This is a genomic window from Pantoea sp. (assembly GCF_039594315.1).
Taxonomy (GTDB): domain Bacteria; phylum Pseudomonadota; class Gammaproteobacteria; order Enterobacterales; family Enterobacteriaceae; genus Pantoea.
The window spans coordinates 1-48,496 of record NZ_JBCNNP010000028.1; the positions used below are offsets into that span (position 1 = coordinate 1).

The 48,496-nt window shown below is 51.6% G+C and carries 33 protein-coding genes and 1 pseudogene; 25 read left to right on the forward strand and 9 right to left on the reverse strand.

What is annotated here, in order from left to right:
* Both ABDW13_RS15545 and ABDW13_RS15550 read left to right on the forward strand, forming a co-directional pair.
* Positions 1–3,338, forward strand: a 3,338-nt coding sequence (locus ABDW13_RS15545; protein ID WP_343553463.1) for an Ig-like domain-containing protein, incomplete at its 5' end; no start/stop codon positions are given.
* A gap of 65 nt (positions 3,339–3,403) precedes the next feature.
* Positions 3,404–4,300 carry an OmpA family protein gene (locus tag ABDW13_RS15550; RefSeq protein ID WP_343553464.1) on the forward strand — a complete coding sequence of 299 codons (897 nt, stop codon included), beginning with the start codon at positions 3,404–3,406 and terminating at the stop codon, positions 4,298–4,300.
* Positions 4,301–4,751: 451 nt separating this feature from the next.
* Here ABDW13_RS15550 and ABDW13_RS15555 read toward each other — a convergent pair whose 3' ends face one another.
* Together ABDW13_RS15555 and ABDW13_RS15560 are read right to left on the reverse strand one after the other, a co-directional pair.
* Positions 4,752–5,369 carry a response regulator transcription factor gene (locus ABDW13_RS15555; RefSeq protein WP_343553465.1) on the reverse strand — a complete coding sequence of 206 codons (618 nt, stop codon included), beginning with the start codon at positions 5,367–5,369 and terminating at the stop codon, positions 4,752–4,754.
* Positions 5,370–5,468: 99 nt separating this feature from the next.
* Positions 5,469–9,047, reverse strand: a complete 3,579-nt coding sequence (locus ABDW13_RS15560) for a transporter substrate-binding domain-containing protein (RefSeq protein WP_343553466.1) — start codon at positions 9,045–9,047, stop codon at positions 5,469–5,471.
* A gap of 296 nt (positions 9,048–9,343) precedes the next feature.
* Between ABDW13_RS15560 and ABDW13_RS15565 the strand changes: the two genes are divergently transcribed.
* From ABDW13_RS15565 to ABDW13_RS15640, 16 genes and pseudogenes are all read left to right on the forward strand, one after another.
* Positions 9,344–9,745: a hypothetical protein gene (locus tag ABDW13_RS15565; protein ID WP_343553467.1), complete on the forward strand. Its 402-nt coding sequence runs from the start codon at positions 9,344–9,346 to the stop codon at positions 9,743–9,745.
* Between the two features lie 289 nt (positions 9,746–10,034).
* Positions 10,035–10,835 (forward strand): DUF2846 domain-containing protein, encoded by an 801-nt coding sequence (locus ABDW13_RS15570; protein WP_343553468.1) that lies wholly within the window; start codon positions 10,035–10,037, stop codon positions 10,833–10,835.
* Between the two features lie 162 nt (positions 10,836–10,997).
* The gene (locus tag ABDW13_RS15575) at positions 10,998–12,209 is read left to right on the forward strand and encodes an Ig-like domain-containing protein (protein WP_343553469.1); all 1,212 of its coding nucleotides are present in this window, start codon (positions 10,998–11,000) and stop codon (positions 12,207–12,209) included.
* A gap of 40 nt (positions 12,210–12,249) precedes the next feature.
* Positions 12,250–12,759: a hypothetical protein gene (locus ABDW13_RS15580; RefSeq protein WP_343553470.1), complete on the forward strand. Its 510-nt coding sequence runs from the start codon at positions 12,250–12,252 to the stop codon at positions 12,757–12,759.
* Between the two features lie 251 nt (positions 12,760–13,010).
* On the forward strand, positions 13,011–15,305 hold the full coding sequence (locus ABDW13_RS15585) for a type I secretion system permease/ATPase (RefSeq protein ID WP_343553471.1): 2,295 nt from the start codon (positions 13,011–13,013) through the stop codon (positions 15,303–15,305).
* The gene (locus tag ABDW13_RS15590; RefSeq protein WP_343553472.1) at positions 15,302–16,546 is read left to right on the forward strand and encodes an HlyD family type I secretion periplasmic adaptor subunit; all 1,245 of its coding nucleotides are present in this window, start codon (positions 15,302–15,304) and stop codon (positions 16,544–16,546) included. Before ABDW13_RS15585 ends, ABDW13_RS15590 begins: the two co-directional genes overlap by 4 nt.
* A 2-nt stretch (positions 16,547–16,548) precedes the next feature.
* Complete coding sequence (locus tag ABDW13_RS15595; RefSeq protein WP_343553473.1) at positions 16,549–18,324, forward strand: TolC family protein; 1,776 nt, start codon at positions 16,549–16,551, stop codon at positions 18,322–18,324.
* Positions 18,325–18,374: 50 nt separating this feature from the next.
* Positions 18,375–19,082, forward strand: coding sequence for a response regulator transcription factor (locus tag ABDW13_RS15600; protein WP_343553474.1), 708 nt, complete (start codon positions 18,375–18,377; stop codon positions 19,080–19,082).
* 8 nt (positions 19,083–19,090) lie between these two features.
* Positions 19,091–19,726, forward strand: coding sequence for a response regulator (locus ABDW13_RS15605; protein ID WP_343553475.1), 636 nt, complete (start codon positions 19,091–19,093; stop codon positions 19,724–19,726).
* A 61-nt stretch (positions 19,727–19,787) separates the two neighbouring features.
* Entirely contained in the window at positions 19,788–23,372 is a 3,585-nt protein-coding gene (locus ABDW13_RS15610; protein ID WP_343553476.1) for a transporter substrate-binding domain-containing protein, read from the forward strand.
* A 298-nt stretch (positions 23,373–23,670) separates the two neighbouring features.
* Positions 23,671–25,359 (forward strand): ShlB/FhaC/HecB family hemolysin secretion/activation protein, encoded by a 1,689-nt coding sequence (locus ABDW13_RS15615; protein ID WP_343553477.1) that lies wholly within the window; start codon positions 23,671–23,673, stop codon positions 25,357–25,359.
* A 55-nt stretch (positions 25,360–25,414) separates the two neighbouring features.
* Entirely contained in the window at positions 25,415–33,850 is an 8,436-nt protein-coding gene (locus ABDW13_RS15620; protein ID WP_343553478.1) for a hemagglutinin repeat-containing protein, read from the forward strand.
* Positions 33,840–34,109 carry a hypothetical protein gene (locus ABDW13_RS15625; RefSeq protein ID WP_343553479.1) on the forward strand — a complete coding sequence of 90 codons (270 nt, stop codon included), beginning with the start codon at positions 33,840–33,842 and terminating at the stop codon, positions 34,107–34,109. The genes ABDW13_RS15620 and ABDW13_RS15625 overlap by 11 nt, the downstream gene beginning before the upstream one ends.
* Before the next feature lie 96 nt (positions 34,110–34,205).
* A pseudogene (locus ABDW13_RS15630) lies at positions 34,206–36,152 on the forward strand (VENN motif pre-toxin domain-containing protein); the annotation flags it as partial.
* A 361-nt stretch (positions 36,153–36,513) separates the two neighbouring features.
* Positions 36,514–36,912 (forward strand): hypothetical protein, encoded by a 399-nt coding sequence (locus ABDW13_RS15635; RefSeq protein WP_343553480.1) that lies wholly within the window; start codon positions 36,514–36,516, stop codon positions 36,910–36,912.
* Positions 36,913–37,332: 420 nt separating this feature from the next.
* Positions 37,333–37,863 carry a hypothetical protein gene (locus ABDW13_RS15640; protein ID WP_343553481.1) on the forward strand — a complete coding sequence of 177 codons (531 nt, stop codon included), beginning with the start codon at positions 37,333–37,335 and terminating at the stop codon, positions 37,861–37,863.
* Between the two features lie 111 nt (positions 37,864–37,974).
* Here the strand turns inward: ABDW13_RS15640 and ABDW13_RS15645 are convergent, their stop codons facing one another.
* A complete protein-coding gene (locus ABDW13_RS15645) occupies positions 37,975–38,487 on the reverse strand; it encodes a GNAT family N-acetyltransferase (protein ID WP_343553482.1) in 513 nt (170 codons plus the stop codon).
* Positions 38,488–38,782: 295 nt separating this feature from the next.
* Here ABDW13_RS15645 and ycgZ point away from each other — a divergent pair, with 295 nt between their 5' ends.
* The 3 genes from ycgZ to ABDW13_RS15660 are packed head-to-tail and all read left to right on the forward strand — an operon-like array spanning position 38,783 to position 39,697.
* Positions 38,783–39,028: a regulatory protein YcgZ gene (gene ycgZ, locus ABDW13_RS15650; protein ID WP_343553483.1), complete on the forward strand. Its 246-nt coding sequence runs from the start codon at positions 38,783–38,785 to the stop codon at positions 39,026–39,028.
* A gap of 53 nt (positions 39,029–39,081) precedes the next feature.
* On the forward strand, positions 39,082–39,372 hold the full coding sequence (locus ABDW13_RS15655) for a hypothetical protein (protein WP_343553484.1): 291 nt from the start codon (positions 39,082–39,084) through the stop codon (positions 39,370–39,372).
* A gap of 58 nt (positions 39,373–39,430) precedes the next feature.
* Positions 39,431–39,697, forward strand: a complete 267-nt coding sequence (locus ABDW13_RS15660; protein WP_343553485.1) for a biofilm development regulator YmgB/AriR family protein — start codon at positions 39,431–39,433, stop codon at positions 39,695–39,697.
* Between the two features lie 23 nt (positions 39,698–39,720).
* Here the strand turns inward: ABDW13_RS15660 and ABDW13_RS15665 are convergent, their stop codons facing one another.
* The 6 genes from ABDW13_RS15665 to ABDW13_RS15690 all read right to left on the reverse strand — a co-directional run bounded on the left by ABDW13_RS15665 (position 39,721) and on the right by ABDW13_RS15690 (position 43,766).
* The gene (locus ABDW13_RS15665; RefSeq protein WP_343553486.1) at positions 39,721–39,921 is read right to left on the reverse strand and encodes a hypothetical protein; all 201 of its coding nucleotides are present in this window, start codon (positions 39,919–39,921) and stop codon (positions 39,721–39,723) included.
* A gap of 114 nt (positions 39,922–40,035) precedes the next feature.
* Entirely contained in the window at positions 40,036–40,836 is an 801-nt protein-coding gene (locus tag ABDW13_RS15670; protein WP_343553487.1) for a hypothetical protein, read from the reverse strand.
* Positions 40,836–41,033: a hypothetical protein gene (locus ABDW13_RS15675; RefSeq protein ID WP_343553488.1), complete on the reverse strand. Its 198-nt coding sequence runs from the start codon at positions 41,031–41,033 to the stop codon at positions 40,836–40,838. Before ABDW13_RS15675 ends, ABDW13_RS15670 begins: the two co-directional genes overlap by 1 nt.
* A 161-nt stretch (positions 41,034–41,194) precedes the next feature.
* Positions 41,195–42,346: a lactaldehyde reductase gene (gene fucO / locus ABDW13_RS15680; RefSeq protein ID WP_343553489.1), complete on the reverse strand. Its 1,152-nt coding sequence runs from the start codon at positions 42,344–42,346 to the stop codon at positions 41,195–41,197.
* A 302-nt stretch (positions 42,347–42,648) separates the two neighbouring features.
* A complete protein-coding gene (locus ABDW13_RS15685; RefSeq protein WP_343553490.1) occupies positions 42,649–43,323 on the reverse strand; it encodes an outer membrane beta-barrel protein in 675 nt (224 codons plus the stop codon).
* Positions 43,324–43,475: 152 nt separating this feature from the next.
* Complete coding sequence (locus ABDW13_RS15690; protein WP_343553493.1) at positions 43,476–43,766, reverse strand: hypothetical protein; 291 nt, start codon at positions 43,764–43,766, stop codon at positions 43,476–43,478.
* Positions 43,767–44,277: 511 nt separating this feature from the next.
* Between ABDW13_RS15690 and otsB the strand changes: the two genes are divergently transcribed.
* From otsB to flhC, 4 genes are all read left to right on the forward strand, one after another.
* Positions 44,278–45,066: a trehalose-phosphatase gene (gene otsB / locus ABDW13_RS15695; RefSeq protein ID WP_343553491.1), complete on the forward strand. Its 789-nt coding sequence runs from the start codon at positions 44,278–44,280 to the stop codon at positions 45,064–45,066.
* Entirely contained in the window at positions 45,063–46,502 is a 1,440-nt protein-coding gene (gene otsA, locus ABDW13_RS15700) for an alpha,alpha-trehalose-phosphate synthase (RefSeq protein WP_343553492.1), read from the forward strand. Before otsB ends, otsA begins: the two co-directional genes overlap by 4 nt.
* Before the next feature lie 1,061 nt (positions 46,503–47,563).
* A complete protein-coding gene (flhD, locus tag ABDW13_RS15705) occupies positions 47,564–47,914 on the forward strand; it encodes a flagellar transcriptional regulator FlhD (RefSeq protein WP_008102850.1) in 351 nt (116 codons plus the stop codon).
* The gene (flhC, locus tag ABDW13_RS15710) at positions 47,914–48,492 is read left to right on the forward strand and encodes a flagellar transcriptional regulator FlhC (RefSeq protein ID WP_034821849.1); all 579 of its coding nucleotides are present in this window, start codon (positions 47,914–47,916) and stop codon (positions 48,490–48,492) included. The genes flhD and flhC overlap by 1 nt, the downstream gene beginning before the upstream one ends.
* Positions 48,493–48,496 lie beyond the last annotated feature (4 nt).

Consider the following 48,496-nt stretch of genomic DNA (forward strand, 5'->3'; position numbering starts at 1 on the left):
GCACCGCCACGGTGGCGGCAGACCGCAGCTGGAGTATTACGGTATCCCCGGCGCTGGCGCAGGGCGAACAGACCCTGACCGCGACCTTTGACGACGGCGTGCATCAGACGCAGAGCAACCCGTGGGTGGTGAACATTGACACGGTTGCTCCAGCGGTCGGCACCATTACCGAAATCTGGGACAACGTCGGCACCACCGGCGCGGTGGGCCGCGGCGAGGTAACGGACGATAACACGCCGACGGTGCGCGGCAGCGGTGAAGCGCTGAGCTGGGTGTACATCTATGACGGGCTGACCGGCACCACGGTGCTGGGCTCGACGCAGGTTCGTGCCGATGGCACATGGGAAGTAGAACTGAACCCGCTAGCGGATGGTACTTATAACTTTACCGCGCACTTCGTTGACCGGGCAGGTAACCCGTCAGCTGGTCGCGCCGAGTCATGGCCGGTAACCATCGATACCATTCCGCCAACCGGAACCATTACCGGCGCGGACAACGATATCGATCCGATTAACCTGATTCCGATCAGTAACGGCGGCCTAACCAACGATGCTACGCCGGTTATCCGCGGCACCGGTGAGATTGGCGCTCAAGTTATTTTGACCAATTTGTTCGGAGTTGAATTAGGCAGAGGGATTGTCGGCGGTGACGGTAGCTGGAGCATTATCGTTAACCCGGCATTAAGCGAAGGCAACACCACCATCACGGCTCACTTCTTTGACGGTGCGAACGAAGCGGTGAGTAACCCATGGACGATTGTAGTGGATACCGTGGCACCGCCAGTGGGCACCATTACTGAAATCTGGGACAACGTCGGCACCACCGGTGCGGTTGGCAGCGGTGAAAAGACCGATGACAACACACCAACTCTGCGCGGCAGCGGCGAGGCGTTGAGCTGGGTATACATTTACGACGGGCTGACCGGCACGACCTTGCTGGGATCGGTGCAGGTTCCGGCTTCGGGCAACTGGGAACTGGAACTGCCGGCTTTGGCGGACGGAACCTATAACTTCACCGCCGAGTTTGTTGATCTCGCGGGCAACGTGTCTGCGGGACGTGCACAATCCTGGCCGATCACCATTGATACCGTGCCGCCAGTCGGTGCTATCACCGGTGCAAGCAACGACATCGATCCGGCCAACTTGTTGCCAATCAGCAACGGCGGGCTGACTAATGATGCAACGCCAGTGATTCGTGGTACCGGTGAAGAGGGTGACATTGTGACCTTGCATGATCAGTCGGGCACGCCACGTGGATCCGCAGTTGTCGCAACTGACGGCACATGGAGCATTATCGTTACGCCAGCGCTGGGCGAAGGTGCGCACACGTTGACGGCGACCTTTGATGACGGCGTTAACCAGTCGGTCAGTGCGCCATGGGTGATTAACGTGGATACCATCGTGCCGGACGGCGAGATTACCTCGGCGACCAACGATAACGATCCGCTCAACCCGATTAGTGTGGCCAACGGCGGCGCAACCAACGACACCACGCCGGTGATCCGTGGTACCGGTGAAGTGGGCGCACAGGTAGTGCTGCGCGATCAAAATGACGTGGTACGTGGCACGGCAACGGTCGCGGGCGACGGCAGCTGGAGCATTACCATCACGCCTGCGCTGGCGGAAGGCGATTACACCCTGATCGCGCACTTTGATGATGGCGCCAACAAAGCGGTGAGTGATCCGTGGGTGGTGATTGTGGATACCACACCGCCGACCGGCAGCATTACGGAAATTGTGGACGATTTTGCCGGTACGCCAGGCTACGGCAGCACCGGATTGATTGGTGTGGATGGGCGCACCGATGATAATACGCCAACGATGCGCGGTACCACAGAAGCCAACGCATGGGTGTACATCTATGCTACCGATGGCGGCGCAGTGATTGGTTCGACACAGGCGAATGATCTTGGTGCTTGGGCGTTGACGCTGCCAACGCAGCGTGACGGTACTTACAGCTATAAGGCAGTATTTGTGGATGCTGCGGGTAACCGCAGTCCAGTGGTTGATTCATGGAATATCACCATTGATACCACGCCACCGGCAGTGGGCAGAATAACCGGGCTGTATGATAACGCAGGAAGTAGCACCGGCTTCCACTCGACGGGTAGCGGGCGCATCACTACCGATGACACCACACCGGAAATTCGCGGTACCGGTGCACAAGTCGGTGACTTGGTCATCCTTTGGAACGGCAGCACAGCAGTGGGTTCGGTACGAGTTACCGCATCGGATGGCTCCTGGAGCATTACGCCATCGCTTTCCATGAACAACAGTTATGATTTGACCGCGACCTTCCAGGACGATTTAGGCAACCGTAGCGGCCACACGTCTCCTGTTCAGATAAGGATCCAGGCGGATGCACCACTGTTCACCAGCGGATATGAAAACTTTGAATCTGTAAGCTGGGGCCAAGTATCAGGAACGGTAACTTATGCTAGTGGCTTAACGATAACTGGAAATTCAGTCAATCATGGCGGCTTCGTAACAGGTGTTAGGTCCAGTCGTGAAGGGACTGCTCACCCTGCAAATTCAGGGAATGCTGGATTCTATATCGCTGAACATTCCTTCATAAGTATGAGATTTGGTACTGGTACTAATAAGGTCTCATTTGACTACTCATACACTTCCGCGAGTCACAGAGTAGATTTTTATGACACGCGAGGGACGCTGCTGGGGTCACAATGGATGAATATAACTCAAGGATCGAGTTTTGCCTCGACAGGTGTTGGTACGATTAGCTTTACCGCTCCGGCGGGAAGTTTAATTGGGTATGTGAGGATGAATATAGGAGAAGAGCCTTTATCCACAGGTCCTGGTGAACCGATATGGGGGGGAGATGGTGGTATTATGATTGACAACATCCGTTGGGGAACTCTAGCCCGTTCAGCATTCTTATTAGAACCAGCAACCTCAATTGTTGAGGAAGAGAGCGAACTGGCAACTTTAGCGGCGATTGGCAGTACTGATGGGATGATTATTCTGGATGGCGTAAATCAGGAAATCAATCTCGGCAGTATCATTGCAGACGATCAGATACTTGAAGTGATCGATATTACCGGCAGCGGTGATAACACATTGACTCTGAGTCTGGGGGATATACTGACGCATGGTGAAAAGGATCTGTTTGTTGCCGATGGCACGGTGCAGATGATGATCAAAGGCGACGAAGGTGATGTGGTTAACCTCGACGATTTGATTAACGGATCTGATCCAGGCGACTGGGCGAAAGCGAGTGACATGGTTGAAGTGGCCGGCGTGCGTTATCAGGTGTTTACCCACAGCACCCATGACGCCGAGCTGTTGGTGCAGGAGGGCGTGCAAACCAACCTGATTTAACACAACACTACTGCAATCCCTTTAACTTAATTTCCGGCCCCCACATCGGGGGCCGTGGAGGAGTCATGAACTTTATTAAAACCAGCGCGCTGTCGCTGATGCTCAGCAGTGCCTTACTTAGCCTGACCAGTGCGCATGCGGCGCCGAAAGATCAGGCCTTTGCGCAGGCGTATCAGCCGGTCGCTAGCGTCGGTAAAAACCAGGCGCAGATTGTGTTCTACCGCGATGCCGATGGCCATAACGGCGGTGCCAACGTCTACGTGGATGGCGAGTTTCATTCGGCATTACTGCCGGACGGTTACACCAGCTTCTGTGTGGCGCCCGGTGTTCACACCCTCGGTGCATTCGTAAAAGATTCGCCGATCTATCAGGGAAAAAACGCGCAGCCGTGGCGCAGCAATCTGGAAGGCGGTAAAACCTACTTCCTGAAAGTCGGCGATGGCCTAAGCGGCTTGCCAAAAGCGCTGACGCGCGCCGATGCTGAAGCGGTGCTGAAAACCATGCGTATGCAGAACCACACGTTAACGCGTGCCTCGGCGGTTGAGGCCTGCCAGTACACCGAGAAGCAGTACAAGGATTACACCTTGTCGAGCGACGTATTGTTCGCCTTTGGCAAATCCGGTCGTGCGGATATCACCCGCAACGGCCATGCGGCAATCCGTGATTTGGTACAGCAGATCCGCCGTGAAAACACCACGCTGCGCAACGTGCAGGTGATTGGCCACACCGACCAGATCGGTTCCGCTGCGGCCAACGAAGCGCTGGGTCAGCGTCGCGCCGAAACCATCCGTTTATTAATGGTGCAGGCAGGTATTCCGGCGCGTGATATTACCGCGGCCAGTGCCGGTATGAATGAACCGCTGGTGCATGATTGCTATGGCAACAAAGCGCAGCAGATTGCCTGCTATGCGCCGAACCGTCGCGTGGCGATTCGCGTGGATGGCAGTAGCGAAGTGAATTGATCAATCCTTTATTTTTGGATTGAGGTGTAGCGATAATCAGGGCCGGGATTTCCGGCCCTTTTTTATTTTTGATGTGGTGAAAATGGGGCACCATAAATGGCTTGATCCTCGTCAGAAAAGGATTTGTAACCGGAATTCTAAAGCGCACGTATCGTAGCGGCGCGATTTATCGCGTTGTGTTGACCTTTGAAAATCAACAGAACGCGATAAATCGCGCCGCTACGAAATTGTGCGGTGATTGATGATCTCCATTTAAAGTGGCTAAGGCGTACAGGATTGCCTGGCATAGCGCAATAAATTTCGCCGCTACGATAGGTACGGTTAATGATAACAAGGCGAGGTATAACAGAATGCGCCAGAATAAGTTTTAACTATCCTGGCGATCAGCGGTGGGAACGTGAAATGACTTGGCTGTGTAAAATCAATATGTGATCCCTGGCGGGTCGAAAAATTAAAATATGAAATTCCTGCGGGCTAAATCAACGATATCAATAAAGTTATTCGCCGATGTCTTTTGCATCATCTTAATTTTATAGGTGCTGATGGTTTTATTACTAAGATCTAATGCTTCAGAAATTTCTTTAATCGACTTTCCTGCGCCAAACAGACGTAATACCTGAAATTCACGTTTGCTGAGCGAAGCGAGCAGGCGGGCATCATTAGGATATTTCATTCGATGGGTAAACTGGCTGCTGCAATAAGCATGTTTCCCCTGGTTAATTTCATCTATCGAGTCAAAGAGGGTCTTCAGCGGCCACGATTTACATACATAACCTTCAAAGCCCATTTGCAACGAGAGTTGAATATGATAGTGGCTCTCGGAGATGGATAAAATTAAGATTTTGAGGCGTGGATTGTAATGGCGTAATAATTCCAGTTTTTCGTTGACAAAATGATCCTGAAATAGCGGTTCAATGATCAACAGTTGTGGTTTGTGATTGATGCCGCTAAGAAACATGGCATCGACATTATCAGCCTCAAAAGCGACTTGATAACCCTTTTCCGTCAGGATGTTTTTCAATCCGCGACGGATAAGTGGGTTGCTGTCTATAACAGAAATACTGTTCATCCGTAATTAAACCTCCCATAAATAAGCGTAAAATACTCTAACATGGCTATTTCATAGGAGGACCAAGACGGGTCTTTGAATAAATGTACCTAAAATGCTTTATTCAGATTTAAGTTTTACTTCCAACCGTTCTACGCAATCAATCACAGTAATTAATGCCTGATCCAGTTGCTGATCGCTGTAGTTTTCATCCTGACTGATATTTTCCAGCCATTCACTGGCCTGCTCCAGTTCTGTCGCCTGCATAATGCGCGCGCCACCCAACAACCGATGCGCCATTTTGGCGATTTGTGATCGATCGCGTTGTGCCACCTGATCAATAAGTTTATTGAGATCGCTGCGATTGGTTCGAATGACTTCATCATGGAGGAAGCGTCTGGCTTGTTTACGCTTCTCTTCATCTGGCAGTGGAAGGTTGAGCGGTTGTTGCTGCAAGCCAAGCAAGCGATTAACGGTTTCATGCAGTTGCTTGCTGCGAATCGGCTTAAACAGACAATCGCTCATGCCGGCTTGCAAACATTGCTCCACCACACTGGATTGTGCGTGGGCGGTTAGCCCCAGTACCGGGCGCGGTGCGATGCCCAATTGCTGTTCGCGCTGACGGATTCGCTGCGTCAGCTCAAAACCATCCATGCCTGGCATGGTGATATCGGTGATGATCAAATGGATGCTGCTATCGGCTTCAAACATGGCCAATGCTTGCTGGCCACTTTCAGCGGCGCTGACGTGATGACCCATCATCTCCAATTGCTGCGTCAATAACAGCCGATTGGGGCTGTGATCATCCACTATCAGCACATGTAGCGATTGAAGGCTGCTGGCGGTAGCGATGATTTGGGCTTCAGGTTCACAGGTAGGTGCGCTGAAATAGAAAATGAAGCTGGCACCTTCGCCCAGTTCGCTCTCCACCTGCAATTCTCCCGACATCAAATCGGCCAGGCGGCGGCAGATGCTTAACCCAAGCCCGGTGCCTTGACGGGCTTTGCGTCCTTCAACCTGTACAAAAGGCGCGAAAATACGCTCTTGCTGCTCCGGCGATAAGCCCTGACCGCTATCGGTGACATCAATCACTAAATCGACCTTACCTGCGTCACTATCTGGCGCTTGATAAACACTGACCGTGACGCTGCCGCTGTCGGTAAATTTGATCGCGTTGCTGACCAGGTTTGAGACGATTTGAGTGACCATTAGCGGATCAAGCAGATAGTGGCTGTGTTCCAGCTCAACATCTAATGTCAGTGCCAGACCTTTTTCATGTGCGCGGTTAGTGAACAGCTGCACCACGCTCACCACCAATTGTGGCAGCTCAATGCAAGTCGGTTGTAGTTGATAGGTGCCGGATTCGATCTTGGACAGATCAAGAATGTCGCCAATCAACAGCAACAGCGCTTTGGCCGATTCCCATGCCACGCGCACGTTCTCATTGCTGATGCCGTGCTGCTGATGATCTTTTACCTCCAGTTCCAGCAAGCCAATAATCGCGTTCATCGGCGTACGAATTTCGTGGCTCATGCTGGAGAGGAACACGCTTTTCGATTCATTCGCCAGCACCGCTTCATCCTTGGCATGACGCAGATCGCTCACCAGCTTTTCTTTTTCGGTGATATCCAACCAGCCACCAATCACGCCGACCACCTCGCCGTTGGCATCGCGCCACGGCACTATCCAGTGATGGACAAAGCTGATCGCGTTATTGAGCATGAGTGGACCTTCATAAATCTCCGGGGCGCCGCCAGCCATCACCCGATCCACAATGGTTTTCAGCCGATCTTTGACCTGTGCGTCAAGTTGATCGCTTTCAAGCAGTAAATCCGCTAAGGCCTGGTCTGCATCATCATTTAACGCCAGACGCAGAGCGGGATTGGAATGGATTAAGCGCTGATCACGGTCAAGGACATACAGCGCAATCGGCGAGGCATCAATCAGTGTGCGCACAAAGGTCAACTGATCCAATAAGGCACGACGCGCGCTTTCACGTTGGCGACTGATGTTATGAATGTGGCGGTTCCACAGTAATAGCAATGCAATGACGAGTGCGACACCGACGGCGACTTTGATGATCACGTCCTGCCAATCGCGCCAGGAAGGTTGTCGCGCTATATCCGCATGCGGCTGCCAATTGATATAAATCCGGCGCAGTAATTCGGGAGGTACGTCGAGCAGGGCTTTATTCATGATGCCAATCAGCTGCGTATTGCTCGGGTTGGCACCCATGGCAATGGTGCCCGGCGAATTACCCAGTGCGATGCCCACGCGCAAATTGCTGTCCGGTTTGGTGGCTAACAGGAAATCGGCATCATATTGCGTGGTCACCATTCCCGCGACGTCACCTTTGCTCAGCAAGTCGTAACCTTGTTGGGCGGTGTTAGTGGTCACCAAATTGATTTCTGGATAGTACTTGTGTAACCACGTTGCCAACGGATTGAATTCTGTGACGGCAATCTTCTGGCCGCGCAAAGGCGTCAGGTCAGCTAACGGCGGCGTTGCGGCCGATACCATCAGTACGGCAGGAGCAATCATGTAGGGGCGGGTAGTAATGACATTCCAGGTGGTTTCAATATCAGGAATCACCGGCACCGTTGCGTAAAGCGCGTCCGGATTGTTTTGCCCTAATCTTAATAATTCACTGCGTCCCTGAGCGGCGACAAAATTGAATTTCATGCCATAGCGCGCGCTCAATAACTTAAATAAATCAACTGCCGCACCATCGAGTTGACCATTTTTATTAATAAACGCATTGGGGGCGGTTGAAGCGTTAAATAACACCGTGAGCACCGGATGCGTGCGCAGCCAATTTTGTTCTTCGGTGGTTAACGCCAGGGGATTGGCTTTCGCCACATGATCGCTGTTCAATCCCCAACGCGTGGCGATGCCGATACGGCTGGCTAAGGGTATACGTCCCAATGTTTCGTTAATGGCGCGTAATAACAGGGGATCGCTACTTTTTACACCAAAAGAGAGGTTGAGATTGCTGAGTACCGGGCTGTTGAGCACCTGCAATTTATCAGCAAAACCATAGGTGATCAGATATTCAGCGGAGGCGCGATTGATCCAGGCCGCCTGGCTTTGCCCCCACGCCACCGATGTCACCGCATTAACATAGCTGGGTTCAGCTTTCAGCGTGGAGCCGGGGTATTCCTGCGCTAGCACATCCTGACGACTATTATTCGCAATATAGCTCAGGGTTTTGCCTTTTAAGGAATCAGGCGTTATTGCGCCAGTTTCATTGCGCAGTAATAAGGCAGAATGATCCAGTAACCAAGGTGTCGAAGCCAGAATATCGTTTTCAGGATACACATCGGGATTGAAGGCGCTGAGCATATCGACTTCTCCCGCGCGCAACGCTTGCTGCGCCAACTCAGCACTGGGAAAACGCATAACCTCGACTTTGACATCCATCGCGCGTTCCAGCACGTGCAGATAATCCGCCGCCATTCCTTCATAGGTGCTGGGATCGTTATCCATATAAATCGGCGGCTGTGCCGGTTGCCAGACAGCGACTTTAATAATCGGATGTTGAACTAACCACTGTTTTACCGGCGCGGAAAAATTTATATCTGGCGTTATCACTTCGCTATGAGGCTGCAAGGTTAAGGATTGCGGGGCGGCAAACACCGAACAACACATCACACTTAACAACAGCAGAAATTGTCCTTTAACCATGATGTGTCGCAGCATAAAAGTCGGGTCCTATTGGCGTGCTTTCTAACTCAGTGAAAGTTAAGCAAGTATTATGCAGTGATTCTTGCATGATGAAGGTTATTGTAGACAGTTATCTCTTTCAACATAAAGGAATTAAAGCGCATTGGATTAATCAATCTTTTTTTTGTAGGTTTGATAGCAGAAGGTATAAACCAAGATGCATCTTGTTTCCCGCGTGCAAGAAAATTCCTAAACTCCCCGGCATATTCTGATAACCCACTTTCCTGATGGAAAAGGTTATCAATCATCCTCAGCAATCAATTGGAAATGAAATGAAGAAGATATTCCCCGCCGTTACTGTCGTGTTCCTTTTATCAGGTTGCGTCGCCAGCCAAAAATCGGCTCCTGCTAATTTATCGCCTGTCACGCCGGTGGCTGCTGCGGGCGCGCCGAAGGTTAACGTGGCGGAATCGCAGACGAAAGATTACGCCTCGCGCCTGATGCAGTGCCGCGCAGAGTTGGATGCATTGCAGACCTATAATGTCGCGCAGCATCAGCAGTTCAAGGCTGAATTTGAGAAGACCGCCGGACATCTGAAAAAATACCTCGAAGTGAAAAATGGTATTGGTAGCGATGTGAATGACCTGGCGATGCCGAAATATCAATTTGCCATCCGCGATGTGTGCTTCCGTATTAAAACGCAACTGGCAAGCAGTATTGTTAAAGCGGCATAAGGTTCAGCCATCAATAATTAAATTAACGCTTCGCATTGAATGCACGCTTTTTAATCAAGCCTGGGCGTAATCCGGGATGAGTCTTGTTCCCCCTGTTGGTGCTAACTATTACGCTGACGTTGGTTAACAGAACACGGTGGATTTGACCTCCGTAAAAACTAAGACGGCAGTTTTTCCTGAAGCGGGCTGGCTTAGATTAATAAATCCACGCTGACTGTTACCTTTACTTGTTATTCTTTTTGCGGCGTTTAACGCCGCATTTTTTTAACAGCAATGAAGGGAATCGGTTATGCCTGCCTTACGTTATCAGCTAATAAAAAGCATTATGTTTGCTGGCTTAATGTTGCCCGCTGCGGCTCACAGCCAATCTTTTGGTGAACCTTATCGAGCGCAGCAAAAAGTCACCGCTGAATTAAGCCAGATTATCTTCTATCGGCAAAATGCCGCCGTCACCGCCTATGGCGGCGCGTCCGTTTATCTTGATGGCAAGATGCACACCAGTTTGCTGCCCGGCGGCTACACCGCCTTCTGCGTTCAGCCCGGCGCGCACACGTTAGGCGTGCGCTTAAGTTCATCACTCATCGCCGCGGGTCAACAAAACGCGCCGTTTCACACGAACACGAAAGCAGGGAAAACCTATTTTTTTCGTATCGATGAACAGGCGTTAATGAATCAGCCAGCCGAGGCGCGCAGTGCGGCGGCGGGGGATGAACTGTTGCAAACCCGACGCCAATCGCATCTGTTATCTCGCGCCACGTCGATCGTTCCCTGTGCCTATGACTACACCCGGACACAACCGCGCATCGATTACCTGCTGCCCAGCGACTCCCTTTTTTTGCCTGATAACCGTTTGTCACAACGCGGCCGTGAAGCGATTGGCGATCTGGCGGTGCAGATTCGGCGCAATCATAGTTGGATCAACCAGGTGCGTATCATCGATACCGCTATCAATCACGCAGCCAATGACCGGCAAATGCGTGAAACACAGCTGCGACAAGCACTGATCGAAGCCGCATTGCCTGCCAACAGTATAAAGTTTGTGCGGGATACCCAGCCGCAGCAGAGTCTTATTATTCTGCAAGTTGACTAAAAGGCCGATCCTTGCAGCAATCCTCAGGCCATCCAAGACCCGTCTCGTAGTGGTTGATTCTGCATCAATACAGAATTGTCTTGTAGCGCCGGATGGTGAGTGACCCGCCCGGTAATGAGATAGGTGTGGCGTGTTGATGGCACGCAGATGAGGACAAACAGTATGAAAATTCATCCCCTGACAGCGGCTGTGGTGACAGCGACCACGCGGATGCAGCAAAGCGGCCATTCAGACCTGAAAAGTCAGGGTTGGGCCGAGAGTAACGAATTAGTTAAGTCGCTGAATCAAGCCAATGGAATGACCAGTCTGCACGGCTTGGTGGTGCACGGCGCGGCATGTGCCTCATTACTGGCGTTGGGCAGCATGGCAGCAATCGGGCGGGAAAGTGGCTATGAACTGATTATGGCGCGCGCGAGCAATGTTGTGCCCAAAGCCTCATTGAGCGGCTATGAGTCGGTCGCTGGCACAGTGGCGAAGCCAAACTATCCAGAAAACGTGCCGGAAGTATTAGCCGAACAAAAGCCGGCTGTTGGCGGGTTTGTCGGTCAACCCGCTGTGCTTGAGCTGCCTGATGAGACAGATGAAATACTTACGGTAGAACACACTTTTATCAACAGCGCCACCTCCAATCCTGGAGCTTTGATGTTACTGGAGGAAGCAGAGCAGTGGTCTTCGTCAGCGGAAAACCCTATTGCGAGCGCCTTAGCCACCAGTTTCAGTTTTGAACTGCTCAATCAGATGCACGAAGGCAGAATTTTGCGTGACAATCGCCCGCATTTTGCCGGTAAGGCACAGCCTGGCAGCTTGATTGAATTGCTCGACCAGCACGGTGACGTAGTAGGCAGCAGTTGGGTTGATAGCAACGGCATGTGGCACATCACCCCCATGATGCCGTTGGCAAACGGCGAATATGATTTCAGCCTGTACGCCACCTATGCTAACGGCGTGCGCGAGTTGGTTGCTCCACCGATTCATCTGGTTATCGCGGTCGAAGGGCCGGTTTTGCAAAGCGTCATTGAGGCAAGTGAGTCGCCCTCGTTGAGCCTGATGCCATTGATCGACAGCGAAGCTGAGCTCAATTTGACGCTTATCCTGCCGGTTGAACCCGAACCGGTGCAGCACAATTTTGCCTTTGGCTTTGGCGAGCTGCTGCCGATGAGCGAGCCAGAACTGCTGATCAGCGAGCCGGTCACGGATGAATTCGTTAATCTGGATGAATCCGCGTTGCAACAACTGTTGCACCCTGAAGGTGGCATTACCCTGTGGGAACAGCAAGAAGATTTAGCGCTGTTGGCGCTGGACTATTCACCGTCTGCGGCCATCGGCAGTAGCGATCCGTTGTTTGCCGATCTGATAACCAATAACGACGACTAAATGGAGCCAGGATGCGCAAGCACGCATCCGTAATTAGCGTATGAAAATGAAGATCACCGTTGTGCTGTTAGCGTGTTTTGTCGCAACCCAGGTATCGGCCAGTGAATCTACACCGGTGAAACCCGCGGTGCTGGAAAATAGTTTTGCTGATGGAACATCAGACGCGAATCAGGTGAGAGTCGTCTATTACCGCAAGGAAGATCGCGTTGCTGATGGTGTAGCAAATCTGTATATCAACGGTGAATTTCACTCTGCACTATTGCCCAACAGCTATAACGTTTTTTGTCTTGAACCGGGGCGCCATTTTATTGGTGCCTGGTTTAATGAATCGCCACACTATTTAGGCAAAGAAGCGCCGACCCAGGAATATCACTTGCGTGCCGGTGAGACGGTTTTTCTGCGTGTTGATGCGCAATTTAATGGCCGCTCAATCGTCAAAAATGATCAACAACTCCGTGTCGAATCAGCGGGATTAGAAAAGAGTATTCACATGCTGTCCCGCGCAACATCGGTTATTCCTTGTCAGAGTGGTGTTTTCAGTCTTGAGTAAGCTACCAGGCGAATAAACCACCCGTCATCCTCACTCGTTTATTAACACATCTTATTGTTAATCATCCTTATTTCGGCCGCTACAACAGGTGGTTGAAGTAAGGATTTTTTCTACCATTTTATTGCGTATCTCAATCCATCCAAGACCCGGCTTGTATAAGAAAATAGCCCGGTCTGTAAGACTATTCTCAATTCGCAGGTTAATTCCTGCACAGAGATTGTCACTGATGAAACACCGACTGAGATGCTGAAATGGACGCGAATACGCTGACCGAGCAACAACAATCTGAACTACACGCCAATGCACGCGTGCAAACGCGCGTTGACGATACGCTTCTGCAAAGCCTCTCCTGGGTTTGCCGTCATTATGGCTTGGGTAAAAGTGACGATGCGCTGATGGCCGGTCTGCCGAAAGGCACCTTGCTGACGCCGTCATTGGCGTTGAAAGCACTGGAAAATGCCGGTATGACGGGCGGCTTGGTGGAGCGCCAAGCCTGGGAACTGCCAGAGCAGGTGATGCCAATCATCCTGGTTCGTAACGGACAAGGCGGGAGTCTGTTAATTGGGCGCGAACGTCGTAAAAACGACGAAGACAAAATGACGCTCTATTACCAGCTGATCATGCCGGAAGTGAGTGCCTCACCGGTCGAGATTACCCACGAAGAGTTGATGGAATGGTATTCCGGCTACGCCATTCTGGTAAAACCGACAGCGAAAGTGGATCCGCAGGTGGCGGACGATTTGCCGCATGACCAGAAGCATTGGTTATTCAGTACGTTGTGGGTTTATCGCCGCTATTACCGCAGTGCCGCCCTGGCCGCGGTGTTAGTGAACGTGTTGGCGCTCGCCAGCATTTTCTTCACCATGAACGTCTACGATCGCGTTATTCCTAATCAGGCGTTCGTGACTTTGTGGTCATTGGCGATTGGTGTGGTGATCGCCATGTTGTTTGAAGCCATCACCCGCTATGTGCGTGCACACCTGCTGGATGTAGCCGGTAAAAAAGCCGACCTGATACTCGGTAGCGTATTGTTCCGCCAGGCGCTGGCGGTGCGCATGGAGAATAAACCGTCGTCATCCGGTCTGTTTGCCAACCAGCTTCGTGAGTTTGAATCAGTACGTGATTTCGTCTCTTCCGCCACCTTAGCCGCCATCTCCGATCTGCCGTTTGTGTTGCTGTTTGTGGCGGTGATCTTCTTTATTGGCGGCCCGTTAGGCTGGGTGCCGTTGATGATGATCCCTACCATCATTCTGGTCAGCCTGATTATTCAGTGGCCGCTGAAGAAGATCATGCGTAGCAACTTGCAGGAAGCTTCGCTGAAACAGGGCGTATTAATCGAATCCATCGAAGGTATGGAAACACTGAAAGCGGTAGCGGGTGAAGCACACATGCAGCGTCGCTGGCAGAACTTCAGCGCGATGCAGGCGACCAGCAGCATGAAATCCAAGCGCATCTCCACCGGTGCCATGGGCGCAGTCACTTTCCTGCAACAGTTCCAAACCGTGCTGTTGATCGTTATCGGTGTTTATCTGATTTCCGATGGCACGCTGACCATGGGTGCGCTGATTGCCACGGTGATGCTTTCGGGCCGTGCGACTGCGCCGCTGGGGCAAGTAATGGGATTGGCGGTGCGTTTCCAGCAGGCTAAAGCTGCGCTGGATTCGCTCAACAAGCTGATGGAGATGCCGACCGACCGCGATCCAGAGCAAAACTATTTACCGCAGCCAGAGCTGAACGGCGACGTCGAGCTGAAAGGCATCGGTTTCTCTTACCCGGCACCGCCGATGCGCCCCAACCCAGAAATCCTCACCGATATCTCATTCAGCATTAAAGCGGGTGAACGCGTTGCCATTCTTGGCCGTATCGGCAGCGGCAAATCCACGCTGCTGCGCATCATGGCGCGCCTCTACCAACCGGTGAAAGGGCAGGTGTTTGCCGGCGGGTTGGACGTGAATCAGGTTGATCCGGCAGATTGGCGCCGTTCCGTTGGCTATGTCGGTCAGGATGCGCGTCTGTTCTACGGCACGCTGCGTGAAAACGTAATGATCGGCCAGCCGGATGCCACCTCCAGCGAACTGTTGCGCGTACTGTGCCTGACCGGGCTGGATCAGGTAGCCGCGCGTCATCCAAGTGGCATCAATTTGCCGGTAGGCGAGCACGGTAACGCGCTGTCGGGCGGTCAACGTCAGTTAGTGTCGCTGGCCCGCACGCTGCTGCTCCGTCCTAAAGTGCTGCTGTTGGATGAACCGACCAGCGCGATGGATAACCAGACAGAAGCAATTTTCCTCGAACATCTCAAGCGCGCCACGGCCGACCAAACCCTGGTGGTGGTGACGCATCGTCCGTCACTGCTGGCGCTGGTTAACCGCATCATCATCGTCGAGAACGGCAAAGTGGTCGCTGACGGCCCGAAAGAGAAAGTATTGGCCAGCCTGCGTGGCGAGGCCGCTAAGGCTGAAGCGCAAGCCAAGCCGATTGCTAAACCCCAAGCGTCTGCCAATGAGCCGGTTAATCCGCAGGCACCAGCGCAGGAGAAAACCGTATGAAATGGCCCCGTTTAGGCAGCGGCAAAAAGAAGAAAACCGTAACCGCCGCCGATGCCCAATTTATGAATGACATCCAGGAATCGCTGATGTCGCAAAGCACGCCGGGTTCGCGTCTGGTGCTGCTGATGGTGATGATTATTTTCAGTACCGCCATTATCTGGGCCGGTCTGGCGCGGGTTGAAGAGATCACGCGCGGCGATGCCACCATCATTTCGAAGAGCCGCGAACAGGTTATTCAGAGTCTTGAAGGCGGGATTCTGGCTGAGATGAATGTGCGCGAGGGCGATGTGGTCGAGCAGGGGCAAACGCTGCTACAGATTGACCCGACGCGCGCGCAATCCAGCTACCGCGAAGTGCTGAATAAAGTGATCGGCCTGAAAGCCACCATTACGCGTTTGCGTGCCGAAGCTTACCAACTGCCGTTGAAATTTGACGAGCAGGTGATGTCGGATCCGGCGGTGGTGCAGCAGGAAACGCGTGCATATAACTCGCGCATTAAGGCACTGAACGAGAGCGTTGAAGCGTTGCAGCGCAGCTATGCGTTGTCGATGCGTGAAGTGACACTGGCCGAACCGCTGGCAAAACGCGGGTTAATGTCGGAAGTTGAACTGCTACGTATGCGTCGTTCCGCCAACGATTTGTTGTCGCAAGTGGTTGAACGTAAAAACCGTTTTCAGGCGGAAGCCAATTCGGAATTGATCAAACTCGAGCTGGAATTGTCGCAGACCACTGAGAATCTGGTGGGTCGCTCTGACGTGTTGGATCGCACCAGCATCAGCGCACCAGTGCGCGGCACGGTGAAGAACGTCCGCGTGAACACTATCGGTGGGGTGATTCAGCCGGGTGAACACATCATGGAAATCGTCCCGCTGGAAGATCAGTTGCTGGTGGAAGGCAAAATCCGTCCGTCAGATGTCGCCTTCTTACGTCCTGGTTTACCGGCGATGGTCAAGATCACCGCCTATGACTACGCGATTTATGGCGGTTTGACCGGCAAGGTGGAATTCATTAGTCCCGATACCTTGAAGGACGATCAGAAATCTGCCGCTGGACGTCCAGACGATACCTACTATCGCGTCATGGTACTAACCGATCACAGCTCGTTGAACGCGGGCGGTAAAGCGTTGCCGATTATTCCGGGCATGATTGCCACGGTAGAGATTCGCACCGGTGAAAAAACCATCCTCGACTACCTGCTGAAACCGGTGATGAAAGCCCGTGAAGCGTTTCGTGAGCGTTAATAATGAGCCATTTTTCTTTTCAGTTTAAAACCCAGGCTCGCCTGTTGACGGTATTGATTGCATCTCAGTTCTGGCCAGCCACGGTGGGGGCGTTTTCGGAAGACGATGAACTGCTGCAGTTCGTCGCGTTGGCGGAGCAGCCAGTGAAAGCCGCCCCGCGCCCCGCAAGTACCGCAGCTGCGCCGAGGCCTGCACCGCTTGCCGCGCCGATCACGCCGAGTACGACGAGCAGTCGGATAAGCGAGCGTGCACAGACTGCAACGGTCAATCGGCCGGCATTGCCCGTGCCAACATCAGTCGCGCCGAAACAACCGCTATTGCAGTGGGAAACGCCTACACCTAAAACGGTTACGCCAACCGCGCATGTTGAGGTAACCGCTGCGGCACAACAACGCGCCGGGCAGGAGCTGCACCAGCAACAAAAGCTTGGTTTTAATCCGTTCACCGCGATTCCTGAGGAGCCGGTTGCAGCATCTAAGCAGGAAGCGACTTTGCTCAATCGCGCCAACGCCTTGCCAACCGCGAGTGCATTAAACCGCAGCCATCAAGCCAGCGGGCCGGATGAAAATGCGCTCAGAGCGATTTTCCATCGTGCAACGCAAATTGCGCTGCAAACCAGCCCGAAGCTGCGCAGCGCGCAGTTTGATGCGCAAGCGGCCGAAGCTAACGTGGCGGAAGCGAAAGGGCAGCGCTGGCCACAAGTTGATGTCGGCACCAGTTCACGTTCCTACCAGTTTGGCGGTGGTACAAAAACGCAGCAAAGTAATACGCCAGCAGTAAATATTAATATGGCGACCACGTTGTACGATTTTGGTCAAACCAGCCACACTATTGATAGTCGCCAAAAATCGGCCACGGCGGCGGGCATTGCGGTTAATGCTTCATCGGAAGACTTGGCGTGGCAGGTTAGTTCGGCGTTGGTTGAACTGAGCAAGCAGCGTTTGATTATCGAATTGAGCCAACAGTATTTAGCGCGCATGAAAGAATTGGTGAAAATGCTCAGCGGCATTGTCGGTGCCGATCCCGGACGACGCAGTGAATTAACCCAGGCGCGCGGTCGCGAATTACAGGCGCAGTCTTCGCTGGACAATGCACTAACAAAAGCGCGCGAAACCGAGATCACACTGTCTAAATTGATTGGCAACAGCGAGATTGCTCTGCCGCGTACCGCGCAGTGGAATTTAAGCCTGGCATCACTGGATCGCTTAATTGCTTCAATCGATAACCATCCGGTTATTCGTCAGGCGCAAGCGCAAACAGAAGCGGCATTGGCGGAGGCAAAAGCGGTGAAATCCTCCAATCTGCCGAAGGTGAATTGGGTGGTGAGCAAAAATACTGCGGAGGATCAGTTTGGACGGCAGCAAGCGTGGCAAACCGGTGTTAATGTGAGCTGGGGATTATTCCGGGGTGGCTCAGGTACGGCGGCAGAGCGTGCTGCGCTGCAACGTGCTGAATCCAGCCGTGAACAAGTAGCAGAACAAAAGCGCGATCTTGACTATCGTATTCGTAATGCCGATCAGGATGCGCGTTCAATGTTACAGCGTTCAGATCTTTATCGTAATTTAACCGTGGAATCAGACCGTATTCGTTTGGCCTTCTTTGATCAGTGGTATCACCTGGGCAAGCGGACACTGTTGGATGTACTGTCAGCGGAGTCTGATTACTACAATAACCGGGTTGCAGAAGTGACAAATCGCTTTGACAGTTACAGTGCAACATTCCGTGGCTATGCCAGTGCTGGACAGCTTCTTCCCTGGCTGGGCGGTAATTTTCGTTAATTCACGCTCAACATGGGCAGAAAAGAGACTCTTTAGAAAGGTGGTTAATCATGAGTTGGTTGTCTGATACTAAAAAAATTTCCATCATGCTACTGGATGATCATCCTATCATTCGACGTTCATTGGAAACGGTCATTATTGATGAGAAAGATTTGGTCCTGAGTGGGTGCTTTGGGCACAGCAGTGAATTGATGCGCCATTTGCGCACCGAAGTACCCGATGTATTAATCCTTGATTATATTTTGGGTGATGAGGAGCTGGATGGATTGTCGCTCATTCGTCAGGTCATGAATCACTATCCACAAATAAAAATATTGATGTCATCCTCAGTTGAAAGCATCGCCGTGATCCGTACCGCTTATAATATGGGTATCCGCGGCTACGTCAGTAAACGTGCCACCATGGAAGTCTATTTTAATGCCATTCGTCAGGTCGCTTCTGGCCAGGTTTATGTGCCAGAAAACATCAAATACGAGTTATCTCATCTGCCAGGAAAAATAGCAGTTAAAAATGAGATGGCAACAGAGAGTGATGAACCGGCGTCTGCAGAAACTGTTTTCCGCAATGTTGAATTACTCACGCCGCGTGAATCAGAGGTTCTGCGCTGTTTCCTCGATGGTATGACGATTTTGCAGATCTCCGCCAAAGTAAAACGCAGCCGTAAAACCATCAGTGGGCACAAACAGTCAGGCATGCGTAAACTCGGCATTAAAAGCGATATTGAGTTGTTTAAATATCGTGACGACTTGTTCAACTGATTTTCATGATGAAAAGTATCATTATTGTTGAGAACAGTGAGCGAAAGAGGAATTCGCTCCAGTCAATTTTACACAAACATCATGTGCGAATTCTCGGGTCTGCCGCAGACGGTTATCAGGCCATGTTATTGATGGAACAACTCCAACCTGACATGGTATTAATGAATACCACATTACCTGCCATATCCGGGGCAGAGGTTTTGGAGTTGCTCAACAAACGACATTACCCGGGTAAAATAGTGTTTATTACTTCTCAACCTGAAATGGTTGCCGTGCAGGATTATCTACAACGTGGCGCAGCGGCAATGATTGGTGAAAGGAACCTCGCGGTGGATTTACCTCGCGCTCTTGATGCCGTTAATGATGGTTATGCTTTTTTTCCTCAATATCACTTTTTTGATGCCACGGTTGCCACGCATAATTCGCAACCAAACAACGTGATGCACGGATTGTCGTTACAAGAAAATAGGGTGTTGCACTACTTACTTAAAGGTTTCAATAACAACGAAATCGCCAGCATGATGGCGTTGAGTAACAAAACGGTGAGCACCTATAAAATTAGGGTTTTGCAAAAAAACCAGGCAAAGAATATGGTAGAGCTATTAATGAAATTTAATTCCGCAACTGAAAATGTCACTCTCTGAATAATCAATAAAATATTAACAGTAGTTTGAAGGCGTGTGCCCATAGCCGAATAGGAACACCATGAGATTTCAGCATTGCCTTGCAGTAGTCACGATGATTTTCCTTATGCTGTTCCCGGCGAAGGGCAAAACGGAAAACCTCACATTACTGAGCCGTGTCAGTCACGCTTCCGCCCCCAGCCTGCTTTCTGTACCGGCTTTATCTGTTGAAAGCCAGCAATGGATTAAGCAGCATCCCGTGCTGCGTTTGGGGGTGATGCCGCAACAATGGCCTCCGTTTACGCTGCTCACCAACCGTAATGAATTACAGGGCATTTCGGCTGATTATGTCGATCAGATTACGCAAATGTTGGGGTTAACGGTTGAGGTCACGCAATTTAGCAGCGAGCAAGAAGTCTGGAAAGCCCTGCAAAGTGGCCAGATCGATGCCATCTCTACGGTGACATCATGGCAAGCGCCAGAATTTGCCCGGCTTACCAAGCCGTATGTTACGGCCCAATCGGTTATTGCGGTACCTCTTAAACAGCAACAGCAGCCTGGACATTATCTCACCGATCGCACGGTAGCGATGGCGCGAGGCTATATGCCGGAAGCGTTGTTCAAACGCTATTATCCGCTGGCGAAACTGCACATTTATGATAATTACCAGGATGCCATCAGCGCGGTGGCTTTTGGTCGCGCCGATGTCTATTTTGGTGATGCTTATCCGGTGAGTCGAAATTTCCTCAATAACCTGCGGATTGCACAATATTCTATTATTCCTGATACCCAAATAAGCTTTGCCTTTAACGACAAAAATGTCGTGTTGTATGGCTTGTTTAATCAGGCGCTGGCAAGTTTACCTGAAAACTTTTCCTATGACGTACTGCAACGTTGGTTACCGGGGCGCGGTGGTTTATTAGTTGAAGGACAACCTATTCCGCTGAGCGATGAGGAACAACAATGGATAAAAAAACATCCTCAAGTTAATGTGCTGACGTTGCAAAATTACGCACCACTGTCATTTGTCGATGGTAATGGCAGCGTGCGCGGGATTGGCCCGGAAGTGCTATCAATGGTCGCGCTGCGTACCGGTTTGAATTTCCGCTTTGACATCGCTGATGATGTGGCCTCAATGGTGAGTCAGGTAGCCGACAAAAAAGCCGATATGCTGGTATCACTGACGCCGAGTGAAGCGCGGCGTGAGACTTTGCTGTTCACACGTTCCTATTTGCGCAATGCTTTCGTGCTGGTGGTACGCAAAGAGAATCAGCAAATTAATCTGTTGTCCGATTTAAAAGGGAAAAAACTCGGCATTATTACTGGCACCGATCTGGAAAAGTATCTTCATCAGCACTATCCCGATATTAAATTAGTCAGCGTAAGTGATGCGAATCAAGTCATGTCGCTGCTGGATAAAAAACGCGTCGATGCCGTGGTCAACACGTTAGCTAACAGCGAATATCAATTATTGAGTCACTACAGTGACGAATTAAAAATAGTGAATACGGTTGGTGAGTCTCCCGCTTATATTTCCTTTGCCATTGCCAAAGATGAACCAATATTAAGAGACATTATTGATAAAGTGTTACTGGCGATCCCTCCCGATGAACTGGATTTAATCGGCAATCGCTGGCGTCCTAATAATATGGTGATAGAGGACAATTTTTGGCGTCAGCATCGTACTGCAATTATTACGTTGCTGAGTATTGCTCTGATATTGATACTGCTTGGCGTTATTTGGACGCTTTATTTGCGCAGACAAATCACGTTGAAGGAGCAGGCACAAGAGGCGTTTGCCGATCAAAACAAGAAAATGCGCCAACTGCTGGATGGTGCGCCATTCCCAATGTTTATCCGCGACAATCTTGGCCGATTGATTGATTGCAACCAACATTATCTCGACATCGTAAAACTGGAGAAAAGCCAGGCATTAGGCCGTACGCTCCTTGAAGAAGCGCCGTTTCATCAGCAGCAGGATGCGCAACGCGTACACCAAATATTTATGCGGGTAATGAGCAGCGACATGCCCTATTTTGCTGAAGAGATTTTCGATTTCCACCCCAATACCGGGGAAACGCAGTTCAAGGCCTATTTTTCCTGGTTCCTGCCTTATCGTGATGGTAGTGGTCATATGGCGGGCGTATTGGGTGGCTGGATGGACACCACGGAACGTGCGCAGGTCACCGAGGCACTGCGTGTGGCTAAAGACCAGGCAGAAGAGGCCAGCCGCACCAAATCGACCTTCCTTTCAACCATGAGCCACGAAATTCGCACGCCAATGAACGCCATTATTGGCATGATTGATATCGCCATACAGCGCGGAAAACGGGGCGAGTTGGATTTGCAAGCGCTTGAGGTAGCCGCTGAATCTGCCGATGGCCTGGTTGAACTTATTGGCGATATTCTTGATATTTCACGTATAGAAAGTGGGCGCGTTGAGCTTGAACCCAAACCTGCCAATATCGTGAATATCGCCCGCAATGTGATAAATACCTTCAAAGGTTTGGCTCTCCAAAAACATATTTCTTTATCGCTGATTGAACCTAAGCAACCTGTTGCCAATATCGAAATCGATACGCTGCGCATTAAGCAAGTGATGGCCAATCTGTTAAGTAATGCGATTAAATTTACCGATGACGGCGGCGTGACCTTTGAGGTGATTCAGCGCGTGAATGCAATAGATAAGCGCGCAGAGGTGGTATTGGTCGTGAAAGACACGGGCATCGGCATCCCAATCGAACAGCAAACTCAGCTTTTCCAGCCTTTTGCCCAAGCCAATAATCGCCGTCAGGGCACGGGATTGGGGCTGTATATTAGTCATTCGCTATGTCGAATGATGAACGGTGATATCGCACTGGAGAGCCAGCCGGGGCAAGGCACTTGTGCAACGGCAACGGTTTCAGTGCCGTTAGCGGATGCCATTCCGGCTGAAATAATCCTGCCGTCATATCCGGCTTATTCGCCTGCATCAATGCAGGTTTTGATTGTTGATGACAACACAGCGAACCGCTTGCTAATGCGCAAGCAATTGACGCATTTAGGCCATCAAGTCAGCGAGGCTGTGGAAGGGGAATCCGCGTTAGCGCTGTTCAAGCAACAATCCTGGGACATGGTGATCACCGATTGCAATATGCCGGGCATGGATGGATATCAACTGACGCGCGCAGTTCGCGAATTTGAACAAGCCAATAACCGTACCGCTATAACCATTATTGGTTTTACTGCTGATGCGATGAGTGAAGCGCGAGAGCGCTGTTTAGCCGCCGGAATGAATGGTTGCCTGTTTAAACCCTGCACGCTGGAAGATGTGCGCAAAGTATTAATGGAGAGCGCCGCCCCGGTGTTTGATCTCTCTTCATTGGGCGATGATGATGCTTTGAGGTCGCAAGTTATTAGTCAGTTACAACGCAGTAATCATCATTATCAGGAAGAACTCTCAGCCTTACTGGAAGCTGAAGATACTTTGGCGTTGCGCGTGCTGACATTACAAATTCGCGCAACAGCGCAGCAGGTCAACGCTCACTTTATGATGCAGGCTTGTGATGTTGTTCAACACTCCGACTCTGCACACAGCCTTCAGGCTGGGCAAAAACTACAGCAGGCACTGAAAACTTTCGAGGTCATGCTTCAAAAGTACCAAGCCGTTCTGCATGTAACGTTGTAACTGGCAAGTGGCGCGTATCTGCCAGCAATGGAATGGGGGGGTTTTTGTAGGAAATTGGCCAGCAGGATGACAAAAACCTGCAAACATAACGTCAGCAATTTCTTAAAAAACCTTATTTGGCTGGGTAAATATTGTTTTTGCGACATCGTCTGTCTATTATCTGCGCGAAATTAATGCCAGATGTTTCCATAAAAAGAGTCGCAAGCCCGAAACGTCTCTTTCTGGTAACCGTTTAAGCGTTACCGCGACGCTGGTGGATATTCATTGTTTATCAGTAAGTTATGACAAGGATTGTTTGATGTTATCCCGCCTGTTTCCTAAGCGTGTTGGTGGCTATGCCGCGCTTGTTGTCTTGTTTTCATCGGATCTAATTGCCGCAGAGTTAAGCGCGAACGAACCGCTCATCTTGCAGCAGCAACGACAAAAGGCGCTGGAGCAGCAACTCACGCCAACCGCGCCAGATGTGCGTCTGGCACCGCCTTCCTCCAGCTTTGGCCGCATCCAATTTCCTGTTGAAACCCCGTGCTTTGCCATTGATCGCGTGCTGCTCAGCGGCGGTGATGCTTTGCCACATTGGCTGCCGTTACAACGCATCAGTAATCAGGCGGTGAGGCACTGCTTAGGCGGTAAAGGCATCAATCTGCTGATGAGCGCGCTGCAAAACCGTCTGGTGGATCACGGCTACATTACCACGCGCGTATTGGCACCCGCGCAGGACCTCAAAAGCGGCGAGTTAAAGCTGGTGATTGTGCCGGGTAAGGTGCGCAACGTGGTGCTGACACCTGACAGCAATCGTTATGTCACGCTGTACAGCGCGTTTCCTGCACATGATGGCGAATTGCTGGATCTGCGCGATATCGAGCAAGGTTTGGAAAACCTGCAACGTTTGCCAACCGTACAGGCCAGCATGGAAATTGTGCCGGGCGCACAGCCAGGCGAGAGCGATATTCGCTTAACCCGACAGCAGAGCAAAATGTGGCGCGTGGGGGCATCGCTGGATGACTCAGGCACGCGCAGCACCGGACGCTATCAGGGCGGCTTAACGCTATCGCTGGATAATCCGCTGTCACTCAGCGACCTGTTTTACCTCTCCGCCAGTCACAATATTGGTAATCACTCGGACAAAGGCAGCAGCAACCTCACCGGACATTACTCGGTGCCGTTTGGTTACTGGACCGCCGGATTCACCGCCAACAGCTACGACTATCACCAAACGGTGGCCGGATTAAATCAGGATTACCGTTACAGCGGCAAAAGCCAGAATGTGGATTTCCAGCTCAGCCGGGTATTGCACCGCAGCAGCAGCCAGAAAACCACTTTCACTTACGATGTGCTAGCCAAAGAGTCGAAAAACTTCATCAACGACACCGAAGTTGAGGTACAGCGACGCCGTACGTCCGCCTGGCGCATTGGTTTGCAGCATCGTCATTACATCGCGCAATCCACGCTGGATGCCGGTGTCAGTTATCAACGCGGCACTCGCTGGTTCGGCGCCATGCCCGCGCCAGAAGAGTATTACGGTGATGCCACGGCGCTGGCCAAAATCCTGCAATTCAACGCGCAGTGGGCGGTGCCGTTCACCGTGGCGAACCAATCGTTCCGCTATAACGTGCAGTATCAGCGTCAACTGAGTAACACGCCGCTAACGCCACAGGATCAGTTTTCCATTGGCAGCCGCTGGACGGTGCGCGGTTTCGATGGCGAACGCAGTTTGAACGCCGACCGTGGCTGGTTTGTGCGCAACGATCTGGCCTGGAGCACGCCACTGCCGTCGCAAGAGCTCTACCTCGGCATCGATTACGGTGAAGTGGGCGGCAACGGCACGCAATATCTGGTTGGTAATCATCTGGCGGGCGGCGCAATTGGCGTGCGTGGTTCGGCATTTAACCTCGGTTATGACCTGTTTGCTGCTACGCCGTTTTCCAAACCGGCGGGCTTCAAAACCGATGCGCTATCGTTGGGTTTTAGCCTCAACTATCAATTTTAAACCCACAGCTCGCACGGAACTGCCGCGCTGTTGATCTGTTAAGTAAGGATGCTGAATGAACAAGAATTTCTATCGCGTGGTGTTTAACAAAGCACGTGGCATGTTGATGGTGGTACCCGATATTGCTGGCTGCGGCCAGGCGTCATTATCGCCATCTTCCGGTCTCGGTCATGCTTCGCGTCGCCGCATTAGCGCGCTCTCTACGCTGCAATTTGCGCTGTTAATGTCATTAGGCTGCGTCAGCATCGTCACGCAAGCCGCGGTAGTGGCCGATGGCAGCGCGCCGGGCAATCAACAAGCCACCATCATCAATTCCGCCAACGGCACGCCGCAGATCAACATCCAAACCCCAAGCAGCGGCGGGGTTTCGCGCAATGTTTACAGCCAGTTTGATGTCGATAAACGCGGCGTAGTGCTCAATAACGCGCACGGCAACAGCCAATCGCAGCTGGCGGGAATGATCAGCGGCAACCCGAATCTGGCGCGTGGTGAAGCGAAAGTCATCCTCAATGAAGTCAATTCCGCCAATATCAGCCAACTCAACGGTTTTGTTGAAGTGGCTGGCCAGCGTGCGCAGGTGGTGATTGCCAACCCATCCGGCATTACCTGTAACGGCTGTGGCTTTATTAATGCCAATCGCGCCACCTTAACCACCGGCCAGGTGCAGATGAATAACGGCGTGATCAGCGGTTACGACGTGAATAAAGGCGAGATCGTGGTGCAGGGCGCGGGCATGGATTCGCGCCAGCAGGACAGCACGGATTTGATCGCGCGCGCGGTGAGCGTTAACGCGGGTATTTGGGCTAATGAACTCAACGTCACCGCCGGGCGTAACAGCGTCGATGCCGATCATAACGTGGTCAACGCGAAAGCCGCAGACGGCAGCAGCGCACCGGGCGTCGCCATTGATGTCGCCGCGCTGGGCGGCATGTACGCCAACAAAATCCGCTTGCTGGGCACCGAGAAAGGTGTCGGCGTGCACAACGCGGGGACTATCGGCGCATCGGCGGGCGACGTGGTCGTCAATGCCGATGGCAGCATCAGCAACAGCGGCACCATCGCCGCCAGCCAGCACGCTACCTTGACGGCGGCGGCGATTAACAGCACCGGCACGCTGGCGGCTGGCGTCAAACAGGATGGATCGCTGGGAGCGGCGGGCAATTTGACCCTCAACAGCCAGGGCGAACTGAACGTAAGCGGTCAGGCGCTGGCGGCGGAACAGTTGGTGACCAGCGGCAGCAACGCCAACTTCAGCGGCAGCCAGACGCAAGCGAAAGACATCACTTTGCGCGCCAACAGCGGTGACGTGAGCACTGCCAATGCCACCGTGGCAGCGACGCGTAAACTCACGCTTGCCAGCAAAGGCACGATCAATAATAACGCGGGCAAAATCTCTGCCGACACGTTGGATCTCAGCGGACGTACTTTGCTCAATCAGCGCGGCACCGTGCAGCAGCTGGGCGCCAACGATCTGCAACTGACGTTTGCCGACGGCATCAATAACGCCAGCGGCACGCTCGCCAGTAACAGTCGCAATTTCACGCTGAACACCGCGATTTTCGATAACCAGCAAGGTTCGATGCTGCACCTCGGCAGCGGCGACTTAGCCATCTTCGCCTCACAGCTGAACGGCATCCAGGGTTCGATTCTCAGCAACGGCAAGATGCAAATGAGTGGCGGCAAACTGCTGCTGGATAATGCCACCACGCAGGCGAAACAGTTGAGTATCAATGCGGATTCACTGTCGCATCGCCAGGGCAAGATGATTCAAACCGGCGACGGCGCGACGACGGTCACGGTGGCGGGTGCGCTGGATAACCAGGGCGGAAAAATTGCCAGCAACGGTGATTTGAATATCAATGCTGGCAGCCTGGATAACCAAAGCGGGCAACTGATCGCCGGACAACAAGGTTCGATGCACATCGAATCACGCAGTTTGCTGAACAACCAGCAAGGCGTGATCGCGGCGGCGGGTGCGCTGTCGCTGACCAGTGTGGGGTTGAACAATCAGGGCGGTTTGCTGCAATCCGGCAGCGCGATGGCGCTGGATGTGCAAACGGGTGACCTGAATAACCGCAACAGCGGCAGTAATGGCGGCATTGTTAGCGGCGGCAGCTTGTTGCTTAACGCCGGTAATATCGACAACAGCAGCGGATTTATCGCGACGAGTGGCGATGCAACGCTAACAGGACACGCCTTCAACAATCAGCAAGGTACGCTGGCGAGCGATGCGGCGATCAATCTGCGCAGTTACGCCATCAATAATCAGAGCGGCAAAGTGCAGGCGGGCCGCGTGTTAGCGGTGGACACGCAAGGCAATGCATTGACCAATCTGGGCGGCGTCTTCAGCGCCGGACAAACGCTGACGCTGCTTACCGGCGCGTTGCTCAACAGCGCGGGACAACTGCTGAGCTCTGGTGCATTGCAGCTGGATAGCCAAGGCCAGCAGCTTGATAACAGCAACGGCGTTATTGCGGCGGCGGGCGATGCACAACTGACAACGGGCGCGCTGAACAATATTGGCGGTCAGTTGCAAATCGCCGGCAACGCGTTGATCAACGCTGCCACTATCGATAACAGCAGCGGATTGATGCGTAGCGGCCAAAGCCTGCTATTAAGCAGCGCGCAACTGCACAACAGCAATACGCAAGGCGACAACCTTGGCGTGGAAGGCCAATCTGTCACGCTGAATAGTGATGTGATCGACAACAGTAATGGCGCCATTCGCGCCACCCATCGGCTGGCGATCAACAGCGCCACGTCGCTAGATAACCGCAGCGGTTTGGTGTCGTCAGGGGCGGCATTAGCCATCAACGGCGGTAAATCGCTGGCGTTGAGCAACACCGGCGGCACCTTGATTGGCGGCTCAACATTTGATCTCAATGCCAACCGCTTAAGCGGCGATGGGCGCGTGTTGTCGCAAGATGCGTTGTCGCTCAATTTACAGCAGGCGTTTTTCAACCAGGGAGAGGTGATCGCCAACGGTAATCTGACCTTTAACCTCAATGGACAAGGATTGGTCAATCAATCGTTGATGCGTGCGGGCGGGGTGCTAACCCTTAACGCGGGCAGCCTCGATAACCAACAACCGGCCGAAATCAGCGCCAATGAAAACCACCTGCTGATCAGCGGGGATGTCACCAACCGTGGCCTGTTTGATGGAGGTTTGACGCATATCACCGCCGCATCACTGACCAACCTCGGCAGCGGACGCTTGTACGGTGATCACATTGCGTTGCAGGCCAACACGTTGAACAACCTCGCTGAAAACGGCACGGCGGCAACCATTGCCGCACGCGATCGGCTGGATATCGGCATGCAAACGTTGAACAACCGCGATCACGCGCTGATTTACAGCGGCGGCGATCTGGCGATTGGCGGCCTGCTTGACGGCAACTGGCACGCCAGCGCGCAAGGCTCGGTGTTCAATAACCACAGCGCCACGCTGGAATCCGCCGGTGATATGAACCTCAACATCGGCCAGATCAATAACGTCAACGATCATTTGGTGACGGAAACCGTGGTGGTTGAGCAATCATCACATCACGAAGCAGTGCTGAAGGGCGCGGTAAACCGTTTTGACTGGGCGGATGTGGATACCAGCTACAAAAACAAATATGGAGTGCATGATGCGATCATGCCGGATGGCACGCGCGGCAACGAGTTTTATGAATACCAATATCAGCGCACCGTCACTGAAACCCAGGTCAAAGAGAGCGATCCGGGCCAGTTTATCGCCGGTGGCAATCTGACCATCACCAGCAATCAGGTGAACAATCACGACAGCCGCATTGTGGCGGGCGGTTTGCTGAGTGGCGTGATCGGCGAACTGAACAACATTGCCACGATGGGTGAGCGGGTGATCACCGACATCGGCAAGCAAATCCGCTGGTATGCGAAAAAATCCGGTGGTGGCTTGGGTGGAACCAAAACCTCGCAGGGTAAAGACACCAGCAACTATGCGCCCGATGTGATTTATCAAACCATCGATCTGCAAACGATGCGCTGGCAGGGTAACGCGCCGGTGAACGGCAGCGGCACCGCCATCGGCGATCGCGACACCACGGGCACCACGGTGAAAATCATCGATGCAGGTGCGATTTCGGCGGATACCGGCCAAACGGCAATTACGCCGCCGCCGGGGCAGATTGTGGAGATCGTCCAGCCAGGCAGCGATGGCAATAACACGGTGATTCGCGCCATTGGTGCCAATACAACCTTGCCGGACAGCAGCCTGTTTACTATTCATCCGGGCAATGATGCGGCGTATTTGGTCGAGACCGATCCACGTTTCACCAATAACAAACAGTGGCTGGGCAGCGATTACATGCAGAACCAGTTCACGCAGGATCCGAACCATGTGCTGCGCCGCCTTGGCGATGGCTACTATGAACAACAGCTAATTCGCCAGCAGGTGATTGCCGTGAGCGGTAATCGCTATCTCAGCGGCTACAGCAACGACGAATCGCAATATCAGGCATTGATGGATGCGGGTGTCGCCTTCGGCAAAAAGTACGGATTAACCCTCGGCGTGGCGCTGTCGGCACAACAAATGGCGTTGCTCACCAGCGACATGGTGTGGCTGGTGGCGCAAACCGTGACCTTGCCTGATGGCAGCACGCAGCAGGTGCTGGTGCCACAACTGTATGCGCGGGTGAAAGCCGGTGACGTGGATGGCAGCGGCGCGTTGCTGGCAGGCAACGCGGTGTCGCTCAACGTCTACAACGATCTAACTAACAGCGGGCATATCAACGGCCGCAGCGTAACGCAACTCACGGCGGATAATCTCAACAACAGTGGTTTTATTGGCGGCGACAAAGTTGATTTGCGGGCGCGCACCGACATCAATAACATCGGCGGTACCTTGCAGGGCGGCAGTAGCCTAACAGCGATTGCCGGTCGCGACCTCAACAGCATCAGTACGCTGGGCGGTAGCGTGGGCAACATTACCTTTGACCGTCCAGCAGGCATTTACGTACAGAACGATAGCGGCACGCTTGGCTTGCAGGCATTGCACGACATCAACCTAACGGCGTCGCAAATCAGCAACAGCGGCGCGGGCAGCAACACGCAGATCATCGCTGGCAACGATCTCAACCTGAATACGCTCACCACCACCAGCAGCGAGCGCGGCGACTGGGGCGGTGGCAACGACCGTACGCTGTCGCAAAGAAACGACGTCGGTAGCCAGATTAATGGTGGTGGCAATGTGTCACTGTCGGCAGGCAACGACATCAATGCCAAAGCGGCGACAGTCACCGCGCAGGACGCTCTGAGCCTGTCGGCGGGCAACGACATCAACCTCAGCAGCGGCAACGCGGCGTACCATCTGACCGAGAACAGCCACCAGAGCAGCGGCGGTATGCTATCGAAGAAATCCGTAACTACCCACGACGAGGTGCAAAGCCAAAGCGCGATAGGCAGCAGCCTGAGTGGCGACAGTGTGACGATGCAGGCAGGCCGTGATCTGACGGTCAGCGGCAGCAGTGTGGTCGGCACCCAGGACGTAGCATTGGCGGCGGGGCGCGATTTGACGCTGACCACGGCGGATGAAACGCGGCAGGAAAACCACCTGCGCACCGAGAAGAAAAGCGGGCTGTCAGGTACCGGCGGCATCGGCTTCACGGTAGGGCAAAGTTCGCTGAAAACCGGCGACGACGCAGTAACCCACAGCAGCGCAGGCAGCACGGTGGGCAGCACCGCTGGCAATGTCAGCCTGAGCGCGGGCAATAATCTGACGGTGAAAGGCTCGGATGTGCTGGCAGGTAAAGATCTCAGCCTGAGCGGCAGCGAGGTGAATATCCTTGCAGCGGAGAATCAGAGCACGCAGAAACACACGGTGGAGCAGAAACAGAGCGGGTTAACGCTGGCGCTGTCCGGCACGGTGGGTAGCGCGATTAACACTGCGGTCAGCACGGCAAACGATGCCAGCAAGCAGACCAGCGGACGTCTGGCGGCGCTGGACGGCATGAAAGCGGCACTGGGCGGCGTCCAGGCGTATCAGGCGAACTCGCTGGCGGAGGCGGGCGGCAGCGAAGGCAGCGTGATTGGCGTGAACCTGTCTTACGGCAGCCAGTCGTCGAAATCCGAGCAGACGCTGACACAGAGCCAGCATCAGGGCAGCCAGCTGACGGCGGGCAATAATCTGACCATCAACGCCAGCAAAACCGACGTCAACATTCAGGGCGCGCAATTACAGGCGGGCAAAGACGTGAACCTGAGCGCGGCGCGTGACGTGAATCTGAGTTCGTCGCAGGACAGCCAGCGCCTCGACGGCAAAAACGAAAGCCAGGGCGGCTCAATCGGCGTCGGCATCAACTTCGGCCAGGGCGCGAACGGGCTGTCGCTGAATGCCAGCGTTAACAAAGGTAAGGGCAGCGAGAACGGCAGCGGCACCACGCACAACGAAACCACGGTTAACGCCGGAAACAAGGTGAACATCAGCAGCGGGCGTGACACCACGCTGACCGGCGCGCAGCTGAGCGGTAATCAGGTGGCGCTGGACGTGGGCCGTAACCTGACGATGCGCAGCGAGCAGGACACCGACAACTACGACTCGAAGCAGCAGAACGCCAGCGCGGGCGGCAGCATCAGCATGGGCGGCGGCAGCGGTTCAGTGAACCTGAGCCGCGACAAAATGCACAGCACGTGGAGCTCGGTGCAGGAGCAGACCGGCATCTTCGCCGGCAGCGGCGGCTTCGACGTGAAGGTCGGCGGGCACACGCAACTGGACGGCGCGGTCATCGGCTCGACGGCAACGGCGGATAAGAACCGGCTCGATACCGGCACGCTGGGCTGGAGCAACCTCCACAACCAGGCGGAGTACGAGGTTGAGCACCAGAGCGTGGGGATAAGCTCGGGAGGGAACATCGGCGGACAGTTCGCCGGCAACATGGCAAACGGGCTGCTGGTTGGGGCGAACAGCAGCGGCAGCGACAGCTCGACCACCAAAGCGGCGGTAAGCGCGGGCACTATCATCATCCGCGACCAAGAGAATCAGCAACAGAACGTGGATGAGCTGAGCCGCGACGCTGAACACGCCAATCAGACGCTGGGCAAAATCTTCGACAAAGAGAAAGAGCAGCAGCGGCTGGCGGAAGCGCAGAAGATTGGCGAGATTGGCGTGCAGGTCGGCGATATCGCCAGAACGCAGGGGCAGATAGAAGCGACAAAAGTCGCCAATGAAAAAATGTCGGGCGCAACGCAGAAGGACCGCGAGAAGGCGCTGGCAGAACTGAAGGCTAAAGACCCATCGAAGCAGTACAGCGACGACGACGTTAACAAACAGGTTTACAACAACTTCTACAATCAGGCGTTTGCCGACAGCGACTTTGGTACCGGCGGCAAGGTGCAGCGCGCGATATCTGCGGCCACGGCGGCAGTGCAGGGGCTGGCTGGCGGCGACCTGGCGAAAGCGCTGGCGGGTGGTTCTGCGCCGTATCTGGCCAACGTCATAAAGAGTACTGTCGGTGAAGATAATGTTGCCGCCAATCTGATGGCGCATGCGACAGTAAATGCAGCACTGGCGCTAGCTAAAGGCGACAACGTAGCCGCGAGCGCGGCAGGGGCTGCGGTGGGTGAAGCGGTTGGGATGATCGCGAAGTCCTATTACGGCAAATCAGCTAGTGAATTGAGTGAAGATGAGAAGCAAACGGTCAGCGCGCTGGCCACACTGGCGGCGGGGTTAGCGGGTGGACTGATTGGCGATAGTAACGCGGACACGGTGGCGGCTGCGCAGTCGGGTAAGACGACGGTTGAGAATAATGCGCTGAGTGATATTGCTGAGAACAAAGCCTCGGGAATGTCACAGGAAGAGAAGTATCAGAAAGCGCAGGATGCACTGGTGAAGGTTACTGAGGAATTCAAGGCTCAAAACTGTGCCGGAATGAGTGCCGAAGCCTGCGGTGCTAAAATGAATGCGCATCGTGATGAATTGCTGGCAGGTGCGGGGCTGGCCGGACTGGATTTTGTGCCGATCATCGGTGACATAAAGAGTTTCAAGGAAGCAGAAACTAAACTTGATTACCTTGTGGCAATGGTCGGATTAGTACCTGGAGCGGGTGATGTTGCAGGCAAGGCTATCAAGGCAGCTGCAACGGCGCTTAAGAAAGGAGATCTTGCCGAAGCATCAAGACTGATAAATGAAAGCAGTAAGCAGATCTCCGCTAAAGCTAAAGACACTCAGATTTGGACTGAAACCAAGAAAAAAGAACCTGTATCTAATGCTTACGGGCATTGGGACAAACATAAACAGGAGTTTCCTGAGCTCCAAAACTCCAAACAATATGTCGAAGCTACCCATAGTTTTGTCAATAACCCACCACAGGGAACGTTGTCGAAAGTACGCGCTAATGGTGAAACAGTATTATATAACCCTCAGACAAATACCTTTGCTGTGAAAACGGTCGATGGGGTGCCAAAAACCATGTTTAGACCAGACCCTGCCGATCATGGATTTAAAACAAATTTGGAGTACTTTAATGCGCAATAGTAATGAACTTAATATATGCAGAGTGTGTGGCGCAGAACAATTAGATCCACCTTGGGGCGAAGATGGTTTAACTCCTAGCTTTGAAATATGTGATTGTTGTGGTGTTGAATTTGGTTATGAAGACATGAATCTTCATGCATTAAAAAGATACAGAGAGAAATGGCTTGAAAAAGGCGCAATCTGGTTCAAAGACAAGGAGAAACCTATTGGATGGTCTTTAGATGAGCAGTTAAATAATATCCCTCAACAATATCGTTAGATTCAAAAAGGTATATTCCGGCTACCGAGGCAAGATTTTTACATTGTTACTCAGTCGCCTATCTTCACATCGAACCAGCAGAACGGCAGCGCGGGCGGCGGCTTTGACGTGAAGGTTGGCGGGCACACGCAGCTGGACGGCGCGGTCATCGGCTCGACGGCAACGGCGGATAAGAACCGGCTCGACACCGGCACGCTGGGCTGGAGCAACCTCCACAACCAGGCAGAGTATGAGGTCGAGCACCAGAGCGTGGGGATAAGCTCGGGCGGCAGCATCGGCGGACAGTTCGCGGGCAACATGGCAAACGGCCTGCTGGTTGGGGCGAACAGCAGCGGCAGCGGCAGCTCGACCACCAAAGCGGCGGTGAGCGCGGGCACTATCGTCATCCGTGATAAAGAGAACCAGCAGCAGAACGTGGATGAGCTGAGCCGCGACGCTGAGCACGCCAACCAGGCGCTGGGTAAAATCTTCGACAAGGAGAAAGAACAGCAGCGGCTGGCGGAAGCGCAGAAGATTGGCGAGATTGGCGTGCAGGTCGGCGATATCGCCAGAACGCAGGGGCAGATAGAAGCGACAAAAGTCGCCAATGAAAAAATGTCGGGCGCAACGCAGAAGGACCGCGAGAAGGCGCTGGCAGAACTGAAGGCTAAAGACCCGTCGAAGCAGTACAGCGACGACGACGTTAACAAGCAGGTTTACAGCAACTTCTACAATCAGGCGTTCGCCGACAGCGACTTTGGTACCGGCGGCAAGGTGCAGCGCGCGATATCTGCGGCCACGGCGGCGGTGCAGGGGCTGGCTGGCGGCGACCTGGCGAAAGCGCTGGCGGGCGGCTCGGCACCGTATATTGCGAACATCATTGGCAGCAGCGGGCTGGCCCCCGCTGGAAAAGTGCTGGCGCACGCGGCGGTAAATGCGGCGTTAGCGGCAGCGCAGGGCAACAGCGCGCTGGTTGGCGCCGCCGGTGCCGCCACGGCAGAGATGACGGCGATGATTGCGGTCAGTGCTTACGGCAAACCGGTCAGCGAACTGAGCGAGACGGAGAAACAGACGGTCAGCGCGCTGTCCACACTGGCGGCGGGATTAGCCGGCGGGCTGGCTGGCGACAGCAGCGCGGATGCGGTGGCGGCTGCGCAGTCGGGTAAGACGACGGTTGAGAATAACTATCTAAGTTCAAGTGAAGCACGACAGCTAGATAAAGAACTGTCTGAGTGTAAAGCGAAAGGCGGAGATTGTACGTGGGTGGTTGAAAAGTACATTGAAATGAGCAACAAAAACAGTCGAGAGCTCATCGATGCTTGTACAGGCGGCGGTGTAGCCTGTGTTACTTGGGAAGAGCTGATCCAAGGAGCAACCAACGTTGCCAAAGACGCACACCCTTCCCAGATTAGGCTTGATGAGAAGCTTAAGGACCCTAGTACGGTGGCTCTGGTGAATTATCTCAACGGTACAGACCTGAAGTTTCTGCAAGAAAATATTACAATGGGTGATCGGATACTAGATGTCGTTTCCAGCCCATCGTCATGGCCGGTATTTGTCTTGGGAGGAAAAGCACTCGTTACCAATACAGTAACTAATGGAAAAGAGCTGTTAATTGCCGCAGGTGCATCGGCAGCTGGGAGTGCTGTTATTCAATATGGTGTGCATGGTGAGGTGAAACTGTCGGATGTTATTGGTGCTGGTGTTATAGGTGCGATTACGGCGGGTAAGAGCTATAACCCAACAGTGGCATGGAATGCGGTTGGGGGGTATTACCAAGCTGAACTTAAAGGTGACGATCCGTTCTTAGGAGCGCTTCTCAGTAAGACGGGGGCCGCAACGGGTTATGCTGCTGGTAACATACTTAAAATTCCAGCGGATAAGATATTTAATCCTGTGTCAAAACAGTACGAATGGGTTCCGACTGGCGTGTGGACGATTACTAAACCAGCACCACAAAATTCTTTACCTTCAATCTTAGGTAATTCGGGGAACGCTGCCGCTTCTGGAGGATTTACAGAGGGAATGAATAAAGCACTTAAAAGAAAAATGGAGGGACAATGATGAATGGTAAATATAAATCTATCATTGCTTTAGTTTATTTATGCTCAGTCCTTTTCATTGTACTGTTCATTATCACAATGTCATTCAGTTTACTTGGTTACTGGACTGGTGGTGGATATGATATACTCTCTTTTATCACTGATAAATTATTTAGCTATTTTAAGGTGGGGCTTTCTGGGGTATTGATTGGTTTTATTTTATGGTTTTTTTACTACAGAAAGTTTTAAATACTCTACGCAACAACAAAGTCCGCGCGATTTTGAAACAAGTCCCTAGCATTGAAAGATTAGACCAGAGATAAGTTCTGCGGCAGCAATACTGAAAGAATTGCAAGACGAAATCATTCAGGGGACAGGAAAAGATGCAAGTAAATAATGAACGAATTAATCAGCTGCTTTTGGAAAGAGAAAGATTAATAAACCCTCCACAACCAACGGATCAGGTTACGGGCGTCGGGATTGCTAGATTTGTCGTTTCCAGCAATGATACTCAGTCTGTATTAGAATTAGCAAAAGAAGTGATGATAATCGTTAATAATTACTCAACGGGAAAATGGCTTTCATTAAATGAATGGTCAAATGTTCTTCCACCCAGATTTATTGAGTGCTGTTTGCCAGAACTCTCAGAAGATGAGAAAAGAGAACAGGCTCACAAATGGAGCACATTATCTTATGACGAAAAAATCAAAGAAGCCTCTGAAGACGATAGATGGACGCTCGCATCATGGTTATCCTGGCTAGAGCCAAATGAACGAGAATGATATTGGTGGAATGTGGTCTTATTTGATGCGCCGCTAAATGATAGTCACTTTTTAATGGAGGTTACTGTTCTTGATTCGCCTTTTATGTCTGGTTCTCTTAAATGGTTATTTAAAGCCTGTGGGGCATTAGATATTATCATCAGAAGATGAGATATAGAAAGTTTTATGAGTTTATTATATTATATTTATTATGGAATGCAATAATAAATACTGAGCTCATTGGCTGATATGAATTGTGATTAAGAGTTGTTGGGAAAAGAAATCATGAAAATGAGCTGGTTTTATTATTAAACTGAGAGAAGGAATAATCATTGTCAAGTTTTTAACGAAAGATAATGAGAGAGGTAGGGGGTGATCATCTAAATTTATATAATTAATTATAAGTGATTTTTAATGAAGGCTTCTAATATGGATATTAAGATGAATAAATTATTCGGATGTTTAGTTGTAACAATCTCCACTATCGTTCTCTCTGGTTGCACCATGAGTTTCCGATCAACACCTGATGAATATAATGGTGCAGATGCGGCGCATATCAGGATTTCTGACGAAGGAAATACGGTTATTCGAACGTATGAAATGAAGGATGGATGCTACAAGAAAGTTTCCGAAAAGAGACTCACTTCAGCACTGGCGATAATGGGGGTTCCTACTTCTGGTGGCAAGAAAGTATCAGGGATGACTCCATCAAATGATATCAAAGGATTAGTGGTAAAAGAGTACAGTATTAAGCCACTGCAAAAACTGAGTGTGGTTCGTTATTATACTGAAAATCATACCTATGGCTCGTTCAATAAAGAGATGTCCGCGCTGTTTTATCCGCAGCCTAACAATGATTACGATATTATTGTTGGTGATTATTCCATTACAGTAAAAAATATCACACCATCAAACGGAAAAGATTCGACCTGGAAAGGTGAGATTTGTAAAACGGGTCTCCTGGATTGGTAGGTTTGATTCATCTGATATAACATTCAGATGGAAAACATTTCTATTCTAATTATAAATGAGCGACAAGGACCACCGAATCTCAGCTATGCTTGTCGCTCATTATCTTAAAAGCTAAATCACCATCCCCATTATATTGATCACGCTCGTTTGCGAAGCCGTAACAAACGGGATGTCTTTAATATGCTGCATACCAAACGCTTCATAGAATTTGCGCGCACGGACATTATCGCCCAGCACTTCCAGCCACAGATAGCCTTCGTGCTTGTCTCGCGCCTCATTTATGATGCTCTCGAACATCCAGCGGCCGTAATTTTTGCCGGTCTCTTCGGGATTCAAGTACAGCTTATTCAGCAACGCACCGGACATACCTGAATCTGGCACCGGCGTGTTCCATGTCACTTTAGCGAATCCCACCGGCTTATCGGTTTCAGCGATCAGCCAGCTCTCATTCGGTGCTGCCAGGCTGCTATTCAGCTCGACAAGGCCGTACTCTTTGTCAATAAAGGCATCCAGTTCTTCTGCGGAAACCCACATATGTTTGAAATGCGCGCTGTAGGTCATGCGGCCCAACAGGTGCAGCAAATCTGCATCTTCTGCCCGAGCTTTGCGTATGGTGAACTCCATGCCAGACATCCTTTCTACGTTCTTATTATTAAACATAATCGTTTGATTCTTAGGGTCAGACACCATAGCGCGTTGTGCGGCAAAACCCAATCGTCCAACGTGAACTCTGAGCGCTGAGCAAGACGTTTTCGGAAACTATCGGCTTCTCGTTTTCCTAATTGCGCATCGGTAGCACTTTTTGCAACAAAAATGCGCGGAAAAACTTCATTATGCTCCCTGTACAGGTTTCTAATACTTGTACAACTTTAACCAGGCCACTTTGCCTGACAGCTGATTAACTTATTTGGGGTCAACTATGCGTCAGAATGGATATACGCCGAGTTCAGTCGAGGCCATTGCCAACTACTTCAGCAAAGCTTCTTTACCGTCACAGCAGGAAACCCTGGGACAAATTGTGGTTGAAATCCTGCGTGAAGGACGTAATCTCAACCGCAAATCGCTCTGCACCAAACTGCTACGTCGTCTGGAAATCGCGGCTAACGCAGAAGAAGAACATCATTACCATCAACTTATTGGTCTATTATTTGAGCGTGATAACTGATGCAAAGTCCCGGTTGTATTGCGCGACATTTACTCTGAAATGAATAACTCGTTATGAATAGAAGTGAACAGCAGAAAATAATCGATGAAATTATTGGGGAAGCCGCGCTGACGCTGCTAAAGCTGTCTGGCCCAGTGAATACCCAAGCGTTGATTGACCAGCTGATGCTGATGAAAGAGCAAAGCAGCGATAATGAGCAGCGTGCAGCCGTTATCGCTGCCATCAATGATGTGCGAGACAGTATTCTGGCCGGGAAGAAGCGCCGTGAAGAACAGCCTTCCGCCGATAACGTCCTGCAACTGTTTGGCAATCAAGATAATTCAGGCAGCAACCGCAAGCATTGATCGTTAGGCTGGCGTTAAAAACAATTGAGCGTATCGCTATTATTTCGGGACTGGAATCATGCTGGAAAACCATGATCTTTATTCTGCGCTGCCTGACACCGAGTTGGCAGAGCATTTTCGCACGGCAGACAATACGTTAAGAAACGAAGCGGCGATATTATCGAAAGTCATTCGTGAAGTATTGGCGACAGAAGGGCGCGTAAGTAATAAATCGATTATTCTCTGGCTGATCATGGCGCTGGAATCCACGAGTAATGAAGGCGAAGCGGATATCTTGCGCCGTACCCTCGAAATCGTAGTGGGTTATACGCCAGACGATGCGTGAAAGTGCGATATTTCACACGATAATTAATGCATCAAATCAGCCAGCAAACGCATTGCGGCATCGCATAGGTGCCGCAACTCCTCATCCTTACTTTTTGATTTTATAGCGTGCAGCGATAATGAAATATCATGCGCTTTAAAACTGCGTTCTTCCCTGATAAATTCCGCAACAGCCTGGCCTATTATTGCATAAAGGTCCGACGTTAAACCGTTATCATCTCTCACGCCACCTCCGGGACTTGTATATATATACAGTCTGACACAGTGAATAAGGTGGCGATAGTTTTTTCTCGCGCTTCGCTTAAATAACGGCTGAATAAGCGCAGCGTTAATTAACCTTCATTTCAGCGTTAATGATTTTCGATGCCATCTTCTTCTTCCGCCGCTTTGATTACCAATGGCTAATGCGCTGGCGCTGGCAGGATCGAACAGCGATAAACTCTCAATCTGATGCACCATAATCACTTTTCGAAATTCCAACGCGCTCTTAGGCGATGAAGAAAAATTAATATTGTGGTTGTGATACCACTGGCTGTAATTATGCTCGATTGCCAGATTTAAGGTGCGCGCATCGCGATAGCCGCTGAGCATCGGAATCAGCACGATATTGGCGGTGCTGGCATGCTCAAAGGTGGCCGCATGAATCATGCCGATATAAATGCGTCGGGATTTCAGTGTTACCCACGCTAATTGGCCTTCTTCCATGCATTGCAGTAGCAATTGCTCAATGCCATTGGAACGTGAAAGATATTGATAGAGTTCTTTGCGGCTGCCTGCGGTAAGCCGCGCGCTGCCAGCCCAATTGGATCGATACATACAAAACAAAATGGCAAAAGCCAGCATCAACACCACTGGCGCTTGAATACCGAGGAAGCTCCAGGTCATGAAATCGACGTTCCAATGCACATTCTCGGAAGAATAGAGCGCAAAGGCGTTATTTACTCCTGAGGCAAACAGCAACAATAGCCAAATAATCCCGGTTGCCAGCACACCTTGCAACACGAAAATGCAACCGTATAAAGCGATGAGAAAATATACATCCCAGCCAAATGAACGTTTGATTTTTAAGCGGCTCGACATGTCGCGACTGGTATACCAATAGCCGCATACCATCATGACCATGAATATTGCGGTGCCCATTAGATATCCTTCAGCGTATGGATGTGTGCGGCAAAATCGCGCTGTACTTCGGGACTTAACGGATTAACCGAAGCGTTACCGTCTTCATCGATAATAATCCGGTCACCCTCCTGAATAGATTCTTTAATATCCTGGCGCGTCATCACCTGCATTAATGCTTCGGGGCTGCCAAACAGAGAGGTTATAAATCGAAACATAAGCGTACGATCCTGCATAATTAACGTGCAGGCAGTATGGCACAGCCAGAGAATTAGCCGGTTTAAGCTGACGGATAATCAGTAATATCGTGGAGTTTCCAGATTAATCTGTCGCAGAAAAAAGCAGCCAAATTCATCACTGGCTGCTTTCTGGCAGGTAATCAGAACAGTTCGCGATATAACGCGGTGATCATCTCTACGTTGCAATCACGCGGGTTGCCGCCAGTACAAACATCGGCAAATGCCGCCGCCGCCAATGCCGGCGCATCATCCTCTTGCATACCAATATCACGCAAGCGCAGCGGGATGCCGATATCGCGGTTTAACGCCACCACCGCATTGATTGCCAGCGTGCATGCTTCGCCTAATGAACAGCTATAAGCGCCTTTCACGCCTAATGCATGCGCGATATCCCGGTATTTCTCGCCGGTAAATTCAGCATTGAATGCCATGATGTGCGGCAGCAGCACCGCATTGGCGATACCGTGCGCGGTGCCATAAAAAGCACCCAGCGGATGCGCCATGCCGTGCACCAAACCCAGACCAACATTGGAGAAGCCCATGCCAGCAATGTATTGGCCCAACGCCATGTCCGCTACGCCCGCAGGTACGCCTTTGACCGAGTCACGCAGCGAACGGCCGATGATTTCAATCGCCTTGAGATGGAACATGTCAGTCATTTCCCATGCGCCGCGCGTGATAAATCCTTCAATCGCGTGGGTGAGGGCATCAACGCCGGTCGCGGCTTTGAGGCTGGCTGGCATGCTGGCCATCATCTCGGGATCGATGATGGCAATCGCTGGAATGTCATGCGGATCGTAGCAAACGAATTTGCGCTTCTTCTCTTCGTCGGTGATGACGTAATTGATGGTGACTTCGGCGGCGGTGCCAGAAGTGGTTGGCACGGCGATGATCGGCACAGAGGGATTGCGTGTGGCGGCACCGCCTTCCAGCATGCGCACATCGCTAAATTCCGGGTTAGCGATCATCATGCCGATGGCTTTGCAGGTGTCCTGCGGCGAGCCGCCACCGACGGCAATCAGATAATCTGCGCCCGAACGGCGAAAAGCCTCAACGCCGGCATGCACCACATCCACCGTGGGATTAGGGATCACCGCATCATAAATCTCAAAACTCAGGTCATGCTGCGCCAACAGATCGGTGATGCGCGTCGCTACCGAAAATTTGATTAAATCTTTGTCGGTGACCACTAAGGCTTTGGAATAACCGCGTTTGTGGATCTCATCGACGATCGAATTAATCGCGCCAGCGCCAAAGTAGGCGGTTTCATTGAGGATCATTCTGTTAATCATGTTAATTACCTTCACGTAGATGCCAGATTTAAGTTTTTTCGATTAAATTCATCAAGATAGGATGTTTTTAACCGCATCTAGATTTACGGCGTAACTAACATGCAGATATTGCGTTGCCTCAATAAAAGCGCTGTTTCCAATTGGCTGGAGTTGGGATTTGCGTGGGTTAATACTTGCACATTTCGTAGCGGCGCGATTTATCGCGTTCAGTTGATTTTAAAAGATCAACACAGTGCGATAAATCGCGCCACTACGATGCGGGCGATCTGGGATGCGGGTGTTATTGCTTTAAATACCGTGCATCAGAACAAGTAGCGTGCGCCCAGCGTGAATTGATTTTCAACCAGATGCGCTTTCATCTGCTCATCTTTCAAACCGCGTGCGTTAACGAAGTTATTGTAACCGCTCTCAATTTTACCCATATCCACGTAGCGGTAACCAAGGTCGATTGAAACGCGCTCAATTGGCGTATAGCTGATGCCCGCGCCGAGGCTATAAGTCAGGTTATTTTGCGTGCTGGATGCGTACTCACGCGATACCACACCTTGCCAGCCGCCCGCTTTAATCTGGCTCACACCCAAACCGGCGGTGCCGTACAGCGAAAGGTTGTAGCCCAAATCATAATCACGATAGACGTTAAACATCAGGCGCTGCACATCGGTTTGCAGGTGGTTGTAGCTGGTAGCAAAAGTGGAGGAGCCGCTGGTGAATTCTGCGCCTTGCGCAAAGGTGTATTCACCCTCGGTGCGCCAGCCGTTGCCCCATTGATAGCCTAGCGCCAGTGCGGCGGTGGCTTGGTGGGCTTTCTCATTACCGGCAACAAACTGGCCGACGCCAGGGCGTGAGCTGGTGTTCATCTCTTTGGCGTTTTGCTGGTTTTGCAGATATTTGGCCGAGCCGTAATAGCCTTCGTCAGCCACCGCGGAACCGGCGGTCATCATTAAGGCTAAGGTGCTGCATAATGCTTTAATTTTCATATGAATCCATTCTCTTCGTCAGTGGGATAAACGGAGCGCGAGCGTTCCTGGTGACGAATCATATGAAAAGCTAAATTGGGAAAATATTAGGTTGATTACGCAAGGGAATAGGTAGAACTACGCAGGAAAAAGCCGGCAAACCGGCATTAACATCACAAACCTAAGCGCATCGATTCGGCGCGTTTCGCAGTGTCATAGACATATTGCAGCATCGGCTCGAGATCGGTATCTGGTCCTGAGCTAATGATCTTGCCACGCAGCCATTCGATCTCGCTGGTGATATCCGGTGGGAATATGGTGTTGTTCTGCGCGTTACGCAGCCATTTAAGCAGAAAGTTATTCTTGCCGCGCACGCCGCCCGACTTCTTGGTTTTCGCATTGATTTTCAGCGCAACCAGAATGCAGTAATAGAAGTGAACGCGCTGGCTGTAGCTATTCGGGATCATCGTTTTTCACCCGCCACAACATGATAAAAATGTGAGGTTGATCGGTTTTCCATTTGCCGGATTCCTGCCGAAAGTCATCTAAAAGCGCTGATTTTTGCTCTGAAGCGCCCTAATTCCGCGCTGTAACCGCGCGGTAGACGAACCATATGCCAATCATCAACATTGATGCAAGCCGACTTAATCTGGGAAATCTCCCGATGCCGTAGAGTGGTGAAATTAAGCGAAGCGTGTGAAACGCCTCACAAGATTTTTTTTCCACTCGAAGCGCCCGAAAATCTAACTTTAACGCCCACTAAACCAAGCCCGTCTGGCAAAATCGTGATCTGCGTCTACACTTAATACTGACGATGTTCGCAGTCAGGTTGCTGTGTGAGCGATTATCTTGTTGGCTTGTGGAGAGTTTCGCAGCAAAACAGCATGTTATTGGCAAAATCTCACTGTACGCAGCATTACGCAGTCTGACTCCGAGCATCCTGAGAGCTAAAGCCCAGGATACAGGAGGAGAGTCGTGACCCCCGCGGTTAATCAGAACAGTACGTTACCGTCGTTAAGCGGCGGACTTTATGCCTTCTTTTTTGATGTCGATGGCACACTGGCCGCGATTCAATCGCAGCCCGAATCAGTTTCCATTCCCGCCTCGGTGCGTCAACGTCTGCAACAAATCTCCAATCTTAGCCACGGCGCATTGGCGCTGGTATCCGGCCGGCCGATTGCGCAACTCGACGCTTTAGTTGCGCCACTTGAAGCGCCCGCCGCCGGTGTGCACGGTGCCGAACGGCGTGATGCCACGGGGCGCTTGCATCGTCACAGCCTGCCGGGCGATATCGCACAAACCCTGCAAACAGAATTGCAGCAGACCTTAGACCAATGGCCGAACACGCTGCTGGAAGTGAAGGGCATGGCGTTTGCGCTGCACTATCGCAACGCGCCGGAATATGAAAACGCCATCATGCAACTGGCAGAAGATGCGGTGGCACGCTTTCCCGAATTGGCGATGCAGCCCGGCAAATGTGTGGTGGAACTGAAACCGCAAGGTATCGATAAAGGTGCCGCGGTACGTGAGTTTATGCAGGAAGCGCCATTTATCGGACGCATTCCGGTATTTGTGGGTGACGACCTGACAGACGAAAAAGGGTTTCTCGCGGTGAACGCGATGCAGGGAATATCTGTCAAAGTCGGTGAAGGGGCCAGCCATGCGCATTATCGCCTCAACGACGTTGAAGACGTATGGCACTGGCTCGAACAACTATTATTACAACTAGAACATGAAAATGTTGGTAAGGAGTTTAGGTTATGAGTCGTTTAGTCGTCGTATCTAACCGTATCGCGATTCCCGATGGTAGCAAGGCGAGCGCAGGTGGGCTTGCCGTAGGCATTTTGGATGCACTGCGTGACACCGGAGGATTATGGTTTGGCTGGAACGGAGAGATCAGCGAGTTCTCAGGTGAAGAAGAGGATGAAGAACTCACGCAGGTCGAAAAAGACGGAATTACCTACGCATCGCTGCCACTGAATCAAAACGATTACGATCAGTATTACCTGCAATTCTCGAACACCGTTATTTGGCCAGCTTTCCACTATCGCCTCGACCTGGTGCAGTTCCAGCGCGAAGCTTGGGACGGTTACTGCCGCGTCAATACCTTGCTGGCGCAGCGCCTGAAACCGCTGCTCAAACCTGACGATGTATTGTGGATTCACGATTATCATCTGCTGCCGTTTGCCGCCGAGTTGCGCAAATTGGGTATCAATAACCGCATCGGATTCTTTCTGCATATCCCGTTCCCAACGCCCGAGATCTTCAATGCATTGCCGCCTCATCAGGAGCTGCTGGAAATGCTGTGCGACTATGATCTCATGGGTTTCCAGACAGAATCCGATCGCGTGGCCTTCCTTGATAGCCTGAGCCAACTGACGCAGTTGCAGAACAAAGGTGAGAAGAAGCATCGCGCCTTTGGCAATACATTTATGACCGAGGTCTATCCGATTGGCATTGAGCCGGACACCATTAAAGAGATGGCGGAAGGGCCGTTGCCACCGAAGATGGCGGCGATGAAGCGCGATCTGGGCGATTTGCAGAACATCATCGCCTGTGAACGTCTGGATTACTCAAAAGGCTTGCCGGAACGTTTCCTGGCATACGAAGCCTTGCTGGCGAATTTCCCGCAGCACCGCGGCAAAATTCGCTACTCGCAAATCGCGCCGACTTCACGTGGCGACGTGCAGGCGTATCAGGACATTCGTCATCAGCTGGAAACGGAAGCGGGGCGCATTAACGGCAAATACGGCACGCTGGGTTGGACGCCGCTCTATTATCTCAATCAGCATTTCGACCGCCGCCTGTTAATGAAGATCTTCCGTCTGACCAATGTTGGCCTGATAACGCCATTACGCGATGGCATGAATTTGGTGGCGAAAGAGTATGTGGCAGCGCAGGACCCGGATAATCCCGGCGTGCTGGTGCTGTCGCGCTTTGCCGGTGCGGCGCAGGAATTGACGTCGGCGTTGATCGTCAATCCGTACGATCGCGATGAAGTCGCAGCGGCGCTGGATCGCGCGTTGACCATGCCGCGCACCGAACGTATCTCGCGTTATAACGATATGATGGCGGTGTTGCGCAAGCAGGATATTTCTCACTGGCGCGAGAGCTTCCTTAAAGACCTCAATACCTTGCCGGTACGCAGCGACGATCATGGCACGGCAAATAAAGTCGCCACCTTTCCGAAATTAGCCTAATTCCCTTCACGGTCGCCATTGTTTGGCGACCAAATTCCCATCACTTCGTAGAGTCGCCATTTATGGTGACCCAATGCCAAACTCCCGCATGATCGCCATTCTGCTGACCAAATTCACTCACTCACTGCGCAGCGTTTTCACGCGCCACAATAACTGCACGAAATCGATTTCATTTCTTAACGCGCTAACCCGCTCATCCAGAAGAAAAATCGCACGAATGGGTTAAAAAGTGCGCTATCGAACCCGCAAAAAAGCTTTTTTTCATCGCAACCCTAAAGATTACGACTGGCACGCCGATAGTTATCGCGTAGCAAACCGTAATTTCGCCAATTCATTCATTCTGCTAATGTAACGCTCTGTTACATCCCCTGCCGCACCCTAAACACTCCCTACAATGCCCTAACAGTTCCCAGGCGCGCTGCGCCCACTCTTCACGCTTCGCTAGCAGCTTGATGTTAGTGCCTCTGGGGAATATTCCCTGTAAGTGATTAATTTAGAAGCAGATAAATTTAGCCTGTTTTAGAGTTTTATGCTGCCATTGATCCTCAAGAAAGTGGCTTATAGCAGACTAAAGCCAACAAAGCAGATAACTGATCGCGTAGTAATGACAATCCACCACACAGCCTAAAATGGGCGCTTACGCGATGAAATATTAATGAAATAAACGATTTTTGTGCAAAAAATAGACAACAGAAAAGCGAAGCTGAAGCTTTGGCGAAAAAATTTGCCTTAAAAGTGTGACGTAGATCACACTTTATCTAAAATTTCGCACCACTCACGTTGTATGTAGAAATCAGACGATATAGATTTGCCTTGTTTTCAGATTAGTCTTAAAAAACTGTAAGCAGACGTCACGGAAGATGGTTACAACTCAAGCAAAGAATGGCCTGGAGTTTTGACTCTACTGGAACGATTTCCACCGAAAATAGGAAACGTTCAGTGCACGTTGGCGTATGCCTGATTATTTTTTGCCATCTTTAGATTTACCAACCAGCAACCCGAACCATAGAACCTTTAATTCTGTGGCCGTATATATGTCGCGACTATCAGGATGGAAAAAAATGGGTACATCAGAATTACTAAAACATATATATGACATCAATCTGTCATATTTGCTTCTTGCTCAGCGTTTAATTAACCAGGAAAAAGCTTCAGCAATGTTTCGTTTAGGCATCGATGAATCGATGGCAGATGCATTGTCACAATTAACTCTACCTGAGATGGTAAAATTAGCGGAAACCAACCAATTGGTTTGCCAGTTCCGTTTTACCGACCACAACCATATTAATCGTCTGACTCAAGAGTCACGCGTGGATGATTTGCAGCAAATCCACACCGGTATTTTATTATCCAGCCGCTTACTGCGGAATGCGTCGAAAGATGACGTCTCTGCGAAGAAGAGGGCCGTTTAATGACCGAAAAAAGTATTGTTCAGGAAGCGCGCGATATTCAGCTGGCAATGGAGCTGATTACTTTGGGCGCACGACTGCAAATGCTGGAGAGCGAAACGCAACTCAGCCGTGGTCGCCTGATTAAGTTATATAAAGAGTTACGCGGTGCACCGCCACCGAAAGGCATGCTGCCATTCTCAACCGATTGGTTCATGACCTGGGAACAAAATATTCACTCCTCGATGTTCTGCAATGCCTGGCAGTTCCTGCTGAAAACCGGCTTGAGCAATGGTGTGGAAGCGGTGATCAAGGCTTACCGTTTGTATCTTGAGCAGTGTCCGCAATCGGACGAGGGCCCGCTGTTGGCGCTGACGCGCGCCTGGACCCTGGTGCGATTCGTTGAAAGTGGCATGCTGGAATTGTCTGACTGCAAGTGCTGTGGTGGGAGCTTTATCAACCACGCGCATCAGCCGGTAGGCAGCTTTGTTTGCAGCCTGTGCCAGCCGCCATCACGTGCCGTAAAAAGACGTAAACTTTCTGCAGATTCTGCCGATACCTTTCCACAACTGCTGGATGAACAGGTTAAACGCGCCGTTTAAGTTT

Excerpts from the sequence above, each read along its gene's own strand:
- otsA (WP_343553492.1), top strand. The coding sequence starts at position 45,063 with ATGAGTCGTTTAGTCGTCGTATCTAACCGTATCGCGATTCCCGATGGT.
- ycgZ (WP_343553483.1), top strand. The coding sequence starts at position 38,783 with ATGCGTCAGAATGGATATACGCCGAGTTCAGTCGAGGCCATTGCCAAC.
- ABDW13_RS15645 (WP_343553482.1), bottom strand. The coding sequence starts at position 38,487 with ATGGAGTTCACCATACGCAAAGCTCGGGCAGAAGATGCAGATTTGCTG.
- ABDW13_RS15660 (WP_343553485.1), top strand. The coding sequence starts at position 39,431 with ATGCTGGAAAACCATGATCTTTATTCTGCGCTGCCTGACACCGAGTTG.
- ABDW13_RS15635 (WP_343553480.1), top strand. The coding sequence starts at position 36,514 with ATGCAAGTAAATAATGAACGAATTAATCAGCTGCTTTTGGAAAGAGAA.
- flhC (WP_034821849.1), top strand. The coding sequence starts at position 47,914 with ATGACCGAAAAAAGTATTGTTCAGGAAGCGCGCGATATTCAGCTGGCA.
- ABDW13_RS15595 (WP_343553473.1), top strand. The coding sequence starts at position 16,549 with ATGAGCCATTTTTCTTTTCAGTTTAAAACCCAGGCTCGCCTGTTGACG.
- ABDW13_RS15555 (WP_343553465.1), bottom strand. The coding sequence starts at position 5,369 with ATGAACAGTATTTCTGTTATAGACAGCAACCCACTTATCCGTCGCGGA.
- ABDW13_RS15590 (WP_343553472.1), top strand. The coding sequence starts at position 15,302 with ATGAAATGGCCCCGTTTAGGCAGCGGCAAAAAGAAGAAAACCGTAACC.
- ABDW13_RS15625 (WP_343553479.1), top strand. The coding sequence starts at position 33,840 with ATGCGCAATAGTAATGAACTTAATATATGCAGAGTGTGTGGCGCAGAA.
- ABDW13_RS15560 (WP_343553466.1), bottom strand. The coding sequence starts at position 9,047 with ATGCTGCGACACATCATGGTTAAAGGACAATTTCTGCTGTTGTTAAGT.
- ABDW13_RS15615 (WP_343553477.1), top strand. The coding sequence starts at position 23,671 with ATGTTATCCCGCCTGTTTCCTAAGCGTGTTGGTGGCTATGCCGCGCTT.
- ABDW13_RS15655 (WP_343553484.1), top strand. The coding sequence starts at position 39,082 with ATGAATAGAAGTGAACAGCAGAAAATAATCGATGAAATTATTGGGGAA.
- flhD (WP_008102850.1), top strand. The coding sequence starts at position 47,564 with ATGGGTACATCAGAATTACTAAAACATATATATGACATCAATCTGTCA.
- ABDW13_RS15585 (WP_343553471.1), top strand. The coding sequence starts at position 13,011 with ATGGACGCGAATACGCTGACCGAGCAACAACAATCTGAACTACACGCC.
- ABDW13_RS15610 (WP_343553476.1), top strand. The coding sequence starts at position 19,788 with ATGAGATTTCAGCATTGCCTTGCAGTAGTCACGATGATTTTCCTTATG.
- ABDW13_RS15600 (WP_343553474.1), top strand. The coding sequence starts at position 18,375 with ATGAGTTGGTTGTCTGATACTAAAAAAATTTCCATCATGCTACTGGAT.
- ABDW13_RS15640 (WP_343553481.1), top strand. The coding sequence starts at position 37,333 with ATGAATAAATTATTCGGATGTTTAGTTGTAACAATCTCCACTATCGTT.
- ABDW13_RS15620 (WP_343553478.1), top strand. The coding sequence starts at position 25,415 with ATGAACAAGAATTTCTATCGCGTGGTGTTTAACAAAGCACGTGGCATG.
- ABDW13_RS15580 (WP_343553470.1), top strand. The coding sequence starts at position 12,250 with ATGAAAATGAAGATCACCGTTGTGCTGTTAGCGTGTTTTGTCGCAACC.
- ABDW13_RS15550 (WP_343553464.1), top strand. The coding sequence starts at position 3,404 with ATGAACTTTATTAAAACCAGCGCGCTGTCGCTGATGCTCAGCAGTGCC.
- ABDW13_RS15685 (WP_343553490.1), bottom strand. The coding sequence starts at position 43,323 with ATGAAAATTAAAGCATTATGCAGCACCTTAGCCTTAATGATGACCGCC.
- fucO (WP_343553489.1), bottom strand. The coding sequence starts at position 42,346 with ATGATTAACAGAATGATCCTCAATGAAACCGCCTACTTTGGCGCTGGC.
- ABDW13_RS15675 (WP_343553488.1), bottom strand. The coding sequence starts at position 41,033 with ATGTTTCGATTTATAACCTCTCTGTTTGGCAGCCCCGAAGCATTAATG.
- ABDW13_RS15575 (WP_343553469.1), top strand. The coding sequence starts at position 10,998 with ATGAAAATTCATCCCCTGACAGCGGCTGTGGTGACAGCGACCACGCGG.
- ABDW13_RS15570 (WP_343553468.1), top strand. The coding sequence starts at position 10,035 with ATGCCTGCCTTACGTTATCAGCTAATAAAAAGCATTATGTTTGCTGGC.
- ABDW13_RS15670 (WP_343553487.1), bottom strand. The coding sequence starts at position 40,836 with ATGGGCACCGCAATATTCATGGTCATGATGGTATGCGGCTATTGGTAT.
- ABDW13_RS15565 (WP_343553467.1), top strand. The coding sequence starts at position 9,344 with ATGAAGAAGATATTCCCCGCCGTTACTGTCGTGTTCCTTTTATCAGGT.
- ABDW13_RS15605 (WP_343553475.1), top strand. The coding sequence starts at position 19,091 with ATGAAAAGTATCATTATTGTTGAGAACAGTGAGCGAAAGAGGAATTCG.